This is a genomic window from Pseudomonas sp. PVC-5-1 (assembly GCF_057444345.1).
On the sequence record NZ_CM172024.1, the window covers coordinates 1402465 to 1460135 of the forward strand.

Consider the following 57671-nt stretch of genomic DNA (forward strand, 5'->3'; position numbering starts at 1 on the left):
CAGATGGCCAGGGCGAACATGCCATTGAGCTTGGGCAGCAGGGCCGCGCCCCAGGCGTGGTAGCCCTTCAGCAACACCTCGGTGTCGCCGTCGGACCAGAAACTGTAGCCCAGGGCCTGCAGCTCCTGGCGCAGTTCGGGGAAGTTGTAGATGGCGCCGTTGAAGGCCAGCGACAGGCCCAGGGTGTTGTCCACCATCGGCTGGGCAGAGCCGTCGGACAGGTCCATGATTTTCAGGCGCCGGTGGCCGAGGGCGATCGGGCCTTGGCTATGGAAGCCCCAGGCATCCGGGCCGCGGGGCGCCAGGTGGTGGGTTATGCGCTCTACCGCAGCCAGGTCGGCTGGGCGAGGGGCTTGGTCGATGGGTGTAAAACGCAACTCTCCTGCTAATCCGCACATAGGTCCTTACCGGTTTTTCCGTTGGGGAGGGGGTGCCCCGGATTAGGGCACCTTAAGGAACTGACCCATGTGGTTTGCGAGAGTTTTAGATCGATCTGTTATATGGGGCTGCTGCGCAGCCCTTCGCGGGCTCGCCCGCTCCCACAGGTTCACCACAGGCCTGGGGCCTTGCGCGGTCCCTGTAGGAGCTGGCATGCCGGCGATTGGGCTGCGCAGCAGCCCCCGGCCCGATCACTTCCCGCGAATCAACCTGCGCAAGGCAAACCGATTCGGGTGGCACGCCTCCGCCACCGCCCGTGGCATCGGCAGCGGTTCCCCGCATACCCACGCCGCCACCAGTTCGCCGCTCAACGGCGCCGTGATCAACCCGCGCGAGCCGTGCCCGCTGTTCACATACAACCCATCCAGCCAGGGGCAGGCCACATCCGGCACCTGCCGCGCATCCCGGCCCAGCACTGCATAGGCCTGGGCGAACGCCTGCGCATCCGCCACCGGCCCGACGATCGGCAGGTAATCCGGGCTGGTGCAACGGAACGCTGCACGCCCCTGCAACTGCCCGGGGTCCAGTTCGGCGGCGCCCAGGCGCTGGGCAAGGTCGACCGAAATCTCGTCCAGCAATGCCAGGTTGCCCTGGTGCTCGGCTACCGTCGGCGCCAGGTCTGTGCTGTGGAAGTCGAAGCTCGCGCCCAAGGTGTGTTCATCGCCGCGCGGCGGCGCTACATAGCCTTCCGCACACACCACGGTGCGCAGCGCGCGGCTGCTGGGGGTGGCCGGCAGGCGGGTGATCTGCCCGCGGATGCGCTTGAGCGGCAGCTGCGCGCATGGTTCGAAGCGCAGTATGTCGGCGGCACCGGCCAGCACCACCACCGGCGCGCTGGCCAGCAAACGTTCGCCAGCCCAGGCTTGCCACTGCCCGTCGACCTTGCGCAGCTCGAGCACCTCCTGGTGCGTCAGCAGGCGAATACCCGGGTGCTGCAACTGCTGCTGGCACAGCGCCGGCGGGTGCACCCAGCCACCTTCGGGATAGAACAGCCCGCCAGCCGGCAAGGCCACACCTGCGATGGCTTCGGCTTCTGCACGTTCCAGCGAGTGCAGCAGGCCATGTTCGAAGGCCCCAGCCAGTTTGCCCTGGCGTTCGGCTTCCTTGCTGTCGAAGGCCAGTTGCAGCACGCCGCAGGCATCCCAGTCGTGGCCACGTTGCAGGCGCTGCAGCTGGCGCCGGGTGTAGCCGAAACCGGCGAGGATCATCTGCGACAACGCCGTGCCATGGGCGGACAGCTTGAGGTACAGCACCCCTTGCGGGTTACCCGAAGCTTCCCGAGCTGGCGTGTCGTGGCGTTCCAGCACGGTAACCTGCCAGCCACGGCGTGCCAGGCTGGCGGCGGTGGTGCTGCCGGCGAGCCCGGCGCCTATCACCAGCGCTTCACGCGGCCCCGCAACGGCAGCCGGGCGCGCATACCATGGCGCACCGGGGCTGGGCACAGGGCCGACATAGGCGCCGCTCATCACTTCCCATTTCTTGCCGATGCCCGGCACCTTCTTCATGGCGAAGCCGGCATCGACCAGGCTGCGGCGTACCCAGCCGGTGGTGGTGAAAGTGCCTAGCACCGTGCCCGGGTGTGACAGCCGTGCCAGTTGCGCGAACAGCTCCGGGGTCCACATGTCGGGGTTCTTGGCCGGCGCGAAGCCGTCGAGGAACCACACATCGATCTGCGCATCGAGTTGCGGCAGCTGCTCCAGTACGTCGCCTATCAGCAGGGTGAGGGTGACCCGGCCGTTGTCGAAGGTGAACTGCTGGAAGCCAGGGTGCACCGCCACGTACTGCTCCAGCAGGGGCTGGCTGTAGGCCGCCAGTTCCGGCCACAGGCGTATGGCACGGGCCAGGTCGTCGCGACCGAGGGGGTATTTTTCGACGCTGACGAAATGCAGGCGGGCCTCGGCATGGGCGTGCTGCTCGAACAGTTGCCAGGCGCAGTAGAAATTCATGCCGGTGCCGAACCCGGTTTCGCCGATCACCACGCAGGCGTGCGGGGCGAGGTTGGCAAAGCGCTCGGCCAGACGGGTTTGCCCGAGAAACACGTGCCTGGTTTCTTCGATGCCTTCGTTGACTGCGAAATAGACGTCGTCGTATTGCCGCGAATGGGGGCGGCCCTGGTCGTCCCAGTCGATCTGGGCGTGCTGGAGGAGGGTGGACATGGTTGGCTCGGTTGCAGCGGATGGGCGGATTTTATGCCATCCGGGAGGTTTGCGCAGGCTGTGCCGGCCTCTTCGCGGGCACGCCCGCTCCCACAGGTACTGCACAAGCCTTCAAATCCGCTAGTCTTGCTTATCCATTGAAGGAGCCAGTGCATGTTCGAATCCGCAGAAATCGGCCACAGCATCGACAATGAGGCTTACGACGCCGAGGTACCCGCTTTGCGCGAGGCCCTGCTCGAAGCCCAGTACGAACTCAAGCAGCAGGCGCGCTTCCCGGTGATCGTGCTGATCAACGGTATCGAAGGCGCCGGCAAGGGCGAGACGGTCAAACTGCTGAACGAGTGGATGGACCCGCGCATGATCGATGTGCTCACCTTCGATCAGCAGACCGACGAAGAGCTGGCCCGCCCGCCGGCCTGGCGCTACTGGCGGGCCCTGCCACCCAAGGGGCGGATGGGCGTGTTCTTCGGCAACTGGTACAGCCAGATGCTGCAGGGGCGGGTGCACGGGGTGTTCAAGGATGCCGTGCTCGACCAGGCCATCACCGGCGCCGAACGGCTGGAGGAGATGCTGTGCGACGAGGGGGCGCTGATCATCAAGTTCTGGTTCCACTTGTCCAAGAAGCAGATGAAGGCGCGGCTGAAATCGCTCAAGGACGACCCGCTGCACAGCTGGAAAATCAGCCCGCTGGACTGGCAGCAGTCGGAAACCTACGACCGTTTCGTGCGCTTTGGTGAGCGCGTTCTGCGCCGCACCAGCCGCGACTATGCACCGTGGCATATCATCGAAGGCGTCGACCCGAACTACCGCAGCCTGGCGGTAGGGCGCATCCTGCTGGAAAGCCTGCAGGCGGCACTGGCCAGCAACCCCAAGGACAAGCACCGGGGCAACGTTGCACCGCTGGGCCGCAGCATCGACCAGCTTAGCCTGCTCGGCGCGCTGGACATGACCCTGCGCCTGGACAAGGCCGACTACCAGGAGCAACTGGTCACCGAACAGGCCCGCCTGGCAGGCCTGCTGCGTCACAAGCACATGCGCCGGCATGCCTTGGTGGCGGTGTTCGAAGGCAACGACGCTGCCGGCAAAGGAGGGGCGATCCGCCGCGTGGCGGCAGCGCTGGATCCGCGCCAGTACCGCATCGTGCCAATTGCCGCACCCACTGAGGAAGAACGCGCGCAGCCATACCTTTGGCGGTTCTGGCGGCACATTCCGGCGCGAGGCAAGTTCACCATCTTCGACCGTTCCTGGTATGGCCGGGTGCTGGTGGAGCGTGTGGAAGGCTTCTGCAGCCCGGCGGACTGGATGCGTGCCTACAGCGAGATCAACGATTTCGAGGAACAGCTGGTGAATGCCGGCACGGTGGTGGTCAAGTTCTGGTTGGCGATCGACCAGCAGACCCAGCTGGAGCGTTTCGAAGAGCGCGAGCAGATCCCGTTCAAGCGTTACAAGATCACCGAGGATGACTGGCGCAACCGCGACAAGTGGGACGACTATGTCCAGGCGGTGGGCGACATGGTCGACCGCACCAGCACCGAAATTGCGCCGTGGACGCTGGTGGAGGCCAACGACAAGCGCTGGGCGCGGGTGAAGGTGTTGCGCACCATCAACCAGGCGCTTGAGGCGGCGTTTGCCAGGGACAAGAAATAGCCAGGCTTGTTGGTTGCCTGTTCTGGCCTCTTCGCGGGCACGCCCGCTCCCACAGGATTTGCACACACTCTGAATCTTGTGGGGTCCCAGTGGGAGCGGGCGTGCCCGCGAAAGGGCCAGAACAGGCAGCACACCTGCCAAGCCATGCCGCAGAAGAATGACCTGATGAATTCTTTTCCCGGCACCCACCACCGTCCCCGCCCTCCAAGCCCGTAGAATTCAGCCACCCCCACCACGGGCTCGATCGAGGATTTTATGCACACCATTACCGGCCGCTGGGGCTATGGCCTTTTCCTGGCACTTTTGACGGCGTTGCTCTGGGGCATCCTGCCGATCAAGCTCAAGCAGGTGCTGCAAGTGGTCGACCCGGTCACCGTCACCTGGTACCGCCTGCTGGTCTCCGGCGGCCTGCTGTTCGCCTGGCTGGCCGCCAAGCGCAGGCTGCCTTCCTTCAGCAAGCTGACGCCCAAGGGCAAAGGCCTGGTGGTAGTGGCCGTGCTTGGCCTGATGGGCAACTACGTGCTTTACCTGATCGGCCTGAGCCTGCTCAGCCCGGGCACTGCGCAACTGGTCGTGCAGATCGGCCCGGTGCTGTTGCTGGTGGCCAGCGTGTTCGTGTTCCGCGAGCGCTTCAGCCTGGGGCAGGGCGTGGGCCTGCTGATCCTGCTGGCGGGGTTCGGGCTGTTTTTCAACCAGCGCCTGGAAGAGCTGCTGACCTCGCTCGGCACCTATACCACCGGCGTGCTGACCATCCTGCTGGCCACCAGCGTCTGGGTGTTCTATGCGCTCAGCCAGAAGCAGTTGCTGACGGTGTGGCATTCGCAGCAGGTAATGATGGTGATCTACCTCAGTTGCGCCGCGCTGCTGACACCCTGGGCCCACCCGTTGGAGGCGTTGCAGCTGACCCCGGTGCAAGGCTGGCTGTTGCTGGCCTGTTGCCTGAACACCCTGGTGGCCTATGGCGCGTTCGCCGAGGCGCTGGCGCACTGGGAGGCGTCGCGGGTGAGTGCCACGCTGGCGCTGACCCCGCTGGTGACCTTTGTCGCGGTGGCACTGGCGGCGTTGGTGTGGCCTGAGTATGTGCACGCCGAGGACATCAATGCCCTGGGTTATGTGGGGGCAGTGACGGTGGTGCTGGGTTCGGCGCTGGTGGCGCTGGGGCCTTCGTTGGTGGCCGGGTGGCGCGCCCGCAGGGCGCGGTTGGCCCAGGCTCATTGATCGCCTGTACCGGCGCTTTCGCGGGCTTGCCCGCTCCCACAGGTACTGCACCAATCTGCAAGACTGTGGAGATCCTGTGGGAGCGGGCAAGCCCGCGAAGAGGCCGGTACAGGCGACAGGTGATCTAGCCTTTGCCCCCCGGAGCCAGCATGTTCTCCGGCCTCACCCACTGGTCGAACTGCTCATTGGTCAGGTACTTCAACTCCAGTGCCGCCTCGCGCAAGGTCTTGCCTTCGCCATAGGCCTTCTTGGCAATTTCCGCCGCCTTGTCATAGCCAATATGCGGGTTCAGCGCCGTCACCAGCATCAACCCCCGTTCCAGGTGCGCCGCCATCTGCTCGGCATCCGGCTCGATGCCCGCCACGCAGTGCTGCTGGAAGTTGCGGCAGCCGTCAGCCAGCAATTCGATCGACTGCAGCAGGTTGTGGATGATCACCGGCTTGAACACGTTCAGTTGCAAATGCCCCTGGCTGGCGGCAAAGCCGATCGCCGCGTCGTTGCCCAGCACCTGACAGGCCAGCATCGACAGCGCCTCGCACTGGGTAGGGTTGACCTTGCCTGGCATGATCGAGCTGCCCGGCTCGTTGGCCGGCAGGCGTACCTCGGCCAACCCGGCGCGCGGGCCGGAACCCAGCAGGCGCAGGTCATTGGCGATTTTCATCAGGGCCACGGCCAGGGTCTTCAGGGCGCCGGCCAGGCTGGTCAGCGGCTCGTGGCCGGCGAGGGCAGCGAACTTGTTCGGCGCAGTGACGAACGGCAAGCCGGACAGCGCCGCCAGCTCGGCGGCGATGGCTTCGGCAAAACCATGCGGGGCGTTGAGCCCGGTACCCACGGCGGTGCCGCCCTGGGCCAGCTCGCACACTGCCGGCAGGGTGGCGCGGATGGCGCGCTGGGCGTAGTCGAGCTGCGCGACGAAGGCCGAGACCTCCTGGCCGAAGGTGATCGGCGTGGCGTCCATCATGTGCGTGCGGCCGGTCTTTACCAGCTTGTGGTGGCGTGCCGACAGCTCGGCCAGCCCCGAGGACAGCTCTGCGATGGCCGGCAGCAGCTTGTCGTGCACCGCCTGCGCCGCAGCGATATGCATGGCGGTGGGGAAGCAGTCGTTGGAGCTCTGCGAGCGGTTGACGTGGTCGTTGGGGTGCACGGGCGCCTTGCCGCCACGGCCCTTGCCGGCCAGTTCATTGGCCCGACCGGCGATCACTTCGTTGACGTTCATGTTGCTCTGGGTGCCGCTGCCGGTCTGCCAGACCACCAGCGGGAACTGGTCGTCATGCTCGCCGCCCAGCACTTCGTCGGCGGCCTGTTCGATCAGCCGGGCGATGTCGGCTGGCAAGTCACCGTTACGGTCGTTGACGCGTGCCGCGGCCTTCTTGATCAGCGCCAGGGCATGCAGCACCGCGATGGGCATGCGTTCCTTGCCAATGGCGAAGTTGATCAGCGAACGCTGGGTCTGCGCACCCCAGTAGGCGTCCTCAGGAACTTCGACCGGGCCCAGGCTGTCTGTCTCGATACGGCTCATTCTGTACTCACTCCTGTGTAGTTCGAAATCGCAGTTTAGGCCCTGATTCGACCGAGCGGTTCCGTCGCTCGTCGTGCCACTTGAGCACATCGCCACCACGGCGCAGAATGCTCTACTCTGAGGTACCCGCCTCCCTTTCTTCTGAAGGAAATGCAATGACCCGTCTCCGTGTCCTTTGTGCCGCCGTTGCCCTGGCTTGCGCCAGCGGCCAGGTACTCGCTGCCACCGCCAGCCACAATGCTGCTGCCGAGAAATTCCTGACCCTGGCCAACGCCGACAAGCTGGGCACCCCGGTGTACATGCAGGTCCAGCAGATGTTCGCCCAGCGTTTCGCCCAGACCAAGGCCCCGGCCACCAAGCAGTCGGTGCTGGAAAGCTACCAGGCCAAGGCCAACGCCGCGCTGGACAACGCCATCGGCTGGAACAAGCTGAAGCCGAAGATGGTCGACCTGTACACCCAGACCTTCACCGAGCAGGAGCTCAAGGACCTGGTCAAGTTCTACGAATCGCCGCTGGGCAAGAAAGTGCTGCGCGAAATGCCCAAGGTCACCCAGCAGTCGGCCCAGCTGACCCAGCAGAGCCTGGAGCCAGCGGTACCGGTGGTGAACAAGCTGCTGGATGACATGACCAAGGAACTGGACCCGAACGCTGGCAAGGCCGCCGCCCCGGCGAAGAAGTGAGTACGCCGCGATGACCATGCAACAGCGTATCGAACAGCAGCTGGCCGCCCTGGTGCCGCAACACCTGCAAGTGCTCAATGAAAGCCACATGCACAGTCGTGGTCAGGAGACCCACTACAAGGCAGTGATTGTCAGTGAGCAGTTTGCCGGGTTGAACAGCGTCAAGCGCCACCAGAAGGTGTACGCCACCATGGGTGAGCTGATGGGCGAGATCCATGCCCTGGCCATCCACACCTACACCGCCGAAGAGTGGGCCAAGGTCGGCGTTGCACCGGCCTCGCCGGTGTGCGCGGGCGGCGGGCACTGAAACCTTGTTGTTGTTCTGGTAGAATCCGCAACATCCCAAAAGGGGGCTGCTGTGCAGCCCATCGCCGGCAAGCCGGCTCCCACAGGTAAAGTGCCCTTCTTGAGTGTGGCGCAATACCTGTGGGAGCTGGCTTGCCGGCGATGGGGCGCGCAGCGGCCCCCTGTTTCTTGTGTAACCCGGTCCGCCCCTTACGAGGGCAACCACTGGAGATCCTGCTTCATGTCCCAACCCATCGTCGTCGCGGCGCTGTACAAGTTCGTCACCCTGGAAGACTACGTCGAGCTGCGCGAGCCGCTGCTCAAGACCATGCTCGACAACAACGTCAAGGGCACCCTGCTGCTGGCCCACGAGGGCATCAACGGCACCGTGTCGGCCACCCGCGAAGGCATCGACGGCCTGCTGGCCTGGCTGCGCAACGACCCACGCCTGGCCGATGTCGACCACAAGGAATCGTACTGCGACGAACAGCCGTTCTACCGCACCAAGGTCAAGCTCAAGAAAGAGATCGTAACCCTCGGCGTATCGGGCGTGGACCCGAACCAGGCGGTCGGCACCTACGTCGAGCCCAAGGACTGGAACGCGCTGATCAGCGACCCGGAAGTGCTGCTGATCGACACCCGCAACGACTACGAAGTGGCCATCGGCACCTTCAAGGGCGCCATCGACCCGAAGACCGAAACCTTCCGCGAGTTCCCCGACTACATCAAGGCCAACTTCGACCCCAGCAAGCACAAGAAGGTTGCCATGTTCTGTACCGGCGGTATCCGTTGCGAAAAAGCCTCCAGCTACATGCTCGGTGAAGGCTTCGAGGAGGTCTATCATCTTAAGGGCGGCATCCTGAAATACTTCGAGGAAGTGCCTCAGGAAGAAAGCCTGTGGGACGGCGACTGCTTCGTCTTCGACAACCGCGTCACGGTGCGCCATGACCTGAGCGAAGGCGAGTACGACCAGTGCCACGCCTGCCGCCACCCGATCAACGCAGAGGAGCGCGCGTCCGAGCACTATTCGCCAGGGGTCAGCTGCCCGCACTGCTGGGACACCCTGAGCGAGAAGACCCGGCGTAGCGCCATCGACCGGCAGAAGCAGATCGAGCTGGCCAAGGCCCGCAACCTGCCGCACCCGATCGGTTACAACTACAAAGCCGAGGCTTGATGCATGTCTGCACGCCTGATCTATGTGATGGACCCGATGTGCTCCTGGTGCTGGGGTTTCGCACCCGTGGCAGCGGCCCTGATCGCCCAGGCGCGTGACGCAGGCGTGCCCACCCGCCTGGTGCCAGGCGGGCTGCGTACCGGCGGCAGTGCCCTGGACAGCTCTACCCGCAAGTACATCCTTGAACACTGGCAGGCGGTGGCCGACGCCACCGGCCAGCCGTTCCGCTTCGAGGGGGCCATGCCCGACGGCTTCGTCTACGACACCGAGCCGGCCTGCCGTGCCCTGGTCACCGCCCGCGAGCTGGACGCCGAACGCGTCTGGCCGCTGCTGGCGCTGATCCAGCGTTCGTTCTACGAGCAGGGCGTGGACGTCACCATTGCGCCGCATCTGGTCGACCTGGCCGAACAGGCAGGCTTCGACCGCACCGTGTTCGCCGAGGCCTTCGCCTGTGCCGACACCCGCGCCGCCACTGCAGCCGATTTCAGCTGGGCCCAGGACCTGGGCATCGCCGGTTTCCCGACCTTGCTGGCCGAACGCAATGGCCAACTGGCCCTGCTGACCAACGGCTATCAGCCGCTGGAGCGCCTGCAACCCTTGCTCGGCCGCTGGCTGCAGCAGGCCGCCTGTGCTTGATGTGCCTGGGTCACCCGACCCGGTGCCGGGCAAGCCCCACACTGCGGCCGATCGACTGAGCTGGGCGGAAATCCGCCGCCTGGCCCTGCATCACAAGAAAAACCTCTGGTCCGCCAACTTCATCGCCGTATTGGCGGCCTGCTGCAGCGTGCCCATCCCGCTGTTGCTGCCGCTGCTGGTGGACGAAGTGCTGCTGGGCCATGGCGATGCCGCGTTGAAGTGGATGAACCACCTGCTGCCATCCAGCTGGCAGGTGGCCGCGGGCTACATCGGCCTGATGTTGCTGCTGACCCTGTGCCTGCGCCTGGCCGCGCTGGCGTTCAACGTGATCCAGGCCAAGCTGTTCGCCGGCCTGGCCAAGGACATCGTCTATCGCCTGCGCATTCGCCTGATAGAGCGGCTCAAGCGCATCTCGCTGAAGGAATACGAAAGCCTGGGTAGCGGCACGGTAACCACCCACCTGGTCACCGACCTGGACACCCTCGACAAGTTCGTCGGCGAAACCCTGAGCCGCTTCCTGGTGGCCATGCTGACCCTTACCGGCACGGCGGCCATCCTGATCTGGATGCACTGGCAGCTGGCCATGCTGATATTGCTGTTCAACCCGCTGGTGATCTATTTCACCGTGCAGTTGGGCAAGCGCGTCAAGCACCTGAAAAAGCTCGAGAACGACAGCACCGCACGCTTTACCCAGGCGCTGGCGGAAACCCTCGACGCCATTCAGGAAATCCGCGCCGGTAACCGCCAGGGCTACTTCCTCGGTCGCCTTGGCCTGCGCGCCCGCGAAGTGCGGGACTACGCCGTGGACTCGCAGTGGAAGAGCGATGCCAGCGGCCGCGCCAGTGGCCTGCTGTTCCAGTTCGGCATCGATATCTTCCGCGCCGCGGCCATGCTCACCGTGCTGTTCTCCGACCTGTCGATCGGCCAGATGCTGGCGGTGTTCAGCTACCTGTGGTTCATGATCGGCCCGGTGGAGCAACTGCTCAACCTGCAATACGCCTACTACGCCGCCGGCGGCGCATTGAGCCGCCTCAACGAGCTGCTGGCACGTGCCGACGAGCCGCAGTACCCGGCGGCCAGCAACCCGTTCGCCGGCCGCGAGACGGTAGGTATCGAAGTACGCGACCTGCGCTTTGCCTATGCCGACGAGCCGGTGCTCGAGCACCTCGACCTGTCCATCGCCCCGGGCGAGAAGGTGGCGATAGTCGGCGCCAGCGGTGGTGGCAAGAGCACCCTGGTGCAGCTGTTGCTGGGGCTTTACAGCGCCCAGGCCGGCACCATCCGCTTTGGCGGTGCCAGCCTGCAGGAAATCGGCCTGGAAACCCTGCGTGAAAACGTCGCGGTGGTGTTGCAGCACCCTTCGCTGTTCAACGACACCGTGCGCGCCAACCTGACCATGGGCCGCGACTGCAGCGATGAGGCCTGCTGGCAGGCACTGCGCATCGCCCAGCTGGATGCCACCATCGCCGCCTTGCCGCAGGGACTGGACAGTGTGGTGGGGCGCTCCGGCGTGCGCTTGTCCGGTGGCCAGCGCCAGCGCCTGGCCATTGCCCGCATGGTGCTGGCCGAACCCAAGGTGGTGATCCTCGACGAAGCCACCTCGGCCCTGGATGCCGCCACCGAATACAATCTGCACCAGGCCCTGGCGCGCTTCCTCAGCGGCCGCACCACACTGATCATCGCCCACCGCTTGTCGGCGGTGAAACAGGCCGACCGGGTGCTGGTGTTCGACGGCGGGCATGTGGCCGAGGATGGCGACCACCAGCAGCTGATTGCCGAGGGTGGGTTGTACGCCAAGCTTTACGGGCACCTGCAGCAGAGCTGAATTTGTGGCTGCCTGTGCGGGCCCTATCGCCGGCAAGCCAGCTCCCACAGGATTACCACAGGCCTGAGCATTGTGGGGTACCTGTGGGACCTGGCTTGCCGGCGATAGGGCCGGGAAGGCCGTGCGAAAACCCCCGGGTTTCCTGTCATAAAAAACCCAACCGCGAGGATGGCAAATGGCCTACGCTGTGCTTTGTCTGGGTTGATTTGCGCCTTATCTGCTCTGTGACAGGGACTCCATGAAGGGACATCGCACTCTAGAAGCGCCAAAGTTGCTCGGCATCACCTGGCCCTTCATCGCCGTTGTGGTCTTCCAGGTAGCCTTGGGCAGCCTGAGCCTTTATACGCTCTCGGCCGTGCGTGCCTACGTCGCGGGCGAAAGCCTGTGGTCCAAGGCGCAGAAAGACGCCATCTACTACCTCAACCTGTACGCCGAAACCCGCGACGACAGCACCTATCAGCGCTATCGCCAGGCCATCACCGTGCCCCAGGGCGATCACCAACTGCGCGAAGTGATGGACCAGCCCAGCCCCGACCTGGATGCCGCGCGCCAGGCCGTGCTGCAAGGCGGTAACCACCCCGACGATGTCGAGCGGATCATCTGGTTCTACCGTAACTTTCGCAACGTAAGCTACATGCAGACGGCCATCGACTACTGGGACATCGGCGACGACTACCTGGGCAAGCTGGATATGCTGGCCGTGGAAATGCGCAGCAGCTTCGCCGCTGGCTCGGTCGACGCCCGCACGGTAAGCGACTGGAAGGCGCGCATCGTCACCATCAACGAAGGGGTAACCCCGGCCGCCAAGGCGTTCAGCGATGCCTTGGGCGAAGGCTCGCGCATGCTGCTGCGGGTGCTGCTTATCACCAACCTGCTGACCGCGATGTTCCTGATTGCCATTGCCTGGCGCCGCTCCAGCAAGCTGCTGGCCCAGCGTCAGGCCTTTGCCAGCGCCCTGCAAGAAGAAAAGGAGCGGGCGCAGATTACCCTGCAGGCCATTGGTGATGCGGTGATTACCACCGATGTGGAGGGCAGTATCGGCTACATGAACCCGGCCGCCGAACAACTGACCCACTGGCAGGCCGGCCAAGCCCAGGGCCTGCCGTTGTCGGCGCTGTTCAGCCTGGTGGACGAGCAGGCCGAGGAAGACGGCCGCAGCCTGGTCGAGCAGGTGCTCAGTGGCAGCCTCAAGGGCGGCGCCGAGCATGCCCGGCTGATCCAGCGCCTGGACGGCAGCACTGTGTCGGTCAACCTGGTCGGCTCGCCGATCGTCAATGACGGCCAGGTCAGCGGTATCGTGCTGGTGCTGCACGACATGACCCAGGAGCGCCAGTACATCGCCAACCTGTCCTGGCAGGCGACCCATGACGCCCTGACCGGCCTGGCCAACCGCCGCGAGTTCGAATACCGCCTGGAGCAGGCGCTCAATGACCTGGCGCGCCAGGCCGGGCGGCATTCGCTGATGTTCCTGGACCTCGACCAGTTCAAGCTGGTCAACGATACCTGCGGGCATGCCGCCGGCGACGAGCTGCTGCGGCACATCTGCGCCGTGCTGCAGTCCGGCCTGCGCGAGGGCGATACCCTGGCCCGGCTGGGTGGTGACGAATTTGGCGTGCTGCTGGAAAACTGCCCGCCCGACCAGGCCGAGCGCATTGCCGAGCAGCTGCGCCAGCTGGTGCAGAGCCTGCATTTCGTGTGGAAAGGGCGGCCGTTCGTCACCACCGTCAGTGTCGGCCTTGTGCACATGGCCCAGTCCCCCGGCACCCTCGAAACCTCACTGCGCGCCGCCGACATGGCTTGCTACATGGCCAAGGAAAAGGGCCGCAACCGCGTGCAGGTGTACCATGCCGACGACAGCGAGCTGTCCATGCGCTTTGGTGAAATGGCCTGGATCCAGCGCTTGCACGTGGCCCTGGAAGAAAACCGCTTCTGCCTGTACGCCCAGGAAATCGCCCCGCTGAAAACCTTCGAAGGCCCCGGCCATATCGAGATCCTGCTGCGCCTGCACGACGAAAGCGGGCGTACCATCCTGCCCAGCAGTTTCATCCCGGCGGCCGAGCGCTACGGCCTGATGACCGCGCTGGACCGCTGGGTGGTGCGCAATGTGTTTCTGGTCATCCGCCAGTGCCTGGACGAAGGGCGCGAGGGGCCGCTGTCGATCTGCGCGATCAACCTGTCGGGGTCGAGCATTGGCGATGACAAGTTCCTCGAATACTTGCAACGCCTGTTCGTCGAATACGCCATTCCGCCACGGATGATCTGTTTCGAAATCACCGAAACCAGCGCCATAGCCAACCTTGGCAGCGCCATCCGTTTCATCAACGAGTTGAAGGGGCTGGGTTGTCGCTTCTCGCTCGACGATTTCTGCGCTGGCATGTCGTCGTTCGCCTATCTCAAGCATTTGCCCGTGGATTACCTGAAGATCGACGGAAGTTTCGTCAAGGACATGCTCGACGACCCGGTCAACCGGGCCATGGTCGAGGTCATCAACCACATCGGTCACGTAATGGGCAAGCGCACCATTGCCGAATTCGTCGAAACACCCTTGATCGAGCAGGCCTTGCAGGAAATTGGCGTGGATTATGCCCAGGGCTACCTCATCGAACGCCCTCAGGTGTTCACCTGTGACAGTCTGCAGCGCCAACGGATCGCCGCCCGGCCTCTGTTGCAGCGGGCACCTGGCACGTTTCGCTAGCTAGAAATCACAAGGATCAAGGAGCTGAAAGTGATTGACGCATTCGTTCGTATCGGGCCTTTGATGGATCCCGCCAGCTACCCCCAATGGGCCCAGCAACTGATTGAAGACTGCCGCGAGAGCAAGCGCCGGGTAGTCGAGCATGAGTTCTACGCGCGCCTGCGCGATGGCCAGTTGAAGCAATCGACCATTCGCCAGTACCTGATCGGTGGCTGGCCGGTGGTGGAGCAGTTCTCGCTGTACATGGCCCACAACCTGACCAAGACCCGCTATGGCCGGCACCAGGGCGAAGACATGGCGCGGCGCTGGCTGATGCGCAACATCCGTGTCGAGCTCAACCACGCCGACTATTGGGTGAACTGGTGCCAGGCGCATGGCGTGCACCTGCACGAGCTGCAGGCCCAGGAAGTGCCGCCTGAACTGAACGGCCTGAACGACTGGTGCTGGCGCGTGTGCGCCACCGAGAACCTGGCCATTTCCATGGCGGCGACCAACTACGCCATCGAAGGTGCGACCGGTGAATGGTCGGCGGTGGTGTGCTCCACCGACACCTATGCGCTGGGCTTCCCGGAGGACCAGCGCAAGCGGGCGATGAAGTGGCTGAAGATGCATGCCCAGTATGACGACGCGCACCCGTGGGAGGCGCTAGAGATCATCTGCACTCTGGCTGGCGAGAACCCGACACTGGGGCTGCGCAATGAACTGCGCAAGGCGATTTGCAAGAGCTACGACTGCATGTACCTGTTCCTGGAACGGTGCATGCAGCTGGAAGGGCGCCAGCAAGGGCGCATGCGCCCGGTGTTGGCAGCGGGCTGATCGCTCTCCTGTCCCGGCCTCTTCGCGGGCTCGCCCGCTCCCACAGGTATGGCGCAGTCCTCAAGGGCTGTGGTGATCCTGTGGGAGCGGGCGCGCCCGCGAAGAGGCCGGTGCAGGCTTACTGGGCGTTGAAGGCCTGCCCATTCACCCCTTTGCTGTCCGGCCCCATCAGGTACAGGTACACCGGCATGATCTCTTCCGGCAGCGGGTTGTTCTGCGGGTTTTCGCTAGGGTAGGCCTGTGCCCGCATCGCCGTGCGCGTGGCGCCCGGGTTGATGCTGTTGGAGCGCACCGGTGCCACGCCTTCCAGTTCATCGGCCAGGGTTTGCATCAGGCCCTCGGTGGCGAACTTGGACACGCCATAGGCGCCCCAGTAGGCCCGGCCCTTGCGCCCGACACTGCTGCTGGTGAACACCACCGAAGCGTCTTCCGACAGCTTCAGCAGCGGCAGCAGGGTGCTGGTGAGCATGAAGGTGGCATTGACGTTGATGTGCATCACGCGCATGAAGTTGTCACCCGACAGCTGCTCCAGCGGCGTACGCGGGCCGATGATCGAAGCGTTGTTCAGCAGGCCGTCGAGGCGGCCGAACTGGTCTTCGATCATCACCGCCAGTTCGTCGTACTGGTGGGGCAGGGCGGTTTCCAGGTTGAACGGGATCACCACGGGTTGCGGGTGCCCGGCGGCTTCGATCTGGTCGTAGACCTCGTTGAGATTGGCCTCGGTCTTCCCCAGCAGCAGCACAGTAGCGCCCAGCGCAGCGTAGGCCTTGGCGGCAGCGGCGCCGATGCCGCGGCCGGCACCGGTAACCAGGATGACCCGGCCTTGCAGCAGGTCGGGACGGGCGGTGTAGTCGAACATTGTGTATTCCCTATTTATGGCGCGACACATACCCTTGTGGGAGCGGGCGTGCCCGCGAACAGCGGCGAAGCCGGTGCCATCCACCTCAGAGCCTGCTTCGCGGCGGTTCGACGCATCGACGTGCCCGCTCCCACAGGGTCGGTTGTCAGCCGTTGCAACTCAGCAGCCGCACAGCGCGCTGTCGATCACCTTGCGCAGTTCCAGCGGGTGGTCCACCACCACATCGGCGCCCCAGTTGTTGGGGTTGTCCTCTGGATGAATATAGCCGTAGCGCACTGCCGCCGTGCGAGTACCGGCGTCGCGGCCAGACTCGATGTCGCGCAGGTCGTCGCCGACGAACAGTACGCTGGCCGGGTCCAGGCCGAGGGTCTTGCAGGCGAGGATCAGCGGCTCGGGGTCGGGCTTGCTGTTCTTGACGTGGTCCGGGCAGATCAGCAGCGCCGAACGCTCGGCCAGGCCCAGTTGCTGCATGATCGGCTCGGCAAAGCGCACCGGTTTGTTGGTGACCACGCCCCACAGCAGGTTGCCTTTCTCGATGTCGGCCAGCAGCTCGGCCATGCCGTCGAACAGCTTGCTGTGCACCGCGCAGTCGCGCTGGTAGCGCTCGAGGAACTCCAGGCGCAGGGCTTCGAAGCCCTCGGCCTCCGGGCTGATGGCGAAGGTCGCGGCGACCATCGCGCGGGCACCGCCGGAGATCACGTCGCGGATCACCTTGTCATCGACGGCCGGCAGGCCGCGCTCGGCGAGCATGGCCTGGCAGATGGCGATGAAGTCCGGCGCCGTGTCGAGCAAGGTGCCGTCCATGTCGAAGAGTACTGCTCGCAAACTCATGTTTATTCCTCGCGCAGGGTCTGGACCATGTAGTTGACGTCGACGTCGCTGCTGAGCTTGTAGTGCTTGGTCAGTGGGTTGTAGGTCAGGCCGATGATGTCTTTCACCTGAAGGCCGGCAACGCGGCTCCAGGCGCCCAGCTCGGACGGGCGGATGAACTTCTTGAAGTCGTGGGTGCCGCGCGGCAGCATCTTCAGGATGTACTCGGCGCCGACGATGGCCAGCAGGTAGGCCTTGGGGTTGCGGTTGATGGTGGAGAAGAACACCTGGCCGCCAGGCTTGACCATGCGGTAGCAGGCGCGGATGACCGAAGACGGGTCGGGCACGTGCTCGAGCATTTCCAGGCAGGTGACCACGTCGAACTGTTCGGGCATTTCCTCGGCCAGGGCTTCGGCGGTGATCTGCCGGTATTCCACCTGCACGCCCGACTCCAGCTGGTGCAGCTGGGCCACGGCCAGTGGCGCCTCGCCCATGTCGATGCCGGTGACCGTGGCGCCGCGCAGGGCCATCGCCTCGCTGAGGATGCCGCCGCCGCAACCCACGTCCAGCACCTTCTTGCCGGCGAGGCTGACGCGCTCGTCGATCCAGTTGACGCGCAGCGGGTTGATTTCGTGCAGCGGCTTGAACTCGCTTTCGCGGTCCCACCAGCGGTGGGCCAGCGCTTCGAACTTGGCGATTTCGGCGCGGTCGACGTTGCTCATTAGAACAGTCCTCTGAAACTTCGCAAAATTGCGCCGGAGTATACCCGAGCGCTCGGCCCCGAGGGTCGCTATAATCGCCGGCTTTTGATATCCGAACGACGGGGAGAGGCGATGCGCGAGCGACTTTTGGCGGCGGAGAAGGTGACCGGGATCCGCTGGCAGGGCGGCGTCCTGCACCTGCTCGACCAGCGCCTGCTGCCGTCGGAAGAGCGCTGGCTGGCCTGCGACAATGTCGCGCAGGTTGCAGCGGCGATCCGCGACATGGCCGTGCGCGGCGCCTCGGCCATCGGCATTGCCGCGGCCTATGGCCTGGTGCTGGCCCTGGAAGAGCGGCTGGCCGAGGGCGGCGACTGGGAAATGGACCTGGAGGAAGACTTCCTTGTCCTGGCTGAAGCGCGCCCTACCGCCGCCAACCTGTTCTGGGCGCTGAACCGCATGCGTGAGCGCCTGCAGCGCCTGCGTCCGGAGGAAGACGTGCTGGCGGCACTGGAGGCCGAGGCGGTGGCCATCCACGAGAGCGATCGCGAGGCCAACCTGACCATGGCCCAGCACGGTATCGAGCTGATCCGCCGCCACCAGGGCAACGCCCAGATCCTGCTCACCTATGGCAACGCCGGTGCTCTGGCCTGTGGTGGTTTCGGTACCGCGCTGGGGGTGATCCGCGCCGGTTACCTGGAGGGCATGGTCGAGCGGGTGTATGCCGGCGAGACCCGCCCCTGGCTGCATGGTTCGCGCCTGACCGCCTGGGAACTGGCCAACGAGGGCATCCCGGTGACCCTGTGCGCCGACTCGGCGCTGGCCCACCTGATGAAGAGCAAGGGCATCACCTGGGTGGTTGTGGGCGCGGACTGCATCGCCGCCAACGGCGATGTGGCCAGCAAGATCGGCACCTATCAGCTGGCGGTCAGCGCCATGCATCACGGCGTACGGTTCATGGTGGTGGCGCCGAGCACCAGCATCGACCTGAACCTGGCCACGGGCGAGGACATCCCGCTGGAAGAGCGCGCTGCCGACGAGTTGCTGGACATTGGCGGCACCCGCGTGGCGCCGGATGTCGAGGTGTTCAACCCGGTAGTCGACGTGACCCCTGCCGACCTGATCGACGTGATCGTGACCGAGCGCGGCATCGTCGAGCGGCCGGATGCCACCAAGCTGGCGCAATTGATCTGCCGCAAGCGCCTGCACTGAACCTCGCTGGCCTCTTCGCGGGCGCGCCCGCTCCTACAGGGGCACCACCACTCTCGAGTGTTGCGATATCCCTGTGGGAGCGGGCGTGCCCGCGAAGAAGCCAATGAAAATCCTAAGATTCAACCTCGTGTGAGGCCACCTGCCACATCTCCCCACCGCCCCCGCCTTTGTGATAACATCCGGCAGTTTCCAGGACCGCCCACCACGGCGGCCTTCATTGCGCAGATCCATGGCACAACTCATTGATTTGTCGTAAGTCGTCGCACCCTTATGCGCTGCGGCGGCGAGCTTCGTTCGGCCCTTGATGGAGCTGCGAAGTTTCACCAGAAAAAGGAATCAGGCTTCTCATGGGCGAACTGGCCAAAGAAATCCTCCCGGTCAATATCGAAGACGAACTGAGACAGTCTTACCTCGACTACGCGATGAGCGTGATTGTCGGGCGAGCGCTGCCCGATGCGCGTGACGGCTTGAAGCCCGTGCATCGTCGCGTTCTCTATGCGATGAGCGAACTGGGCAACGACTGGAACAAGCCGTACAAGAAATCCGCCCGTGTGGTCGGTGACGTGATCGGTAAGTACCACCCGCACGGCGACACCGCGGTCTACGACACCATCGTGCGTATGGCCCAGCCGTTCTCGCTGCGCTACCTGCTGGTCGACGGCCAGGGCAACTTCGGTTCGGTGGACGGCGACAACGCCGCAGCCATGCGATACACCGAAGTGCGCATGGCCAAGCTGGCCCACGAGCTGCTGGCCGACCTGCACAAGGAGACCGTCGACTGGGTGCCCAACTACGACGGCACCGAACAGATCCCGGCGGTCATGCCGACCCGTATTCCCAACCTGCTGGTCAACGGTTCCAGCGGTATCGCCGTGGGCATGGCGACCAACATCCCGCCGCACAACCTCGGCGAGGTCATCGATGGCTGCCTGGCACTCATCGACAACCCTGAAGTCACCATCGATGAGCTGATGCAGCACATCCCTGGCCCGGACTTCCCGACTGCCGGCCTGATCAACGGCCGCCAGGGCATCATCGAGGCCTATCGCACCGGCCGTGGCCGCATCTACATGCGCGCCCGCTCCGAGATCGAAGACATCGACAAGGTCGGTGGCCGCCAGCAGATCGTGGTTACCGAGCTGCCGTACCAGCTGAACAAGGCTCGCCTGATCGAGAAGATCGCCGAGCTGGTCAAAGAGAAGAAGATCGAAGGCATCACCGAGCTGCGCGACGAGTCCGACAAGGACGGTATGCGCATCGTCATCGAGCTGCGTCGCGGCGAGGTGCCGGAGGTGGTGCTCAACAACCTCTACCAGCAAACCCAGCTGCAGAGCGTATTCGGCATCAACGTGGTGGCCCTGGTCGACGGCCGTCCGCGCCTGCTCAACCTCAAGGACCTGCTCGAAGCGTTCGTGCGTCACCGCCGTGAAGTGGTAACCCGCCGTACCGTGTTCGAGCTGCGCAAGGCCCGCGAACGCGGCCATATCCTCGAAGGCCAGGCGGTCGCGCTGTCCAACATCGACCCGGTCATCGCCCTGATCAAGGCCTCGCCGACCCCGTCCGAGGCCAAGGAAGCCCTGATCTCCACTGCCTGGGAATCCAGTGCCGTGCAGGTCATGGTCGAGCGCGCCGGCGCCGATTCCTGCCGCCCCGAGGACCTGCCGGAGCAGTACGGCCTGCGTGAAGGCAAGTACTACCTGTCGCCGGAACAGGCCCAGGCCATTCTCGACCTGCGCCTGCACCGCCTGACCGGCCTGGAGCACGAGAAGCTGCTGGCCGAGTACCAGGAAATCCTCGAGCAGATCGGCGAACTGATCCGCATCCTCAGCAGCGCCGAGCGCCTGATGGAAGTGATCCGCGAAGAGCTGGAAGCCATCCGCGCCGAATATGGCGATGCCCGCCGTACCGAAATCCTCGATGCGCGCCACGACCTCAACTACGGCGACATGATCCCGGAAGAAGAGCGCGTGGTGACCATCTCCCACGGCGGCTACGCCAAGACCCAGCCGCTGTCCGCCTACCAGGCCCAGCGCCGTGGCGGCAAAGGCAAGTCGGCTACCGGGGTGAAGGACGAGGACTACGTCGAGCACCTGCTGGTTGCCAACAGCCATGCCACCCTGCTGCTGTTCTCCAGCAAGGGCAAGGTGTACTGGCTGAAGACCTACGACATCCCTGAAGCGTCCCGCGCCGCCCGCGGCCGCCCGCTGGTCAACCTGTTGCCGCTGGAGGAAGGTGAGCGCATCACCGCCATGCTGCAGATCGACCTCGAGGCCCTGCAGCAGAACGCTGACGCCGACGAAGAGCTGGAGGACGCGGAAGACACCGTGCTCGAAGGCGAAGTGGTCGAGGCCGAGGAAGTGGACGAGGAAGACGGCGACACCCCTGAATGGGTGGCCGAGCCGACCGGCGCCTACATCTTCATGGCCACCGCTTCGGGTACCGTGAAGAAGACCCCGCTGGTGCAGTTCGCCCGTCCGCGCTCCAACGGCCTGATCGCCCTGAAGCTGAAGGAAGGTGACACCCTGATCGCCGCGGCCATCACCGACGGCGCCAAGGAAGTCATGATGTTCTCCGACGCCGGCAAGGTGATCCGCTTCGCTGAAAGCGTGGTGCGCGAGATGGGCCGTAACGCCCGTGGCGTGCGCGGCATGAAGCTGGGCAAGGGCCAGCAGATCATCTCCATGCTGATCCCGGAATCTGGCGCGCAGATCCTCACCGCCTCCGAGCGTGGCTTCGGCAAGCGTACTCCGCTGTCCAAGTTCCCGCGTCGCGGCCGTGGTGGCCAGGGTGTGATCGCCATGGGCACCAAGGGGCGCAACGGTCTGCTGATCGGTGCCATCCAGGTTCAGGAAGGCGAGGAGATCATGCTGATCTCCGACCAGGGCACGCTGGTGCGTACCCGCGTTGGCGAGGTGTCCAGCCTGGGTCGTAACACTCAGGGTGTGACCTTGATCAAGCTGGCTACCGACGAGACGCTGGTGGGCCTGGAGCGTATCCAGGAGCCTTCCGAGGACGAACTCGATGATGTGATCGAGACGGACGAAGAGGGCGTCGAGGCTGAAGCGCCAGACAACGAAGAAGCTGCTGGTGCCGAAGAGGCCCCGCAGGAGTAAGCAAGCGTAAAACCCGAACGGGGCGACCAAGGTCGCCCCGTTTGACTGATCAGGCCAGGTCATTGGGGCCGCTGTGCGGCCCATCGCCGGCAAGCCGGGCTCCCACAGGTTCAGCGCGAGCTTCGGGGTTTGCGCAGTCCCTGTGGGAGCTGGCTTGCCGGCGATGGCCTGCAAGGCAGGCCCATGACAGGCGACACAGTTTTAGTTGGTCAGCACCGAATTACGATTTTGTACCATTTGGCAGAGCGAGAGTGGATGTGAGCAAACGAGCCTTTAACTTCTGCGCAGGCCCTGCCGCGCTTCCTGATGCTGTTCTGCAGCGCGCCCAGGCCGAGATGATGGATTGGCGTGGCAAGGGCTTGTCGGTGATGGAAATGAGCCATCGTAGCGACGATTACGTGGCCATCGCCGAAAAGGCCGAGCAGGACTTGCGTGACCTGCTGTCCGTCCCCTCCAACTACAAGGTGCTGTTCCTGCAGGGCGGCGCCAGCCAGCAGTTCGCCGAAATCCCGCTGAACCTGCTGCCGGAAAACGGCACCGCCGACTACATCGAGACCGGTATGTGGTCGAAAAAGGCCATCGAGGAAGGGCGCCGCTTCGGCAACGTCAACGTCGCCGCCAGCGCCAAGCCCTACGACTACCTGGCCATCCCGGGCCAGAACGAGTGGAAGCTGACCAAGAACGCTGCCTACGTGCACTATGCGTCCAACGAGACCATTGGTGGGCTGCAGTTCGACTGGGTGCCGGAAACCGGTGACGTGCCACTGGTGGTCGACATGTCGTCCGACATCCTCTCGCGCCCGATCGACGTGTCGCAGTACGGCCTGATCTACGCCGGCGCGCAGAAGAACATCGGCCCGAGCGGCCTGGTAGTGGTGATCGTGCGCGAAGACCTGCTGGGCCGCGCCCGCAGTAGCTGCCCGACCATGCTCGACTACAAGGTATCGGCCGACAACGGCTCGATGTACAACACCCCGGCCACCTACTCCTGGTACCTCTCGGGCCTGGTGTTCGAGTGGCTGAAAGAGCAGGGTGGCGTCGATGCCATGGAGCAGCGCAACCGCGCCAAGAAAGACCGCCTGTACGGCTTCATCGACAGCAGCGAGTTCTACACCAACCCGATCAGCCACAACGCCCGTTCGTGGATGAACGTGCCGTTCCGCCTGGCTGACGAGCGCCTGGACAAGGCCTTCCTCGCCGGCGCCGATGCCCGTGGCCTGCTCAACCTCAAGGGCCACCGTTCGGTAGGCGGCATGCGCGCCTCCATCTACAATGCCCTGGGCCTTGAAGCAGTCGAAGCCCTGGTGGCCTACATGGCCGAATTCGAGAAGGAGCACGGCTGATGTCCGAGCACGAACTGAAGGCGTTGCGCGTTCGCATCGACAGCCTCGACGAGAAGATCCTCGAGCTGATCAGCGAGCGCGCCCGGTGCGCCCAGGAAGTGGCCAAGGTCAAGACCGCCTCGCTGGCGGAAGGCGAAAAACCGGTGTTCTACCGCCCCGAGCGTGAAGCCGCCGTGCTCAAGCGCGTGATGGAGCGCAACAAGGGGCCGCTGGACAACGAAGAGATGGCACGGCTGTTCCGCGAAATCATGTCGTCGTGCCTGGCCTTGGAAGAGCCGCTGAAAATCGCCTACCTCGGCCCTGAAGGCACCTTCACCCAGGCTGCGGCCATGAAGCACTTCGGCCACGCGGTGATCAGCCGGCCGATGGCGGCCATCGACGAAGTGTTCCGCGAAGTGGCGGCCGGTGCCGTCAACTTCGGCGTGGTGCCGGTGGAAAACTCCACCGAAGGCGCGGTCAGCCACACCCTGGACAGCTTCCTCGAACACGACATGGTGATTTGCGGTGAGGTCGAGCTGCGCATCCACCACCACCTGCTGGTGGGCGAGAACACCAAAACCGATAGTATCACCCGCATCTACTCTCACGCCCAGTCGCTGGCCCAGTGCCGCAAGTGGCTGGACGCGCACTACCCGAACGTGGAGCGCGTGGCCGTGTCTAGCAATGCCGAGGCCGCCAAGCGGGTCAAGGGCGAGTGGAATTCGGCGGCGATCGCCGGCGACATGGCGGCCAACCTGTACGGGTTGACTCGCCTGGCCGAGAAGATCGAAGACCGCCCGGACAACTCCACGCGCTTCCTGATGATCGGTAACCAGGAAGTGCCGCCGACCGGCGACGACAAGACCTCGATCATCGTTTCGATGAGCAACAAGCCGGGTGCCTTGCACGAGCTGTTGGTACCGTTCCACCAGAACGGCATCGACCTGACTCGCATCGAGACTCGCCCGTCGCGTAGCGGCAAGTGGACCTACGTGTTCTTCATCGACTTCGTCGGCCACCACCGCGACCCGCTGATCAAGGCGGTGCTCGAGCAGATCAGCCAGGAGGCTGTGGCGCTGAAGGTGCTGGGGTCGTATCCGAAGGCGGTGCTTTGATCGAAGATTGCCGGGGCCGCTGTGCGGCCCATCGCCGGCAAGCCGGCTCCCACAGGGACCGCACAAATCTCATGGCATGCGCCGTACCTGTGGGAGCTGGCTTGCCGGCGATGGGCTGCAAAGCAGCCCCCTGCGGTCTCAAAGACTGTCCTGACTTCTGAACAGGGTTCGCACCAGTGGTAAAAGCAGTAACAACCAAACCCGCGCCAATCATCAACCGCCTGGTCGTGGTCGGCCTCGGCCTGATCGGTGGCTCGTTCGCCAAGGGCCTGCGTGAAAGCGGCCTATGCCGCGAAGTGGTCGGTGTCGACCTGGACGCCCCCTCGCGCAAGCAGGCCGTGGCCCTGGGCGTGGTCGATCGCTGCGAAGAAGACCTTGCCGCCGCCTGTGTCGGTGCCGATGTCATCCAGTTGGCCGTGCCGATCCTGGCCATGGAAAAAGTCCTGGCCCGCCTGGCCACGCTCGACCTTGGCGATGCCGTCATCACCGACGTCGGCAGCGCCAAGGGCAACGTCGTGCGTGAGGCGCGGGTGGTCTTTGGGGAGCGCTTGCCGCGCTTCGTCCCCGGCCACCCCATCGCCGGCTCCGAGCAGAGCGGGGTAGAGGCCTCCAATGCTGCCCTGTTCCGCCGACACAAGGTCATCCTCACGCCGCTGGCCGAAACCGACCCGGCCGCCCTGGCCCTGGTCGACCGCCTGTGGCGCGCGCTGGACGCCGATGTGGAGCACATGTCGGTCGAACGCCACGACGAAGTGCTTGCCGCCACCAGTCATCTGCCGCATCTGCTGGCCTTCGGCCTTGTCGATTCACTGGCCAAGCGCAATGAAAACCTCGAGATCTTCCGGTACGCTGCGGGAGGCTTCCGCGATTTCACGAGAATCGCCGGCAGCGACCCGACCATGTGGCACGACATCTTTCTCGCCAACCGCGACGCTGTCCTGCGCACGCTTGATACATATCGCAGCGATCTCGACGCCTTGCGCGACGCGATCGCTGAAGGGGACGGGCACCAGCTGCTGGGTGTATTCACCCGCGCACGCGTTGCCCGCGAGCATTTCAGTAAAATCCTGGCCCGCCGGGCCTATGTGGACGCTATGAACGCCAACGATCTGATTTTCCTGGCCCAACCGGGTGGCCGCCTGTCCGGGCGAATCCGCGTACCGGGCGACAAGTCGATTTCCCACCGCTCGATCATGCTCGGCTCGCTGGCCGAAGGCACCACCGAGGTCGAAGGCTTCCTCGAAGGTGAGGACGCGCTGGCGACCCTGCAGGCATTCCGTGACATGGGTGTGGTCATTGAAGGCCCGAACCACGGTCGCGTGACCATTCACGGTGTCGGCCTGCACGGCCTCAAGCCACCACCCGGGCCGCTATATGTGGGCAACTCGGGTACCTCGATGCGCCTGCTGTCGGGCCTGCTGGCCGGCCAGCCGTTCGACGTGACCATGACCGGCGACGCTTCGCTGTCCAAGCGCCCGATGAACCGCGTGGCCAACCCGCTGCGCGAAATGGGTGCCGTGGTCGAGACTGGCCCTGAAGGCCGCCCGCCGCTGACCATCCGTGGTGGCCACAAGCTCAAGGCGCTGACCTACACGCTGCCGATGGCCAGTGCCCAGGTCAAATCCTGCCTGCTGCTGGCCGGCCTGTACGCCGAAGGCAAGACCACCGTCACCGAGCCTGCACCAACCCGTGACCACACTGAGCGCATGCTGCGCGGCTTTGGCTACAGCGTCGAAAGCAACGGCCCGGTGGCCTCACTGCAGTCCGGCGGCAAGCTCACTGCTACCCGTATCGAAGTGCCGGCCGACATCTCCTCGGCGGCGTTCTTCCTGGTGGCAGCGTCCATCGCCGAAGGTTCCGAGCTGGTGCTGGAGCACGTTGGCATCAATCCGACCCGTACCGGCGTGATCGACATCCTGCGCCTGATGGGTGGCGACATCACTCTGGAAAACCAGCGTGAAGTCGGCGGCGAACCGGTGGCCGACCTGCGTGTGCGCGGCGCCAAGCTGAAGGGTATCGACATTCCTGAAGAGCTGGTGCCACTGGCCATCGACGAGTTCCCGGTGCTGTTCGTCGCCGCTGCCTGCGCCGAAGGGCGTACCGTGCTGCGTGGAGCCGAAGAGCTGCGGGTGAAGGAATCCGACCGTATCCAGGTCATGGCCGACGGCCTGATCACCCTTGGCATCAAGTGCGAGCCGACCCCGGACGGCATCATCATTGATGGCGGCCAGTTGGGCGGCGGCGAAGTGCATGGCCACGGTGACCACCGTATCGCCATGGCCTTCAGTGTTGCCTCGCTGCGCGCCAGCGCGCCGATCCGCATCCACGATTGCGCCAACGTCGCAACCTCGTTCCCCAACTTCCTGGCGCTGTGCGCCGAAGTGGGCATCCGCGTGGCGGAAGAGGGCAAGTCGTGAGTGCCCTGACGCCGGTTATCACCATCGATGGGCCAAGCGGTTCGGGCAAGGGTACGGTCGCCGGGCTGCTGGCCCGCGAGCTGGGCTGGAAGTTGCTGGACTCTGGCGCGCTGTACCGTCTGCTGGCGTTCAACGCCAGCAACCATGGCGTCGATTTGACCAACGAAGAGCTGCTGACCAAGCTTGCCGCCCATCTGGATGTGCAGTTCATCGCCGCCGAGCCCGGTAAGCTGCAACAGATCATCCTCGAGGGCGAGGACGTCAGCAACGTCATCCGCACCGAGACCGTCGGTGCCGGTGCCTCGATGGTTGCTTCGCTGCCGGCCGTGCGTGATGCACTGCTGGTGCGCCAGCGCGAATTCCGCGAGGCGCCGGGCCTGATCGCCGACGGCCGCGACATGGGCACCGTGGTGTTCCCGGACGCGCCGTTGAAAGTCTTCCTCACCGCCAGCGCGGAGGAGCGGGCGCGTCGCCGCTACCTGCAGTTGAAGGGCAAGGGTGAAGATGTTAGTCTGTCGAGTCTGCTGGATGAGATTCGTGCGCGTGATGAGCGCGACACCCAACGTGCAGTGGCCCCGCTGAAGCCAGCGGCCGATGCCATTCAGTTGGACTCTACCGAGTTGTCCATCGAGCAGGTGTTGCAACGTATCAGGAGCGAGATCGCACTGCGCGACCTTCTCTGATAGCCAGGAAAGCAGGCAGGGGCACCAGTCAACGTCCTGCCGGCTTTCCTTTACTTAAAACAAACCCACATTGTCTGGAATGTGGCTATGGGCGTCTGTTTCGCCCGAATCTACAGGAATTAAAATGAGCGAAAGCTTTGCAGAACTCTTTGAAGAAAGCCTGAAAACCCTCAATCTTCAGCCGGGTGCCATCATCACCGGTATCGTTGTCGACATCGACGGCGACTGGGTTACCGTACACGCTGGCCTGAAGTCCGAGGGCGTCATCCCGCTCGAGCAGTTCTACAACGAAGCTGGCGAGCTGACCATCAAGGTCGGTGACGAAGTTCACGTTGCGCTGGACGCGGTCGAAGACGGCTTTGGCGAAACCAAGCTGTCCCGTGAAAAAGCCAAGCGCGCCGAGTGCTGGATTGTTCTGGAAGCAGCTTTCGCCGCCGAAGAAGTGGTCAAGGGCGTTATCAACGGTAAGGTTAAGGGCGGCTTCACTGTCGACGTTAACGGCATCCGTGCGTTCCTGCCGGGCTCCCTGGTTGATGTCCGCCCTGTGCGCGACACCACCCACCTGGAAGGCAAAGAGCTGGAATTCAAGGTCATCAAGCTGGACCAGAAGCGCAACAACGTTGTCGTTTCCCGTCGCAGCGTGCTGGAAGCCGAGAACAGCGCCGAGCGCGAAGCCCTGCTGGAAACCCTGCAGGAAGGCCAACAAGTCAAAGGTATCGTCAAGAACCTCACCGACTACGGCGCCTTCGTGGACCTGGGCGGTATCGACGGCCTGCTGCACATCACCGACATGGCTTGGAAGCGCATCAAGCACCCATCGGAAATCGTTAACGTTGGCGACGAAGTCGACGTACGCGTTCTGAAGTTCGACCGCGAGCGCAACCGCGTTTCGCTGGGTCTGAAGCAGATGGGCGAAGATCCGTGGGTAGCTATCACTGCCCGTTACCCAGAAGGTACTCGCGTACAGGCTCGCGTTACCAACCTGACCGACTACGGCTGCTTCGCTGAGCTGGAAGAAGGCGTTGAAGGTCTGGTACACGTTTCCGAAATGGACTGGACCAACAAGAACATCCACCCGTCGAAAGTCGTTCAGGTTGGCGACGAAGTGGAAGTCATGGTTCTGGACATCGACGAAGAGCGTCGTCGTATCTCCCTGGGCATCAAGCAGTGCAAGTCCAACCCATGGGAAGACTTCTCCGGCCAGTTCAACAAGGGTGACAAGATCACCGGTACCATCAAGTCGATCACCGACTTCGGTATCTTCATTGGTCTGGACGGCGGCATCGACGGCCTGGTTCACCTGTCCGACATCTCCTGGAACGAAACCGGCGAAGAAGCCGTACGTCGTTTCAAGAAGGGCGACGAGCTGGAAACCGTCATCCTGTCGGTTGACCCAGAGCGCGAGCGCATCTCCCTGGGCATCAAGCAGCTGGAAGACGATCCGTTCTCCAACTTCGTTGCTGTCAATGACAAGGGCGCTATCGTCAAGGGCATCGTGAAAGAAGTTGACGCCAAAGGCGCCATCGTCACTCTGGCCGACGACATCGAAGCTACTCTGAAAGCTTCCGAAATCAGCCGTGACCGCGTTGAAGACGCGCGTAACGTCCTGAAGGAAGGCGAAGAGATCGAAGCCAAGATCATCAGCGTTGACCGCAAGTCCCGCGTTATCAGCCTGTCGATCAAATCGAAAGACGACGCTGAAGAGCGCGAAGCCATCCAGAGCCTGAAAAACGCTCCGGAAGCGGCTGCCGACACCACCATGGCTGCGCTGCTGCGCGAAGCGATGGCCAAGCAGAACTGAGTTCTGTTTGATCGGTAAAAAGGGCGACCCTCGGGTCGCCCTTTTTTTTGGCGTGGATTCAGGTTTGGGTTTGCGTTGTTCGTCGTGGGTTTTGTGGCGTCTGGCAGATCAAGCGGCGGGCGCGGCGCTGGATTTACCAGGCGATGCACCCCTACCGCCATACCCGCAGGCCCCCGGTGGCTGCCGGCCTGCCACCAATCATTCCAACCCTGCCAGCCCCCAAGAGATAGACCATTCCTGTAAAACTTCAATCTTGAATTTTTTTATTAAGTCAAGAACCACCCTGTTCAAATCCTTCCCAGCGTGCTACAAACTGGTTAAGCAATGATCTAGCTGCTTGATAACGAAGGGAAAAATATGACGAAGTCGGAGCTGATCGAACGTATTGTCACCCATCAGGGGCTGCTCTCGTCCAAGGACGTGGAGCTGGCCATCAAGACCATGCTTGAGCAGATGTCACAATGCCTTGCCACCGGCGATCGCATCGAGATCCGCGGTTTTGGTAGCTTCTCGCTGCACTATCGCGCACCTCGTGTAGGCCGCAACCCTAAGACCGGCCAGTCGGTCAGCCTCGAAGGCAAGTTCGTGCCGCACTTCAAGCCCGGTAAAGAGTTGCGCGATCGGGTCAATGAAGAAGAGCATGAGGCCCACACCTGATTCCACAAGGAGCAATCTGATGCGTAACCTCAAGCGCGCCCTGGCGGCGGTATTCGTGCTGCTGTTGGCGGCTGTGGTGTTGTTCTTCGTGCTGGAGAACCAGCAAGCTGTCTCGTTGGTACTGTTCGGTTGGGCCGCCCCGGCCATGCCGGTTGCCGTGCTGGTGTTGGCCGCCCTGGTCATTGGCCTGGCAGTCGGGCCGTTGCTGGGTGCCTACGGCGTGCAGCGAAGCAAACGCAAGATCAGGGCGTCTGCCCGTCAGGCAGCACTGAGCGGCAACTAAAGAAATATCCTACGCACTTTTAGGAAAGGCTCACCTATGCGTCAGTCGGCTGTCGTGGAGTAATAGCCCACTTCATTTTCGGCCCAGGCGAGTGTGCGTAGCATGGAGTACCCCTGTCTTTCCCATCACGGTGGTACCCGGGGTGTCACCGGGTCCTGTCACCAACTGCACCTGGACTCGTCCACCAGCTTGCTGGTCGACTGCGGCCTGGAACAGGGTGCCGATGCGCCGCCCGGTTCAGAAACCGCCCCGCTCGGTTTTGATATCCAGGGCATTCGGGCGCTGGTCATTACCCATGTGCACCTCGACCATGTCGGCCGCATACCCGCTTTGCTGGCGGCGGGCTACCGAGGCCCGATATTCTGCAGCGAGCCGTCCGCCCGGTTGCTGCCACTGGTGCTTGAAGATTCCTACAAGCTCAGCATCAGCAGCGAGCCCGCCCATGTGGCGAGGTACCTCGATTTCATTCGTGACCTGATCGTGCCCCTGCCTTTCGAACAATGGCACACCCTGGTCAACCAACCCGGCCTCACGTGCCGCGTTCGCCTGCAGCGTGCCGGCCATCTGCTAGGTTCGGCATATGTTGAATGCGACATGCAGCATGCGCAGGCTAATACACGCTATGTGTTCTCTGGCGACCTTGGCGCCTGTGGCAATCCCTTGCTGCGCCCCGTGCAGCCCCCGGAGAGGGCTGATGTGCTGGTACTCGAAAGCACCTATGGCGACCGCGTGCACCCGCCTGCAGGCGACCGTCAGCAGCGGCTCGAGGCGGCCATCGACCGTGCTCTGGCCGACCAGGGCACGCTGCTCATTCCTGCCTTCAGCCTTGGCCGCACCCAGGAGTTGCTGTACGAACTCGAAGGTATTCTTCATCGCAAGGCCCTGAACAAAGCCGGCCCGGCTCCTGATGACGAACCGCTGGACTGGTCGCAATTGCCCATCATCCTTGACTCACCTTTGGCCCAACGCATCACCGGTGTGTACCGCCAGCTGCACGACTTCTGGAATGCCGAAGCCAGGGCGCGCCTTGCCGAAGGGCGCGACCCGCTGGGGTTCAGCCAGCTGATCAGCGTGGACACTCATACCCGCCACCAGCAGGTGGTCAATTACCTGAAGAGCACCGGTCGGCCGGCGATCGTGATTGCTGGCAACGGCATGTGTTCGGGTGGGCGCATCGTCAATTACCTCAAGGCCATGCTGGGGGACTCGCGGCACGAGGTAATGTTCGTCGGTTACCAGGCCAAGGGCACGCCGGGTGCGGTGATACAGGCGAGTGAAGGGGCGGAGGGGTTCGTGCAGATTGATCTGGATGGGCAGATGCATGAGGTGCGAGCCAAGGTCATGACACTGCCAGGATATTCCGGGCATGCAGATCAGCAAGGGCTCTTGCGGTTTGCCTTGCATGGGCAGCAGCCTGCGCGTCGGGTAGTGCTTGTGCATGGCGAAGCGAAGGCGAAGCGAGCGTTGGCGGTGGCTCTTCGCCGCGGTGCGCACGACATACTGGAGGTTGGTATACCAGATTAATGGCAGACCAATGGTAATCCTGATCAGGAACTTTTAGAACTTTATGGTCTCTACCTAGGTCTTGGGGCGGATACACTGAGCAGTGACGTTCTAGGTCTAGCTTGGAGTATTCAAAAAGCCATTTGATGAGATAGGTTCTCATTGCGAGGTGGTAAATTGCCATCACCCTTGCTATTACTTTCGTATGGGATATCCTAGCGATGCGAAGCCTGCGGGTAAGAGTGACGCCTTGCCCCTTACTTCTTGGATAGTAACATTTCCCTCCCTTGCGGATGTTTTGTGTCCGCGGTTTTTATATTTCTCTCGTATTTTGGCTGTTGGCTGGCGGCTGGGGAGGGGGCGAAAGTAGCAGTGCTGGTGAAAAAGGATAAAAAACGAATGGCTACCGCGCAGTATGGCAGTGGTGAGGAAGTAGATCTTGGCGAGCTCTTTAAGAGCTTGTGGAAACAAAAATTTTTGATAGCTGCATTGGCAACAGCGGCCTTGCTACTTGCAACTCTTTACGCTTATACACGCCAGCCTGTTTATCAGGCAGATCTGGCTATCGTCGCGCCATCTCATAATGATATTTCCGCGCTTAATTTTGGTCGTGGTGATGCTACCGGTCTGCCGTTAATTTCTGTTCGTGAAGTATATGATTTATATGTTCGCCAACTTTATTCTGAGAATGTGCAGCGGAAAGTGTTCGAAAGTGCCTATCTTCCTTCCCTGCATGAAAGTCAGAGAGCATTGCCCCAAAATGTACTGTTTAAACAATTTTCTCGCTCGATTTTGATCAGCAAGGCGGGTGATGGAGACGCAGCACGTTATGTGGTTAGTGTGAATGACTCTGAACCGGCCGCGGCGGCGAAGTGGGCGGATATGCTTGTTGATACAGCTGCCGAGATGACCAGAAATGAGCTGCTGAAGAACATGTTGTCAGATGCTTCCATGCGCGCGGCCATGTTGGATAAAGAAATATCGGGTAAGCGTGAGGTAGCACGGAAGAAGCGGGAAGATCGACTGAGCAAATTGAAAGAAGCATTGTCGATTGCATTGGCGGTTGGCTTGAGGAAGCCGCCTATTATTACAGGAAGTGCTTCGGGGCTCGCGGTTCAGATGGATGGAGACCTCGCGTATATGCGTGGTAGCGATGCAATTCAGGCTGAAATTGACAATATTATCAAACGTCAGTCGGAAGACCCATATATCGTTAATTTGCGTCAACTTGAAGAGCGCATGGCGTTTTATCGCGATTTGAAGATAGATGAGAGCGCGCTTCGCGTTTATCAGCGGGACGGAGTGCTGGCAATTCCGGACCAACCCGTCAAGCCCAGGAAGGCCTTGATTATCGGGGGTGGCTTTGTGGTCGGTACCGGGCTGGGTATCTTTTTCGCGCTCATTCGTTTCTTTGTGCGTGGGAAAAAAGAGCGGTTTGGTTAAAGGATGACTTGTATCGATTAGCTGTCGATACTGTGAAAGGGGCGTAAATTGAATTTTGTTCAGGTTAGAGCGCTGTACAAGAACAACCTGAAGGTAATTAGTAATTACCTGCATATGACGATGTTGCAGGTCTTGAATTCGTTCTTTTACTTGCTGATCTATCCTTATGTTATTCATTGCTTGGGGGTAGAAGGTTTTGGTTTGTATGTGTTTGCCTCCGGTATTGCCATGTACTTCATGGTCTTCGTGAATTTCGGGTTCGATATTCATGCGGCCAAGCTGGTTTCGCTAGAGCAGGATAATCAGGCTGCACATGCCGGTCTCATGGCTCGTGTGCTCATCGCAAAGTGCTGGCTTGCCTGTGCTGGTACAATTGTTTTTCTTGTGCTGATGAGTTTTTTTGAGTTCATGCAGACCCATTGGCTGGTTTTTTCCTTGGCATACGCCAATGTATTGTCCAGCGTGTTTTTGCCGCTTTGGTATTTCCATGGCATGCAGAGGATGAAAGTATTAACGATCATTCAATTGGCGTTGAAGGTTTTGTCACTGCCGTTGATTTTTCTGCTGGTTACCCAGGCGGCTGATTTGGTTGTTTACACTGCCATTGTTGTCGGTGTCAATGTGCTTGCCAGCTTGGTGGCCTTTGCCTTTGCAGTCCGAGCTTGTGGAAGCCTGGCGTTACCGGTTTATCAGGACGTGAAGGCGTTGCTGTTGGACGTGCAGCCATTCTTCTGGTCCACGGCCGCCAATACCTTCAAGCAAAAAAGTATTGAGGTCATCATCGGTAGCCTTTTCGGAATGAAAGAGGTTGCGATTTATGATTTGGCGAACAAGATTTTCTCGGTACCGAGCCTTCTGGCGTCAAATATTAACGCTGCGTTGTTTCCCGCGCTTATCCGCAATGCTCAACGAGAGTTGATCAGTAAAATCATAAAAATCGAACTCGGTGTTGGCCTGCTTTGTATTTTGTCGGTTGTACTTGCCGGGTACTGGGTTGTAGAGTTGATTGCGCCGCCAGGTATGGAGCAGGCCTATTATCTCTCAGTCTTGCTTAGCTTTAGTATTTTGACTTACCTCATTGTGGGTAGTCATATTTATTTTATTTATGTTCCCAATCAATGCTATGGTCTAGTGCTCAAAAATCAGATCGTTTCGATTATCTCGTTCTATGTTTTTTGTGCGCTTTATCTGAGTGTGAATTGGGATATCAGTTCTGTGGTCCTCGGCTTGGTGAGTTCAGCCATGCTGGAGATAGTCTATAGTTATAGGCTTGTAAAAAAAGTTCCTGAATATCAATAGGTTGTCTGGGCTTGACGCCATGTCATGAAGTGGAAGGTAGGCGATTTATGGAGAGATTCGACGTTCCAGTAGCTTTGTTCTTGTTCAAGCGCATCGACAAACCTCTGGAAATCATCAAGCAGCTGGCCAACATTGCGCCGGCGCGTCTTTACCTGCTTTCTGACGGTGGGCGGAATGACGATGAGCGACGTCTGGTCGCTGAGTGCCGCGAGGCGATAGAGCAGGCTGTAACCTGGGATTGTGAAATAGTCAGGAAGTACGAAGCCAATAACGTAGGCGTTTATGAAAATATTGCAGGTGGCGCGAAATGGGTGCTGCAGCGAGAGCCATTTGCCATATTTCTGGAAGACGACAACTTTCCAGAGATTACCTTCTTTCGGTTTTGCAAAGAGCTGTTGGAAAAGTATGAGCACGATACGCGTATCTTGTGGATTTGTGGAACGAACTATCTGAAAACCTATGCGCCACAGGATGGCTCCAGTTACCTGTTCACCAAGAACATGATGCCGTGCGGCTGGGCATCCTGGGCAAGTAAGTTCATACCTTTCTATGATGGTGAGCTTGCTCTCTGGCAGGATCCATATGTGCGTGAGCGTATCCGTCGGGAATATGCATATGAGAAGCTCTACTACCAGGATCGTTACAATATAGAGTATGAGCTGGATGCCATGGCCACATCTGGGCGTTTCTACTCGTGGGATTACCAGATGAGCTTTTCTATTCGGGCCCATAATTTATATGGTATTGTCCCGGCATATAATCAGATCACTAACATCGGTGTGGACAGTGATTCGACGCACGGCGGTACGTCGATGGAGGATGTCATGACGAAGCGATTCTGCGGTCTTCCAGTACGACCCATGGAGTTTCCATTGAAGCACCCCAAGACACTTTTGGTTGATGAGGCTTTTGAAGTTGCCGTTGCCAAGATTATCCTTCATCCTGATTTTTTCTCTTTAAAATCAAGGCTTTCTCGTGGTGTGCGCAAACTGCTCGGTATCCGCAAGACTGAAAGTATTCTCGGTTACTTCAAGAACAAGATAGCCTGAATCATGTCGCTGATGCAGAGCCGGTACCTTTCGATAGTCTTATCCTTTCCAGTATTTTTGCTGATGTGGGGACTATATGGGTGGAATACCTGGAACGGCGATCGTGAAGGATATGAGCTGTACTACAATACGCGTGTTACGTTGGCCAGTTGGGGTAAAGAGATTGGTTATGGGTATCTTAATATCCTGGCGAATCGTTCGGGTGTATCCTTTGGCCTTTTTCAGATTGTTTTATCGCTGGTGACATTGCTTTGCCTCTATCGCTATGTGCTTAAGAAGTCAGTCGCTCCTGTGGCATCATTGCTGGCATATTTTGTATGTTTTTTCGCATTGGACTTTGTTTTGATGCGTAACTTTTTGGCATTTGCCATATGCCTGCAGGCGATCTTGTGTTTGTGCGAAGGAGGGTGGAGAGGCCGGCTTGCCTACGCGATGCTGATCCTGTTGGCAACCAGCGTACATCAGTCTTCGTTGATCTACATGGTGTTTGTAGTAATGCCTTTGGGTCGGGCGCTGCCGCTGACTCGTTTTTTGCTGTTCTACTGCACCTGCATCGGTTTCTACCTGTTGATTCGTTATTTTGTACCGCTTCCGGACGCAGTTGCTGCGCATTTCAGTTACTACACTACTTCGTTAAAGAGCTCGATCTTCAATTCGGTGGTTCATCTCTTTTCCGTTTTGTTTCTGGCATTGGTTGTAGTTGGGGAGCGAAGAAGTATTTTGCGGTGTAGCGGCGCAGATGAACGGGGCAAAGAATTGATTTTTGTTTACAACATGAATCTCCTTTCATTGTTGTTCATTCCGCTCTATTTTGAGTCGGAAATTTTCATCAGATTGTTTCGCTTTGTTCTGTTTTTCAATGTTTTGCATTGCGTAAATGCTTTGTTTGTGTGGCGGAAGACTCATTTTCTTATAGTGGGTTATCTGTCTTTTTTGATGCTATATCTCGTTATATTTTTCCTGGTTCCGGTGGCTGAGTACTCGGTGATACCATTGTTCAAGAATAATGCACTGTTAGGGCTGGGTTGATGGGAGTGTACACGATGCAACAAGGTCTCTTTGGTGCAGGGCGCGGCGTATTCGAAGTTGAGGCTCACTCATGAAAGTAGTTTTTCTGGGTGGGGTGTTCACCGATGCGGACCGCGCATCAATTGTCAGTCACTCGCAGGGCAGCATCCAGTTCGCAGCGGATACGTTGCAGAAGAACTATATCCGCGGCTTCAGTCAGCGTCCTGAAGTCAGCGAGGTGAAGGTAGTCAACCTGCCGTTCATAGGGGCCTACCCACGACGATATAAAAAATTGTTCTATTCGCCAGTAGTTACGCGGGAAAATTTGAATGGAGCTACTGTCAACAATCGCTCTTTTCTGAATTTGACGATTATCAAGAACCTGCACAAGGTGCTGGTTGCTTACCGAGGCATACAAGATAATCTTCCCAAGGTTGAAGGTGAGCGCTCATTGCTGGTCTGCTATTCAATGCACCTTCCGTTTCTTGTTGCGTGCAGGCTGGTTCGGGCAGTGCGTAAAGACGTGGATTTTTGCGTCATCGTTCCGGATCTTCCGGAATATATGGCAGTACGCTCCGGCCTCTCCAAGCTTGTGTTTCATACGTTGGCGCGGCTTTCGTACCGCATTGTGAACGGTGCTGATAGCGTGGTCGCAATCACCGATGCCATGCTGGACGTGTTTTCGCCTAAGCTTAAAAAAGTTGTCGTGGAGGGGATTGCCGACAGCGATTACGTCAGTCGCCCATCCTCACCAGTACGTAAACCTTATTTCCTGTATAGCGGCACCTTGGACAGGCGGTATGGGATCCGCAAGCTACTGGAGGCATTTGTCGCGGCCAATATTGAGAATTATGAACTCTATATCTGCGGTGATGGTGATGATCGCGCCAATGTGGAAAGGGTCTCGGCAGCCAACGCTCGGGTAAAATATCTCGGGCAGCTTGATAGAAATGCCGTTCTCGCACTGCAGCGTGAGGCCTCGCTGTTGATCAATCCACGTGACAACGAATCAGCGTTCACCAAGTATTCGTTTCCGTCCAAAATAATTGAATACATGTCGTCCGGTGTGCCGGTCATGATGTATGCGCTTGACGGTATACCGGCGGAATATTATTGTTTTTGCTATCTGGTTCCACCTGGCGCAGAGGGGCTGCAAGAGATGCTGACCAAGGTGGCTTCGTTCGGTGCCGATGAACTCGTCAAAATGGGGGAGTCGGCAAAAAAATTTGTTGAAGATCATAAAATGCCCAGTGCTCAGGTCGCCAAGGTGCTGGATGCCATAAAAGGGAAAACTCATGTTTAAAGGCAAAAAATTACTTATCACCGGCGGAACCGGATCGTTTGGCAATGCTGTTCTTAAGCGCTTCCTGGACACGGATATTGCGGAAATCCGTATCTTCAGCCGGGATGAGAAGAAACAGGATGACATGCGAAAGCGCTACGCGAGCTCAAAGCTGAAGTTTTATATCGGTGATGTGCGTGATTACCAAAGTGTTTTGAATGCGACCCGTGGTGTGGACTACATTTTTCATGCGGCCGCATTGAAGCAGGTCCCATCTTGCGAATTTCACCCAATGGAGGCGGTCAAGACCAACGTGATCGGCACGGAAAACCTCCTGGAAGCCGCTATTCAAAACGAGGTACGCCGGGTTGTCTGCCTGAGCACTGACAAGGCTGTCTATCCAATCAATGCCATGGGTATTTCCAAGGCGATGATGGAAAAGGTAATGGTTGCAAAATCCCGCAACGTTGATGAAAGAAAAACGGTGATTTGCGGTACGCGCTACGGCAACGTGATGGCTTCTCGTGGTTCGGTCATCCCGCTGTTCATCGAGCAGATTCGTGCCGGTCAGCCACTGACCTTGACTGACCCCAACATGACGCGTTTCATGATGACCCTGTCCGATGCTGTCGACCTGGTGCTGTATGCCTTTGAGCATGGCAACAATGGCGACCTCTTCGTACAGAAGGCCCCCGCCGCAACCATCGAAGTACTGGCAAAGGCGCTGACCGAGTTGGTTGGCAAACCGGAGCACCCGATCAATGTCATTGGTACCCGTCATGGCGAAAAACTCTACGAGGCCCTGCTGAGCCGGGAAGAGATGGTTTGTGCCGAGGACATGGGTGACTACTATCGCGTACCGCCAGATCTGCGCGATTTGAACTATGCGAAGTTCGTGGAAGAGGGCGAAACCCAGATCTCCATCACCGAGGACTATAACTCGCACAACACCCAGCGCCTTGATGTCGCCGGCATGCAGCAATTGCTGCGCAAGCTCGACTTCATCCGTGCCATCGAGCGTGGCGAGCATGCGACCCCAGAGGAGTAAGACCATGAAAGTACTGGTCACCGGGGCCAATGGCTTCGTAGGGCGAAACCTGCTGGTGCACCTTGGCGAGCGCAAGGACATCGAGGTTGTGCTGTTCACCCGGGAGCATGCTCTTGATTCGTTGACCGACAAGGTTCGCGATGTCGACTTCGTCTTCCACCTGGCGGGGATTAACCGGCCAAAGGACCCGGAGGAATTCAAAGTTGGCAATGCCGACCTGACTGTGGAGTTGTGCCGCGCGATCGAGGCAAGCGGGCGTAAGATTCCTGTCCTATATACCTCATCGAGCCAGGCTGAGCTTGATAATGCCTATGGTGCCAGTAAGCGCTCCGCCGAGCAGGCGTTAGCCGAACTGCAGGCGCGGCATGGCTCTGCCGTTCACCTGTTCCGTCTCCCCAACGTGTTTGGCAAGTGGGCGCGACCTAACTACAACTCCGCGGTCGCCACCTTCTGCCACAACATCGTGCACGGTCTGGACATCACCATCAATGACCCGCAGGCGCGAATCAACCTTGTCTATATCGACGATGTGGTCAAGGCGTTCATTCAGGTGATGGATGGCGTGCAGTCTGGCACGCCTTTCGCCCAGGTCGAGCCCCAATACAGCATTACGGTCGGAGAGCTGGCTGATTTGCTGCGCACGTTCCGTGACAGCCGCGCGAGCATGGTTACAGAGGCGGTGGGCACTGGTTTGGTGCGCGCCCTGTATTCTACTTATTTGAGCTACATGCCCCCCGAAAACTTCACTTATACGGTCCCAAAGCATGGCGACCCGCGGGGTGTGTTCGTCGAGATGCTGAAAACCAAGGACAGTGGCCAGTTTTCCTACTTCACTGCGCATCCAGGCATTACCCGAGGTGGGCACTACCACCACACCAAGACCGAAAAGTTTCTGGTGATCAAAGGAAAAGCGTGTTTCCGCTTCCGCCATGTGGTCTCAGGGGCTTTCCACGAACTGATCACGTCTGGCGATGAGCCCGAGATTGTCGAGACTGTCCCTGGCTGGACCCATGACATCACCAACGTAGGGGATGATGAAATGATCGTCATGCTATGGGCCAACGAAATTTTCGACCGTGAAAACCCCGATACCTACGCTCGGCCAGTAGGCACCGAAGCCTGAATGGCCCGAGAGGATGAATTGATGAAAAAACTGAAAGTTGTCACTGTCGTTGGTACCCGGCCGGAGATCATCCGGCTGTCGCGTGTGATCGCGCGCCTTGATGAGTACTGCGAGCACATTCTGGTACACACCGGCCAAAATTATGACTACGAATTGAACGAAATTTTCTTTCAGGACTTGGGTATCCGCAAACCGGACCACTTCCTGAATGCCGCAGGTGCGAGCGGTGCCGAGACCATCGGTAATGTGATCATTGCAGTGGACAAGGTACTGGCGGAGGTCAAGCCAGAAGCCCTGCTGGTGCTGGGCGATACCAACAGCTGCATGGCCGTATTGCCGGCCAAGCGCCGGAAAATTCCGACCTTCCATATGGAGGCAGGCAACCGCTGTTTCGACATGCGCGTGCCGGAAGAAATCAACCGCCGCATCGTTGACCATACCGCCGACATCAACCTGACCTATAGCACCATCGCCCGTGATTACCTGCTGCGCGAAGGTCTGCCAGCTGACCAGATCATCAAGACCGGCAGCCCGATGTTCGAGGTGCTCGAACATTACCGCAGCGGTATCGAGGCTTCGGATGTGCTGCAGCGTCTTGGCCTGGAACCAGGCAAGTTCTTTGTCGTGAGTGCCCACCGGGAAGAAAACATCGACTCCGACAAGAACTTCCTCAAGCTGGTTGATGTACTCAACACCGTGGCGGCAGAGTTCGACCTACCGGTGATTGTGTCCACCCACCCGCGTACCCAGAAGCGCGTCGACGCCATGGGTATCAACTTCCACGCCAACGTGCGCTTGCTCAAGCCGCTTGGGTTCAAGGACTACAACAAGCTGCAGTCCGAAGCCCGCGCCGTGCTTTCCGACAGTGGCACGATCAATGAAGAGGCATCGATCCTTAACTTCCCGGCATTGAACATCCGCGAGGCGCACGAGCGTCCTGAAGGGATGGAGGAAGCTGCGGCGATGATGGTTGGCCTTGAGGTGGAGCGTGTGCTGCAAGGGTTGGGCATCCTCGAGCGGCAGGCGCGTGGGGCCACCCGCAGTCTGCGTCTGGTTGCCGACTACAGCATGCCGAATGTTTCCGACAAGGTTGTGCGTATCCTGCACAGCTATACCGACTATGTGAACCGCGTAGTCTGGAAGCGCTACTGAACCGGAAGCTATCGATGGCAGCTGAAAAATTGCGCGTACTGGTTGTAACACAGTACTTCTGGCCGGAAAACATGCGGATCAACGATATGGTTCGCGACTTCACCGCCAGGGGTCATGAAGTGACGGTACTGACAGGGCTCCCCAACTATCCGGAGGGGAATGTTTACCAGGACTACAAGGCTAGCCCAGAAGCGTTTTCATCCTATGAGGGGGCACAAGTTGTTCGCGTGCCTCTGGTGCCCCGTGGCAAACGTAGTGTGCAGCTGGTGCTGAACTACCTGTCGTTCTGCGTGCTGGCATCCTTGCTGGGTGCCTTCAAGTTGCGCGGGCGCAAGTTCGATGCTGTCTTCGTTTATGCCGTTTCACCCATTCTGGCGGCCATTCCGGCTGTTGTAATTGGGCGGCTGAAGCGTGCGCCGGTGTTTGTATGGGTGCTCGACTTGTGGCCGGAAACGTTGCGGGCGGTGAACGTCATTCATAACCGCCGCTTGTTGGACTTGGTAGGCAAGGCGGTATCGTGGATCTACAACCGCACCGACTATTTGCTACTGCAGTCTCGCGGCTTTTTCGACAATGTGCGCCGCTACTGCACACGAACAATCGATGAAGAGCGATTGGTGTATTTCCCCAGTTGGGCGGAAGACGATTTTTCGGCACAAATGGATAAACCCTGCACGTTAATTGCTCCGGATAGCTCGGTGTTCACGGTTGTCTTTGCCGGAAACATAGGTGAAGCGCAAGATTTTCCAGCTATTCTTGACGCCGCACAGGCATTGCGTGGTGATGTTGCCGTTCGTTGGGTCATTGTCGGTGACGGACGTATGAGCGCCTGGTTGGCTGACGAAGTGCGTAAGCGCGCCCTCGACAATGTTCATCTGCTAGGCCGTCATCCACTTGAGGCCATGCCACCACTCTTCGCCCAGGCAGATGCGTTGCTGGTATCACTGCGTACTAATGACGTGTTCGAACAGACCATCCCTGGCAAAGTGCAGGCGTATCTCGCTTCTGGCAGGCCGATACTGGGCATGATCAACGGTGAGGCAGCGCGGGTCATCGACGCAGCGGGTGCTGGCTATACCTGTGCGTCCGGAGATGGGAAAGGACTGGCAACCATAACCCGAAAGATGGCTACCCTTGCGACTGAACAGCGCAAGGCTCTAGGGGAAAGCGGTCGTCGCTTCTATGAACAGGAGTTCGCTCGCCAAGTGCTGCTGACGCGTCTTGAGCAGCTTTTTGGTGATGCCACCATACGAAGGGCAAGTTGATGAATCATCGTATATTCCTCACCGGGGCTAGTGGCTTCGTGGGCAGTGCCTTACTGCACCGGTTGGTGAACGACGGTCTGCCAACCGTGGCTACAGTACGCAGTGATAGCCCGATGTTGCCAGCCAACGTGCAAACGGTGCGCTTCGAAACATTCGATGATGCCAGCCAATGGGGCGAGGCTTTGCAGAAATGCGACACCGTCATTCACTGCGCTGCTCGTGTTCATGTGATGAATGATACCGAGGTCGACCCGCTTGCTGCGTTTCGCAAGGTTAACGTGCGAGGGACGTTAGCGTTGGCTCGTCAGGCGGTAGCGGCAGGGGTGAAACGCTTCATTTTTGTTAGCTCGATCAAGGTCAATGGCGAGGAAACTGCACCTGGACAGCCCTACACTGCAGACGACCGCCCGCAACCTCAAGACCCTTATGGCATTTCCAAGATGGAAGCAGAGGTTGAATTGCAGGCGTTGTCAAAAACGTCCGGATTGGAGGTGGTTATCATCCGGCCTGTGCTTGTATACGGCCCTGGGGTCAAGGCCAATTTCGAAGCCATGATGCGCTGGTTGAACAAAGGTATGCCCTTGCCGTTCGGGTCCATTGACAATCGTCGCAGCCTGGTTGCACTCGACAACTTGGTAGACCTGATCGTGACCTGCATCGACCACCCGGCTGCTGCTAACCAGGTGTTTCTGGTAAGTGATGGCGAGGACCTTTCCACCACTGCGCTGTTGCGCCGAATGGGCCAGGCCCTGGGGGCTGCGCCTCGCTTGCTGCCGGTACCTACCTGGGTCCTGACCAGTGGTGCTCGCCTTCTTGGCCGTACGGCGTTGTCCAAAAGGCTATGTGGGTCTTTGCAGGTGGATATCGAAAAAACGCGTAAGGTACTTGGCTGGCAGCCGCCGGTGAGTGTCGATGCCGCACTCGGGGCAACTGCGCAACATTTTAAGGAATCGTCGAACAAATGATGTTTTGGTGGCTTTTACCCGTTGTGCTTTTGTGTTCGCTGGCCATGACCGGGACATTGCGACGTTATGCATTGGCCAAGAACATCATCGATGTCCCCAATGCCCGCAGTTCGCATTCTATCCCCACGCCCCGCGGCGGCGGTGTGTCGATCGTCGTGGCATTCCTGGCCGCATTGGCCGTGATGGCATTCCAGCCTGGCGCTCAGGCTGACACATTGATCGCATTGGGCGGGGCGGGCGCGGTGATCGCGGTGCTGGGCTTCATGGATGATCACGGTCATATCGCGGCACGCTGGCGGCTGCTGGGCCATTTTGCCGCAGCTATATGGATTCTGTTCTGGTTGGGTGGGTTACCGACACTACAAGTCTTCGGTTGGGCCATCGATCTTGGCTGGGCTGGTGCAGTACTTGCAGCTGTGTACCTGGTATGGCTGCTCAACCTGTACAACTTTATGGATGGAATCGATGGTATCGCCAGCGTCGAGGCAATCACTGTTTGTCTCGGGGCCAGCCTTCTTTACTGGTTGTGCGGTCAGCCGGGCCTGGTGGCCTTACCGTTATTGCTGGCTGCTGCAGTATTGGGCTTCCTGGTGTGGAATTTTCCCCCTGCAAAAATTTTCATGGGTGATGCGGGCAGCGGTTTCTTAGGGATTGTGCTGGGCGGTTTGTCTCTTCAGGCAGCTTGGTCATCTTCCCAGTTGTTCTGGTGCTGGCTGATCTTGTTGGGGGTGTTTATTGTTGATGCCAGCTATACGCTCGTTCGTCGATTAATGCGCGGCGACAAGGTTTATGAGGCGCACCGCAGTCATGCTTACCAGTTCGCCTCACGTCGTTATGGCAGGCACTTGCCGGTAACCCTTGGTGTCATCGTGTTGAATGTGTTTTGGCTGCTGCCGGTCGCCCTGTGCGTCCTGCTATTGCAGCTAGATGGCTTACTAGGCTTGATCGTTGCTTACGCGCCATTGGTGCTGATCGCGGCCTATTACCGCGCCGGAAGCCTGGAATAGTCGCTTAGCGGTACATCTGACAAGAATCGGTTAATGAGAATCACTAGAGAACTCTGGGAGCCTATGGACAAGGTGCGCAAAATACTGCTCGGGCTACCGCGTAGACACAAGCGACTACTGCAGGTGCTGACTGATGTAGTACTGGTGTGGTTCGCTCTTTGGCTGGCGTTTTTGGTGCGGCTGGGTGTCGATGATTTGGCCAATCCTGTGATCGACCATACCTGGTTGTTTTTGTGCGCTCCGGTGGTTTCCATTCCCTTGTTCGTCCGCTTTGGCTTGTATCGGGCGGTCATGCGCTATTTTGGAAATGATGCTCTCATTGCCATCATCAAGGCTGTCACGCTTTCAGCGCTAATTCTCGGGTTCATAATCTACTGGGCCAGCAATCACCAGAATGTTGTGCCACGCTCGATAATGTTCAACTATTGGTGGCTAAGCTTGATTCTGGTGGGTGGACTGCGTTTGGCCATGCGACAGTATTTTCTCGGTGACTGGTTCACCGCCGCGGTCCAGCATGTTCCATTCACCAGTCGCGACGACGGTCTACCTAAAGTCGCCATCTATGGCGCCGGCACCGCGGGCAATCAGCTAGTAGCGGCCCTGCGAATGGACAAAGTCATGCGCCCGGTTGCTTTCATCGATGACGATCCCAGCCTTACCGACCGTGTAATCGCGGGTTTGCAGGTTTATCATCCGGAGCAATTGCAACGGCTGATAGACGTAACGGGGGCCCAAGAAATCCTGTTGGCGATTCCTTCTTCAACGCGCGCTAGGCGTCGGGAGATCCTTAACTTCCTTGAGGGCTTTCCACTGCATGTACGCACTGTGCCTGGCTTTATGGATCTGGCCAGCGGGAGAGTAAAGGTCGACGACATCCAGGAAGTGGACATTGCCGACCTGCTGGGCCGGGATGCCGTACCGGCACAAGCCGACCTTCTGGAGCGCTGCATTGTTGGGCAGACAGTGCTGGTTACCGGGGCCGGTGGGTCGATCGGCTCGGAACTGTGCCGGCAGATTGTTAGCCAGTCACCGAAAACCCTGCTGCTGTTCGACCACAGCGAGTTCAACCTGTACAGCATACTGTCCGAACTGGAGCAGCGCGCTGCCCGCGAGTCATTGTCGGTTTGCCTGGTGCCGATTCTGGGATCGGTCCGTAACCAGGCGCAGTTGCTCGACATCATGGGCACCTGGCGGGTCGACACCGTTTACCATGCCGCCGCCTACAAGCACGTGCCGATGGTGGAACACAACATTGCCGAAGGCCTGATGAACAATGTGATCGGCACCCTGCACACTGCCCAGGCGGCATTGCAGGCAGGCGTTGCCAACTTCGTGCTGATTTCTACAGACAAAGCCGTGCGCCCGACCAATGTGATGGGGAGTACCAAACGCCTGGCAGAAATGACATTGCAAGCCCTGAGCCGTGAAATGGCGCCTGTGCTGTTCGGTGATAGCGGTAACGTTTCCCAGGTCAACAAGACCCGTTTCACCATGGTGCGCTTTGGCAATGTGCTGGGTTCGTCAGGCTCGGTGATTCCGCTCTTTCATAAACAGATCAAGGCCGGCGGCCCGCTGACCGTCACTCACCCAAAAATTACCCGCTACTTCATGACCATTCCCGAAGCAGCGCAGCTGGTGATCCAGGCAGGCTCGATGGGCAAGGGCGGTGACGTGTTCGTGCTGGACATGGGTGAGCCGGTTAAAATTGTGGAGCTGGCCGAGAAGATGATTCATTTGTCTGGTTTCAGCGTGCGTTCAGAGCGTAATCCGATGGGCGATATCGCGATTGAGTTCACCGGATTGCGGCCTGGCGAGAAGCTCTATGAGGAGTTGCTGATTGGCGATAATGTGATTGCCACGCGGCATCCGATGATCATGAGCGCCAACGAAGACTTCCTGCCTTGGGACTCGCTCAAGGACGCCTTGCGGCAACTGCTGGCGGCAATCCAGGCTGATGATTTCATGCGGGTGCGGCAACTGTTGCGTGAAACCGTCAGCGGCTATTCGCCGGAGGGCGAGATTGTGGACTGGATTTACCAGCAGCGGCGCCTGGAGCCTTGACCCGCCAAGATGTAGTGTAAAAAGGGTCGCCAAGCGACCCGACATTGCATGGCGCACTACAGAGGACAACCGGCATTTACTTTTTCCAGGGCAGTTCAATGCAAGCAACACCGCTCGCGATACCCGAAGTCCTTCTGCTCGAGCCAGACGTATTCACCGATGACCGCGGGTTCTTCTTCGAAAGCTTCAATAACACCGACTTCGAACGCCTCATACGGCGTTCCGTCAACTTTGTTCAGGACAATCACTCTAGTTCGCGTCAACACGTCTTACGTGGCTTGCACTACCAGGTTCATCAACCACAGGGCAAGCTGGTAAGGGTAGTGGTCGGTGAAGTTTTCGATGTCGCTGTAGACTTGCGCCGCTCATCAAGTACTTTCGGGCACTGGGTCGGGGCCCACCTATCAGCAGAAAAGAAGCAGCAAATGTGGATCCCGGAAGGTTTTGCCCACGGCTTCGTTGTATTGTCCGACCATGCGGAATTCCTGTACAAGACCACAGATTATTACGCCCCCCAATTCGAACGTTGTCTTGCCTGGAATGACCCTGCAGTTGGCATCCAGTGGCCGGTTGAGCGGCCGTTCTTGTCCCCCAAAGATCAAGCTGGCACAGCGTTGCGGGATCTGGACTGCTTCGATTGAGTAACTCACCGCGATAAGAATAACATCACGATGACATCATTTTTGCGCTCGGCTGCGTTGCCGAGCGTCTAGAATCCATAAAACGGAAAAGCAGGCCACGACTTCGGAAGCAGACGAACATGACCATTATGGTAACGGGTGGTGCAGGCTTCATAGGCGCGAACTTCGTGCTGGACTGGCTAGCCGGTAATGACGAGCCTTTGGTCAACCTCGACAAACTCACCTACGCAGGCAACCTGCAGACCCTGAGCAGCCTGCAAGGCGATGTGCGGCACATTTTCGTGCATGGAGACATCGGTGATTCCGCGCTGGTGGAGCAGTTGCTGAAAACCCACCAGCCACGCGCCATCGTCAACTTTGCCGCCGAGTCGCACGTCGACCGCTCGATCCACGGCCCGGAAGACTTCATCGAAACCAACATCGTCGGCACCTTCCGCCTGCTTGAAGCCGTACGCGCCTACTGGGGCGGCCTGGCTGAGTCTGCGCGCCAGGCGTTCCGTTTCCTGCATGTGTCCACCGACGAAGTGTATGGCTCGCTGGCCGCCGACGAACCGGCCTTCACAGAGACTCACCAGTACCAGCCCAACAGCCCGTACTCAGCCAGCAAGGCTGCCAGCGACCACCTGGTGCGCTCGTACCATCACACCTATGGTCTGCCGGTACTGACCACCAACTGCTCGAACAACTACGGCCCGTACCACTTCCCGGAAAAGCTCATCCCGCTGATGATCGTCAATGCCCTGGCCGGCAAGCCGCTGCCGGTGTACGGCGACGGGCAACAGATCCGCGACTGGCTGTATGTAAAGGACCACTGCAGCGCCATCCGCCGTGTGCTGGAAGCCGGCAAAACCGGTGAGGTGTATAACGTCGGCGGCTGGAACGAGAAGCCCAACCTGGAAATCGTCAACCGCGTGTGTGCCTTGCTGGACGAGTTGCGCCCGCGTGACGACGGCAAACCTTACGCTGAACAGATTAGCTACGTTACCGACCGCCCCGGTCACGACCGCCGCTACGCTATCGACGCGCGCAAGCTGGAGCGCGAATTGGGCTGGAAGCCAGCCGAAACCTTTGAAACGGGTATTCGCAAGACCGTGGCCTGGTACCTCGACAACCAGCAATGGGTGCAGAATGTTCAATCCGGCAGCTACCGCGACTGGGTTGAAAAGAACTACGCAGGGCGCTCGGCATGAAGATTTTGCTACTGGGCAAAGATGGCCAGGTGGGCTGGGAGTTGCAACGCAGCCTGGTCCCGCTTGGCCAGGTGCTGGCGTTGAATTCGCGCAGCCAGACCCATTGCGGCGACCTGGCGAACCTGCGAGGTTTGGCCGAAACCGTACGCAGCTACGCCCCTGATGTAATCGTCAATGCTGCTGCCTACACCGCCGTGGACAAGGCTGAGAGCGAGCGTGAACAAGCGTTCAAGATCAATGCCGAAGCCGTAGGCGTACTGGCTCGCGAGGCTGCCGATTGTGGGGCGCTGCTGGTCCATTACTCCACCGACTACGTGTTCCCGGGGTATGGCAATCAGCCTTGGCGGGAAGATGATGAGACCGGTCCGCTGAACACCTACGGTGAAAGCAAGCTGGCCGGCGAGCAAGCCATACAGGCAGCTGGCTGTCAGCACCTGATCTTCCGTACATGCTGGGTGTATGCGGCACGTGGCAATAATTTTGCCAAGACCATGCTGCGGCTGGCTGCCGAGCGCGAAAGCCTGGGAGTGATCGACGACCAGTTCGGTGCGCCCACCGGTGCCGAGCTGATCGCCGACATCACCGCCCATGCCATCGCCGCTACCTGCGCCAACCCGGCCCTCGTCGGCATTTACCACTTGGCGGCCAGCGGTGAAACTACCTGGTGCGGCTATGCTCGGTATGTTCTCGAGCAGGCCGTTGCCCAAGGTGTGCAGTTGACAGCCCATGCCGAACAGGTCAGCCCGTTGACCACCGATGCCTACCATACCCTGGCCTCGCGGCCGGCCAACTCGCGTCTGGATACTCACAAATTGCAGAAAGCCTTTGCCCTGAGCCTGCCAGACTGGCGTGAAGGGGTGGCTCGCATGCTCATGGAAATACACGAGAGATGACCATCATGAAGCGTAAAGGCATCATCCTGGCGGGCGGGGCGGGTACCCGCCTGCACCCTGCGACCCTGGCGATTTCCAAGCAACTGCTGCCGGTGTACGACAAACCGATGATCTACTACCCGCTGACCACCCTGATGCTGGCGGGTATCCAGGACATCCTGATCATCTCCACCCCACAAGACACGCCGCGCTTCGAGCAACTGCTGGGTGATGGTCACCAATGGGGCATAAACCTCACTTACGCCGTGCAAGCCTCGCCAGACGGCCTGGCGCAGGCGTTTCTGATCGGTGAGAGCTTCATCGGCAATGATTTGTCGGCCTTGGTGCTGGGCGACAACATCTATTACGGCCATGATTTCCAGGTGCTGCTGGACAATGCCATGGACCGTAGCGAGGGGGCGAGTGTATTTGCCTACCATGTTCAAGACCCCGAGCGTTATGGCGTTGTGGAGTTCGATGAACAGGGCAAGGCGATCAGCCTGGAAGAGAAACCGGCCAAGCCAAAGTCCAACTACGCTGTGACCGGCTTGTATTTTTACGACAAGGATGTGATCGAGATTGCCAAGGGCATCACACCTTCGGCTCGTGGTGAGCTGGAAATTACCGACGTGAATAGCTTTTACCTGAACCAGGGGCGCTTGTCTGTGGAGATCATGGGGCGTGGCTACGCGTGGCTGGACACCGGCACCCATGATTCGCTGCTGGAGGCCAGTGGCTATATCGCCACCATCGAACGCCGTCAGGGCTTGAAGGTGGCGTGTCCCGAAGAAGTGGCGTACCGCCAGGGCTGGGTCGATGCCCAGCAGCTGGAAAAGCTGGCTGCCCCTCTGGCCAAGAACGGCTACGGTCAGTACCTCATGCGCCTGCTCCAAGGCAAGGTATATTGAGGAAATAAACTCCCGGTAGCCACTCACTGCATTGCCAACCCTATGTGCTCTGGCAAGCCCGCTTCTACACCGATCCGTGAGCCACCACTCACCCCAGGGTTTTCCCACCCCTGCAACCCGCGTATCATCCGCACACATAAATCTGAACAATTCCACGCCAGCTGCGGACTAAGCGTCTTGCGCCCCACCGCGTGCATGCTGCTTCAGGTAACCAGACAATCATCAGTGACATATAAAGACCGGCCAGCTTCATGGCCAGGCCAGGCATGCCGGCTGTCCGACGGATGGGACGGTGCCCGATGAGATTTGAAGGAATAGGTTTTGATCAAGCGTAGAAAGGTTGCAATCGTTGGCAGTGCGTACCGCTTCCCCGGCTCTTCCAATGCCGGCTTCTGGCAAAACCTGATGGAAGGCCGCGACTTGGTGACCCAGGTCGACCCGTCGCGTTGGGACAAACGCCAGTTCCAGCATCCGGACAAGGCCAGCCCTGCAACCAGCTATACCTTCGCCTCCGGCACACTGGGCGATATCAGCGCGTTCGACGCCGGCTTCTTCAGCATCTCGCCGCGCGAAGCGGCAATGATGGACCCGCAGCAGCGCATACTGCTGGAAATGTGCTGGGAAACCTTCGAAAACGCCGGCATCAAGCCGTCCAGCGTGCGTGGCAGCAACTGTGGCGTGTACCTGGGCATTGCCAGTGTCGAGCAGTCCTACCGGTTGCTCGAAGACCTGCCGTCCATCGACGGTGCCACGGCCACCGGTAACACCATGAGCATTGCGGCCAACCGCCTGTCGTTTTTCTTCGACCTGCGCGGGCCAAGCATGGCCATCGACACGGCCTGTTCATCGTCGCTGGTAGCGTTCCACCAGGCCTGCCAGGCCATCCTCAGCGGGGACGTAGACCAGGCGGTGACCGGCGGCATAAGCCTGCACATGCACCCGTTCGGTTTCATGATTTTCGCCAAGGCGACCATGCTGTCACGCACCGGTCGCTGCCAGTCTTTCGACGAAAACGGCGACGGTTATGCCCGGTCGGAAGGCGGCGGGCTATTCCTGCTCAAGGACTACGACCAGGCCGTGGCCGACGGCAATACCATCCTTGCAGTGGTGGCGGCCAGTGCGGTGAACACCGACGGGCGCAAGTCCAGCCTGACCCTGCCCAATGCCGAGGCCCAGGCTGCCTTGCTAAAGCGCGCCTACGCCCTGGCCGGCATCGCCCCTGAGCAGCTGGACTACCTGGAAGCGCACGGCACCGGTACTGCCGTGGGTGACCCGATCGAAACCCGCGCCATCGGCGAGGCATTGGGCCAGGCGCGGGGCGCCGGCAACCCGCTGCCGATCGGTTCGGTGAAGAGCAACCTTGGCCACCTGGAAGCAGCCTCCGGCGTGGCAGGCCTGGTGAAGGCGCTGAATTGCCTGAGCGAGCGCACCGTGCCCGCCACTATCGGCGTGCAGGCACTGAACCCGAACATCGCCTTTGCCGACCTCAACCTGCAGGTGGTCACCGAGCCGTTGCCGCTGAAGGCTGAGGGGCAGCTGACCGTAGGCGTGAACTCGTTCGGCTTTGGCGGGGCCAACGCCCACGTCATCCTGCAAAGCACCGAGCCGCAGGCGCCTGTTGCGCCAGTGGCCAATGCCCGGCGCGTGCCGTTGCTGCTCAGCGCCAAGAGCGAAGAAGGCCTGCGCGCAACTGCCGAACGCTTTGCTGCCTACCTGGCCGCGAACCCGCAGGCCGACTATTACGATGTCGCCTACCAGGCCATGTACCGCCGCGATGCGCACAGCCACCGCCTGCTGCTGATCAGTGACAATGCCGCCGAAGCCGCCCAAGCGCTGGACGACTATGCCCAGGACCCAACCCTCAGTGAGCTGAGCGCGGTGCTGGAGGCCGGCCAGGCGCTGGATGTCGCCTCGGCACCGGTGTTTGTCTATTCCGGCAACGGTTCGCAGTGGCAGGGCATGGGCCGGGCAATGCTCGACCAGCCGCTGTTCGCCGCCGCAGTAGATGAAGTGGACGCCCTGTTCCAGCCGCTGGCCGGCTACTCGCTGCGCGCCGAACTGCTGGGTGACAACGGTGAAGGCCGCTATGCCCGTACCGAAATTGCCCAGCCAGCGCTGTTTGCCCTACAAGTGGCCGTGACCAAGGTCCTGGCTGCCGAAGGCATTCAGCCGGTGGCGGTGATCGGCCACAGTGTGGGCGAAGTGGCCGCCGCCTGGGCCAGCGGTGCGCTGAGCCTGGAAGACGCTACCCAGGTCATTTACCACCGCAGCCGCCTGCAAGGCCTGACCCGTGGTACCGGGCAGATGACGGCGGTCGGCCTTTCGGGTGAGGCTACGGCGCAACTGATTGGCGAACTGAAACTGGAAGGCCGCCTGGTAGTGGCCGGGGAAAACAGCGCCCGCGGCGCTACCGTGGCCGGTGAGGTCGATGCCCTGGCGTTGCTGGAAGAGGCCTTGGGCGAGCGCCAGATGTTCGCCCGCCGCCTGGACCTGGACTACGCCTTCCACTCGCCGGCCATGAACCCCATCGAGCAGGCGGTCATCGCCGACCTCGCGCACATTCGCCCGCGAGCCACGCACATCCCGTTCTACTCCACTGTGGTCGGTGGCCAACTGGACGGAGAGCGCCTGGACAGCCAGTACTGGTGGCAGAACATCCGCTTCCCGGTGCTGTTCCAGGGCGCCTTGGCAGCGCTGATGCGCACCGGCCTGAACCTGTTCGTCGAAGTCGGCCCGCATGCGATCCTGCGCAGCTACGTCACCGACGTGCTGGCCGAGTGCGAGCAGCCGGGGCGGGTGATTGCCACCCTCCAGCGCAACGACCACAGCCCGCTGCTGTTGGAGCGTACCGTCGCCCGCCTGCAGATTGCCGCTGTCGAGCCACAGTGGCAGGCACGCTTCCCCGTGGCAGGGCGCCCGCTGCGCCTGCCCAACTATGCCTGGCAGTATGACCACTTCAGCTTGCCGGTGAGTGCCGAGGCCAATGGCGCGCTTAGCCATGAGCGTGTGCACCCGCTGCTTGGCTACCCATTACCGGACCGCGCACTGACCTGGGAAAACCGCCTGGATACCCAGCAGTACCCGACCCTGGCCGACCACAAGGTCGGCGAGTCGGTATTGTTCCCGGGGGCAGGCTTTACCGAATTGGCCCTGGCCGTGGCGCAACTTCACCAGCCGGGCGAATTTGTTGATATCGAAGAGCTGGAGATCCACAACCCGCTGCTGTTGAGCGCCGACAACAGCAAGAAAGTGCGTGTACAGGTGGAAGAGGCTGACGGTACCTTGCGCATCAGCTCGCGCACGCTGATGCACCGCGAAGACTGGGTGCAGCACGTGGTCGCCCGCCTGCCGGGCGAAGCCCGCGGTGTGCTGCTGGATGCCCGGGCCCCGGCACTGCCGGCGCGCCCGGCAGACTTTACCGGCGAGCAGCACCTGGCGATGACCCGCGCGGTGGGCCTGAACTACGGCCCGGCCTACCAGACAGTAGCCGCCGCCTGGGTAGCGCAAGGGCAAGTGCTGGCCCAGCTGGCCGTGCCGGCTGTCATCGAACATGAGCTGGCCGGCCTGCACCTGCACCCGGCCCTGCTGGACGGTGCCTTCCAGCTGATTACCGAATTGCTGGCCAGTCGCCCTGGCCGCAACGACGGCCTGGCCTTCATCCCGGTCAAGCTGGGCCGCATAGCCTTCACCAACGCCGGTGGGGTGCCGGTGCTGGCCGAGGTGCGCCAGCGCAAGCGCACCGCGCATTCGCTGCTGGTCGACTTCACCCTGTTCGACGCCAGTGGCGCTGCCGTGCTGGCAATCAAGGACGCGCGCATGCGTGCCGTACGCCTGCAGTACGACCGCAGCGGCGATATCAAGCGCATGGGCCATGTGGGCCTGGCGGCGCCGGGCAAGGTGGTACCGCTACAGCGCCAGGCGGTGGCGCGCACGCCGCTGGCCGAGGCCCTGCAGCGCCTGGCCGATGAGCCGGCGCAGCTGCGTTACCTGAATGAAGTGGAACCGCTGCTGGACGTGCTGTGCAGCAGCTTTGTGCTGGACGCTGTGGAGCAGGCCGGCGGCCGCCTGAGCGCCGAGCAGGTGGCGCTGTGGTCGCAGGCCCAGGGCGACTTCCTGGCAGCCTTGCTGCGCCATGCCGAGCAGGACGGTAGCCTGCTGCGCAGTGCCGACGGTGGCTGGCAACTGGCCGACCTGAGCGAGCGCCCAACGTCGGAAGCCATCTGGCAAGAGCTTTTCCAGAGTTACCCCGAATACTTCCAGATCATCCATACGGTGGGCCGTATCGGCCGCCACCTGCCGGCCTTGCTCGATGGCAGCGTGCTGTTCGACAGCCTGCAACCACGGGAAACCAGCGCCGCCAACCTGGCGCGCCTGGTGCTGGGCGCGGCGGGGCAGCAGCAGGTGCTGAGCGGCATCGGCCAGACCTTGGCCGAGCGCATGGCGCAACTGCCGGCTGGCCAGCGCCTGCGGGTGCTGGAAATCGGCTTTGGCGGTGCCTCGTTTGCCGAACTGCTGTACGCAGGCCTGGATTTCGACCGCCTCGACTACACCTATTGCGTTGCCGAGCCTGAGCTTGAGCAGCGCCTGCGGGACGATTGCCCGGCGCTGGAGGTGCTTGGCCTTGAGCAACTGGCCGAAGCCGGCAGTTTCGATTGGGTGCTGGTGCCTACCGACCTGGGCGCACTGGGAGCGGTGGGCGATGCCCTGCGCCTGGCCTGTGCCCAACTCAACCCGCATGGCCAACTGGCACTGCTGGGCCAGTACCCGGCCCGCTGGGTCGACTTCGTCTTCGGTGCCCAGCCCGAGTGGTGGCTGGCCGGCCCGCAGCAGGCGTTGTCGCGCCAGCAGGCCCCGGCGTTCTGGAAACATGAATTGCAGCGCCACGGCCTGACGGCGCTGCCCACGCTGGAGGCGTTGCCGGGCAGCGCCTGCGGCAGCTACCTGTTGCTGGCCGACAAGCCGGATGTGGCCGCGGCCGCGCCAAGCGTGGCCGTGCAGCGCTGGGCAGTGCTGAGCGAAGCCGGGCAGGGCGCGGCCCTGGGCCTGGCCGAGCAACTGCGCGCCCACGGCCAGCATGTCGACCTGCTGCTGCCGGGTGACGCCCAGGCGCTGGCTGCCCAGTTGGGCGCCTTGGCCCAGGCCCCGGAGCATGTGCTGCACCTGGCCGGTTTCGACAGCGGCACCGGCCTGGATGGCCAGGCCGAGCGCTGCATGCTGGCGGCCGCGTTGGTACAGGCCTGTGAGTCGCTGGCCATCGCCCCGCAGTGCTGGTTGTTCAGCCGCGGTGCTGCCGCGCACCTGTACAGCGGCAACAGCGCTGCAGACGTGGCGGGCATTGCCGATGCCGCGTTCTGGGGCTTCGGCCGTACCCTGGCCAACGAATCACCGAACTGCCGCATTCGCCTGCTCGACCTGGCGCAGGTAGCGCCGATCGAACTGGCGTTGCCAGCGCTGCTGCAGGCCGACCACGAAACCGAGCTGGCCCTGGACTCCGAAGGCCGTCGCTATGTGCCACGCCTGCGGGTACTGGCCGACCAGCCGCGCCCCAGCGGCAGTGAAGCGCAGTGGGTATGCCTGGGCTTCGACCTGCCTGGCCAGCTGCGCAATCTGCGCTGGGAAGTGCGCGAGCCGCGCCAGCCAGCGGCAGACGAGCTGGATATCGCCGTGCGCGCCACCGGCCTCAATTTCCGCGACGTGATGTTCGCCCTTGGCCTGCTGTCGGACGAAGCCATCGAGAACGGATTCTCCGGCCCCACCCTGGGCTTCGAATTTGCCGGTGTGGTGGAAGGCAAGGGGGCTGACGTGGTCGGCGACTTTGCCCCGGGTGACCGGGTGGTGGGCTTTGGCCCATGCAGCTTCGCCAACCGCCTGGTAACCAACGCCAACGCCGTGGCGCGTATTCCTGAAGGCATGTCGTTCGAGGCCGCGGCGACCATTCCAAGTACCTTCTTTACCGTGTACTACGCGCTGCATCACCTGGCGCGCCTGGAGCCGGGCGAGAAGGTGCTGATCCACGGCGCTGCCGGTGGCGTGGGCATTGCCGCCATCCAGATCGCCAAGTGGCTGGGTGCGGAAATCCATGCCACCGCTGGCAGCGACGAGAAGCGCGACTTCCTGCGCCTGCTGGGTGTAAACAACATCTACGACTCGCGGTCGCTGGCCTATGCCGACCAGGTGCTGGCGGCTACCGGCGGGCGTGGCGTGGACGTGGTGCTCAACTCGCTGGCCGGTGAGGCCATCAATCGCAACTTCCAGGTGCTCAAGCCGTTTGGCCGCTTCCTCGAGTTGGGCAAGCGCGACTTCTACCAGAACACGCGCATCGGCCTGCGCCCGTTCCGCAACAACATCAGCTATTTCGGTATCGATGCCGACCAGCTGATGAGCGAACGCCCAACGCTTACCCGCCGGCTGTTCGCAGAAATGATGGAGCTGTTCGCCAAAGGCATCCTGCACCCGCTGCCGTTCCGTGAATTCGACGCCAACCAGGTGGTCGAGGCCTACCGCTACATGCAGCAGGCGCGCCAGATCGGGAAAGTAGTGGTGACCTACGCCAACCCCATCCACCGGACCACCGACACCCGTGCGCAGCCGGCGCGGGCCTTGAAACTGGCCGCCGATGCCAGCTACCTGGTCACTGGTGGCCTGGGCGGTTTTGGCCTGCGTACGGCGCAATGGCTGGTCGACAAAGGTGCCCGTCACCTGGTGCTGCTGGGCCGTCGTGGCCCGGCCAGTGCCGAAGCCCAGCCACAGTTGGCGCTGTGGCAGGCCCAGGGCATCGACGTGGAGGCAGTGGCCTGCGACATCACCGACCGCGAGCAACTGCAGGGCGTGTTCGAGCGCATCGCCGCCAGCCCATGGCCACTGCGTGGCCTGGTGCATGCGGCGACGGTGATCGACGACAGCCTGATCCGCAACCTTGAGGCGGACCAGCTGCGCCGCGTGCTGGAGCCCAAGGCCAAGGGGGCGCAATACCTGCATGAACTGTCTCACGGCCTGGCGCTGGACTTCTTCGTGATGTTCTCCTCGGCCACCACCCTGTTCGGCAACCCTGGCCAGGCCAACTATGTGGCCGCCAACCACTGGCTCGAAGCCCTTGCGCGGCACCGTCGTGCCCAGGGCCAGGCGGCCACGGCCGTGCTGTGGGGCGCCATCGACGATGTCGGCTTCCTGGCACGTAATAGCCAGATCAAGGATGCCCTGCAAAGCCGAATGGGCGGCGCCGCATTGCGCGCCGACGTCGCCCTGGCCCAGCTCGAGGCCATGCTGCTGGACGATGACAACGGCCATGGCGTGCTGGAACTGGACTTCAAGGCGCTGGCGCGCTTCCTGCCGAGTGCCGGCACGCCACGCTTTATGGAACTGGCCCGCGCCTATGGCGGTGACCAGGAAGACGAAGGCAGCAGCGAGGACATCCAGCGCATGCTGGCAGAGCTTGACGATGCCGAGTTGCTCGAGCGCTTCGCCGAAATGCTCAAGCACGAGGTGTGCGAGATTCTGCGCCTGCCGCCGGCCCGCCTGGATGCCCAGCGGCCGCTGCAGGAGCTGGGGCTCGACTCGTTGATGAGCGTTGAGCTGGTGGTGGCGCTGGAGGAGCGTTTTGGTATTCGCCTGCCGGTGATGGAACTGAGCGATAGCTCCAGCATCGACAAGCTTGCCGTGCGCCTGCTGGAGTTGTTGCGTGGTGAGGCAGGCAGCAGCGAAGAGCAGCTGGCGCAGAATGTGCTTGCCCGCCATGGCAGCGAGCACAGCGCCGAAGAGTTGGCGCAGATGGCCGCGGCCTTGGCCGACAGCAGCGC

At 60.9% G+C, this 57671-nt stretch carries 42 protein-coding genes (2 of these 42 only partly in view); 36 read left to right on the forward strand and 6 right to left on the reverse strand.

Annotated features, from left to right (window positions below; all coding sequences use genetic code 11):
- A protein-coding gene (locus AC2T3R_RS06460; RefSeq protein ID WP_410951993.1) for an N-acetylglutaminylglutamine amidotransferase crosses the window boundary here: on the reverse strand, positions 1–398 show its beginning. Its footprint begins 1390 nt before the window's first position; only the first 398 of its 1788 coding nucleotides appear in the window; it begins with the start codon at positions 396–398; the stop codon falls past the left edge of the window.
- A 231-nt stretch (positions 399–629) separates the two neighbouring features.
- Positions 630–2594: a bifunctional tRNA (5-methylaminomethyl-2-thiouridine)(34)-methyltransferase MnmC2/FAD-dependent 5-carboxymethylaminomethyl-2-thiouridine(34) oxidoreductase MnmC1 gene (gene mnmC / locus AC2T3R_RS06465; RefSeq protein ID WP_486744793.1), complete on the reverse strand. Its 1965-nt coding sequence runs from the start codon at positions 2592–2594 to the stop codon at positions 630–632.
- 153 nt (positions 2595–2747) lie between these two features.
- On the opposite strand from mnmC, the gene pap reads away from it, so the two are divergent.
- Positions 2748–4241, forward strand: coding sequence for a polyphosphate:AMP phosphotransferase (pap, locus tag AC2T3R_RS06470; RefSeq protein ID WP_486744794.1), 1494 nt, complete (start codon positions 2748–2750; stop codon positions 4239–4241).
- 255 nt (positions 4242–4496) lie between these two features.
- Entirely contained in the window at positions 4497–5459 is a 963-nt protein-coding gene (locus tag AC2T3R_RS06475) for a DMT family transporter (RefSeq protein ID WP_486744795.1), read from the forward strand.
- Positions 5460–5583: 124 nt separating this feature from the next.
- Here AC2T3R_RS06475 and AC2T3R_RS06480 read toward each other — a convergent pair whose 3' ends face one another.
- The gene (locus tag AC2T3R_RS06480) at positions 5584–6978 is read right to left on the reverse strand and encodes a class II fumarate hydratase (protein ID WP_054573483.1); all 1395 of its coding nucleotides are present in this window, start codon (positions 6976–6978) and stop codon (positions 5584–5586) included.
- Between the two features lie 155 nt (positions 6979–7133).
- Here AC2T3R_RS06480 and AC2T3R_RS06485 point away from each other — a divergent pair, with 155 nt between their 5' ends.
- The 7 genes from AC2T3R_RS06485 to AC2T3R_RS06515 all read left to right on the forward strand — a co-directional run bounded on the left by AC2T3R_RS06485 (position 7134) and on the right by AC2T3R_RS06515 (position 15089).
- Positions 7134–7658, forward strand: coding sequence for a DUF2059 domain-containing protein (locus tag AC2T3R_RS06485; RefSeq protein ID WP_225776760.1), 525 nt, complete (start codon positions 7134–7136; stop codon positions 7656–7658).
- Between the two features lie 10 nt (positions 7659–7668).
- On the forward strand, positions 7669–7965 hold the full coding sequence (locus AC2T3R_RS06490) for a BolA family protein (RefSeq protein ID WP_486744796.1): 297 nt from the start codon (positions 7669–7671) through the stop codon (positions 7963–7965).
- A 219-nt stretch (positions 7966–8184) separates the two neighbouring features.
- Entirely contained in the window at positions 8185–9117 is a 933-nt protein-coding gene (trhO, locus tag AC2T3R_RS06495; protein ID WP_486744797.1) for an oxygen-dependent tRNA uridine(34) hydroxylase TrhO, read from the forward strand.
- Positions 9118–9120: 3 nt separating this feature from the next.
- Positions 9121–9753: a DsbA family protein gene (locus AC2T3R_RS06500; protein WP_015269296.1), complete on the forward strand. Its 633-nt coding sequence runs from the start codon at positions 9121–9123 to the stop codon at positions 9751–9753.
- A complete protein-coding gene (locus AC2T3R_RS06505) occupies positions 9746–11578 on the forward strand; it encodes an ABC transporter ATP-binding protein (RefSeq protein WP_054573485.1) in 1833 nt (610 codons plus the stop codon). The genes AC2T3R_RS06500 and AC2T3R_RS06505 overlap by 8 nt, the downstream gene beginning before the upstream one ends.
- A 238-nt stretch (positions 11579–11816) precedes the next feature.
- Positions 11817–14273 (forward strand): EAL domain-containing protein, encoded by a 2457-nt coding sequence (locus AC2T3R_RS06510; protein WP_044046904.1) that lies wholly within the window; start codon positions 11817–11819, stop codon positions 14271–14273.
- A 30-nt stretch (positions 14274–14303) separates the two neighbouring features.
- Entirely contained in the window at positions 14304–15089 is a 786-nt protein-coding gene (locus tag AC2T3R_RS06515) for an iron-containing redox enzyme family protein (protein WP_015269299.1), read from the forward strand.
- A gap of 118 nt (positions 15090–15207) precedes the next feature.
- On the opposite strand, the gene AC2T3R_RS06520 is transcribed toward AC2T3R_RS06515, so the two are convergent.
- The 3 genes from AC2T3R_RS06520 to ubiG form a co-directional block, all read right to left on the reverse strand.
- Positions 15208–15948 (reverse strand): YciK family oxidoreductase, encoded by a 741-nt coding sequence (locus tag AC2T3R_RS06520; protein WP_015269300.1) that lies wholly within the window; start codon positions 15946–15948, stop codon positions 15208–15210.
- Between the two features lie 159 nt (positions 15949–16107).
- A complete protein-coding gene (mupP, locus tag AC2T3R_RS06525; protein WP_024086445.1) occupies positions 16108–16779 on the reverse strand; it encodes an N-acetylmuramic acid 6-phosphate phosphatase MupP in 672 nt (223 codons plus the stop codon).
- Positions 16780–16781: 2 nt separating this feature from the next.
- Positions 16782–17480, reverse strand: a complete 699-nt coding sequence (gene ubiG / locus AC2T3R_RS06530; RefSeq protein ID WP_003260863.1) for a bifunctional 2-polyprenyl-6-hydroxyphenol methylase/3-demethylubiquinol 3-O-methyltransferase UbiG — start codon at positions 17478–17480, stop codon at positions 16782–16784.
- Between the two features lie 111 nt (positions 17481–17591).
- On the opposite strand from ubiG, the gene mtnA reads away from it, so the two are divergent.
- The 27 genes from mtnA to AC2T3R_RS06665 form a co-directional block, all read left to right on the forward strand.
- Complete coding sequence (mtnA, locus tag AC2T3R_RS06535) at positions 17592–18668, forward strand: S-methyl-5-thioribose-1-phosphate isomerase (protein ID WP_486744798.1); 1077 nt, start codon at positions 17592–17594, stop codon at positions 18666–18668.
- Between the two features lie 347 nt (positions 18669–19015).
- On the forward strand, positions 19016–21781 hold the full coding sequence (gene gyrA / locus AC2T3R_RS06540) for a DNA gyrase subunit A (RefSeq protein WP_085589990.1): 2766 nt from the start codon (positions 19016–19018) through the stop codon (positions 21779–21781).
- 257 nt (positions 21782–22038) lie between these two features.
- Positions 22039–23124, forward strand: a complete 1086-nt coding sequence (serC, locus tag AC2T3R_RS06545) for a 3-phosphoserine/phosphohydroxythreonine transaminase (protein WP_486744799.1) — start codon at positions 22039–22041, stop codon at positions 23122–23124.
- The gene (gene pheA, locus AC2T3R_RS06550) at positions 23124–24218 is read left to right on the forward strand and encodes a prephenate dehydratase (protein ID WP_013971453.1); all 1095 of its coding nucleotides are present in this window, start codon (positions 23124–23126) and stop codon (positions 24216–24218) included. The genes serC and pheA overlap by 1 nt, the downstream gene beginning before the upstream one ends.
- A 209-nt stretch (positions 24219–24427) precedes the next feature.
- A complete protein-coding gene (locus AC2T3R_RS06555; RefSeq protein WP_258035637.1) occupies positions 24428–26635 on the forward strand; it encodes a bifunctional prephenate dehydrogenase/3-phosphoshikimate 1-carboxyvinyltransferase in 2208 nt (735 codons plus the stop codon).
- Positions 26632–27318, forward strand: a complete 687-nt coding sequence (cmk, locus tag AC2T3R_RS06560; protein WP_013971455.1) for a (d)CMP kinase — start codon at positions 26632–26634, stop codon at positions 27316–27318. The genes AC2T3R_RS06555 and cmk overlap by 4 nt, the downstream gene beginning before the upstream one ends.
- A gap of 124 nt (positions 27319–27442) precedes the next feature.
- The gene (gene rpsA / locus AC2T3R_RS06565; protein WP_003252673.1) at positions 27443–29119 is read left to right on the forward strand and encodes a 30S ribosomal protein S1; all 1677 of its coding nucleotides are present in this window, start codon (positions 27443–27445) and stop codon (positions 29117–29119) included.
- Positions 29120–29476: 357 nt separating this feature from the next.
- Positions 29477–29776: an integration host factor subunit beta gene (ihfB, locus tag AC2T3R_RS06570; protein ID WP_013971456.1), complete on the forward strand. Its 300-nt coding sequence runs from the start codon at positions 29477–29479 to the stop codon at positions 29774–29776.
- 19 nt (positions 29777–29795) lie between these two features.
- Positions 29796–30059, forward strand: coding sequence for a lipopolysaccharide assembly protein LapA domain-containing protein (locus AC2T3R_RS06575; RefSeq protein ID WP_012271042.1), 264 nt, complete (start codon positions 29796–29798; stop codon positions 30057–30059).
- A 102-nt stretch (positions 30060–30161) separates the two neighbouring features.
- A complete protein-coding gene (locus tag AC2T3R_RS06580) occupies positions 30162–31583 on the forward strand; it encodes an MBL fold metallo-hydrolase RNA specificity domain-containing protein (RefSeq protein WP_486744800.1) in 1422 nt (473 codons plus the stop codon).
- Between the two features lie 279 nt (positions 31584–31862).
- Positions 31863–33005, forward strand: a complete 1143-nt coding sequence (locus tag AC2T3R_RS06585) for an LPS O-antigen chain length determinant protein WzzB (RefSeq protein WP_486744801.1) — start codon at positions 31863–31865, stop codon at positions 33003–33005.
- Positions 33006–33053: 48 nt separating this feature from the next.
- Positions 33054–34304, forward strand: coding sequence for an oligosaccharide flippase family protein (locus AC2T3R_RS06590; protein ID WP_285690059.1), 1251 nt, complete (start codon positions 33054–33056; stop codon positions 34302–34304).
- A gap of 47 nt (positions 34305–34351) precedes the next feature.
- Entirely contained in the window at positions 34352–35353 is a 1002-nt protein-coding gene (locus AC2T3R_RS06595; protein ID WP_367245495.1) for a glycosyltransferase family 2 protein, read from the forward strand.
- 3 nt (positions 35354–35356) lie between these two features.
- On the forward strand, positions 35357–36382 hold the full coding sequence (locus AC2T3R_RS06600) for an EpsG family protein (protein WP_486744802.1): 1026 nt from the start codon (positions 35357–35359) through the stop codon (positions 36380–36382).
- Positions 36383–36452: 70 nt separating this feature from the next.
- A complete protein-coding gene (locus AC2T3R_RS06605; protein WP_486744803.1) occupies positions 36453–37664 on the forward strand; it encodes a glycosyltransferase in 1212 nt (403 codons plus the stop codon).
- Positions 37657–38691, forward strand: a complete 1035-nt coding sequence (locus tag AC2T3R_RS06610) for a polysaccharide biosynthesis protein (protein ID WP_486744804.1) — start codon at positions 37657–37659, stop codon at positions 38689–38691. Before AC2T3R_RS06605 ends, AC2T3R_RS06610 begins: the two co-directional genes overlap by 8 nt.
- Before the next feature lie 4 nt (positions 38692–38695).
- Positions 38696–39814, forward strand: a complete 1119-nt coding sequence (gene wbjC / locus AC2T3R_RS06615; protein WP_367245497.1) for a UDP-2-acetamido-2,6-beta-L-arabino-hexul-4-ose reductase — start codon at positions 38696–38698, stop codon at positions 39812–39814.
- Positions 39815–39835: 21 nt separating this feature from the next.
- Complete coding sequence (gene wecB / locus AC2T3R_RS06620) at positions 39836–40966, forward strand: non-hydrolyzing UDP-N-acetylglucosamine 2-epimerase (RefSeq protein WP_285690070.1); 1131 nt, start codon at positions 39836–39838, stop codon at positions 40964–40966.
- 14 nt (positions 40967–40980) lie between these two features.
- Positions 40981–42231 (forward strand): glycosyltransferase family 4 protein, encoded by a 1251-nt coding sequence (locus AC2T3R_RS06625; RefSeq protein ID WP_367245498.1) that lies wholly within the window; start codon positions 40981–40983, stop codon positions 42229–42231.
- The gene (locus AC2T3R_RS06630) at positions 42231–43196 is read left to right on the forward strand and encodes a UDP-glucose 4-epimerase family protein (RefSeq protein ID WP_486744805.1); all 966 of its coding nucleotides are present in this window, start codon (positions 42231–42233) and stop codon (positions 43194–43196) included. The genes AC2T3R_RS06625 and AC2T3R_RS06630 overlap by 1 nt, the downstream gene beginning before the upstream one ends.
- Positions 43193–44203, forward strand: a complete 1011-nt coding sequence (locus tag AC2T3R_RS06635; protein WP_486744806.1) for an MraY family glycosyltransferase — start codon at positions 43193–43195, stop codon at positions 44201–44203. The genes AC2T3R_RS06630 and AC2T3R_RS06635 overlap by 4 nt, the downstream gene beginning before the upstream one ends.
- Before the next feature lie 63 nt (positions 44204–44266).
- Complete coding sequence (locus tag AC2T3R_RS06640; RefSeq protein WP_367245501.1) at positions 44267–46264, forward strand: polysaccharide biosynthesis protein; 1998 nt, start codon at positions 44267–44269, stop codon at positions 46262–46264.
- A gap of 98 nt (positions 46265–46362) precedes the next feature.
- On the forward strand, positions 46363–46905 hold the full coding sequence (gene rfbC / locus AC2T3R_RS06645; RefSeq protein WP_486744807.1) for a dTDP-4-dehydrorhamnose 3,5-epimerase: 543 nt from the start codon (positions 46363–46365) through the stop codon (positions 46903–46905).
- 119 nt (positions 46906–47024) lie between these two features.
- Positions 47025–48095 carry a dTDP-glucose 4,6-dehydratase gene (gene rfbB / locus AC2T3R_RS06650; protein WP_486744808.1) on the forward strand — a complete coding sequence of 357 codons (1071 nt, stop codon included), beginning with the start codon at positions 47025–47027 and terminating at the stop codon, positions 48093–48095.
- Complete coding sequence (gene rfbD / locus AC2T3R_RS06655; RefSeq protein WP_486744809.1) at positions 48092–48988, forward strand: dTDP-4-dehydrorhamnose reductase; 897 nt, start codon at positions 48092–48094, stop codon at positions 48986–48988. Before rfbB ends, rfbD begins: the two co-directional genes overlap by 4 nt.
- A gap of 5 nt (positions 48989–48993) precedes the next feature.
- On the forward strand, positions 48994–49875 hold the full coding sequence (gene rfbA, locus AC2T3R_RS06660; RefSeq protein ID WP_285691231.1) for a glucose-1-phosphate thymidylyltransferase RfbA: 882 nt from the start codon (positions 48994–48996) through the stop codon (positions 49873–49875).
- A gap of 321 nt (positions 49876–50196) precedes the next feature.
- On the forward strand, positions 50197–57671 hold the 5' portion of the coding sequence (locus tag AC2T3R_RS06665; protein WP_486744810.1) for a type I polyketide synthase. It continues 25 nt past the right edge of the window; 7475 of the gene's 7500 nt are visible here — the first part of the coding sequence; its start codon is at positions 50197–50199; the stop codon falls past the right edge of the window.

Excerpts from the sequence above, each read along its gene's own strand:
- rfbA (WP_285691231.1), top strand. The coding sequence starts at position 48,994 with ATGAAGCGTAAAGGCATCATCCTGGCGGGCGGGGCGGGTACCCGCCTG.
- AC2T3R_RS06500 (WP_015269296.1), top strand. The coding sequence starts at position 9,121 with ATGTCTGCACGCCTGATCTATGTGATGGACCCGATGTGCTCCTGGTGC.
- AC2T3R_RS06475 (WP_486744795.1), top strand. The coding sequence starts at position 4,497 with ATGCACACCATTACCGGCCGCTGGGGCTATGGCCTTTTCCTGGCACTT.
- AC2T3R_RS06610 (WP_486744804.1), top strand. The coding sequence starts at position 37,657 with ATGTTTAAAGGCAAAAAATTACTTATCACCGGCGGAACCGGATCGTTT.
- rfbC (WP_486744807.1), top strand. The coding sequence starts at position 46,363 with ATGCAAGCAACACCGCTCGCGATACCCGAAGTCCTTCTGCTCGAGCCA.
- mupP (WP_024086445.1), bottom strand. The coding sequence starts at position 16,779 with ATGAGTTTGCGAGCAGTACTCTTCGACATGGACGGCACCTTGCTCGAC.
- AC2T3R_RS06480 (WP_054573483.1), bottom strand. The coding sequence starts at position 6,978 with ATGAGCCGTATCGAGACAGACAGCCTGGGCCCGGTCGAAGTTCCTGAG.
- AC2T3R_RS06640 (WP_367245501.1), top strand. The coding sequence starts at position 44,267 with ATGGACAAGGTGCGCAAAATACTGCTCGGGCTACCGCGTAGACACAAG.
- AC2T3R_RS06510 (WP_044046904.1), top strand. The coding sequence starts at position 11,817 with ATGAAGGGACATCGCACTCTAGAAGCGCCAAAGTTGCTCGGCATCACC.
- pheA (WP_013971453.1), top strand. The coding sequence starts at position 23,124 with ATGTCCGAGCACGAACTGAAGGCGTTGCGCGTTCGCATCGACAGCCTC.
- mnmC (WP_486744793.1), bottom strand. The coding sequence starts at position 2,594 with ATGTCCACCCTCCTCCAGCACGCCCAGATCGACTGGGACGACCAGGGC.
- AC2T3R_RS06630 (WP_486744805.1), top strand. The coding sequence starts at position 42,231 with ATGAATCATCGTATATTCCTCACCGGGGCTAGTGGCTTCGTGGGCAGT.
- AC2T3R_RS06600 (WP_486744802.1), top strand. The coding sequence starts at position 35,357 with ATGTCGCTGATGCAGAGCCGGTACCTTTCGATAGTCTTATCCTTTCCA.
- AC2T3R_RS06485 (WP_225776760.1), top strand. The coding sequence starts at position 7,134 with ATGACCCGTCTCCGTGTCCTTTGTGCCGCCGTTGCCCTGGCTTGCGCC.
- AC2T3R_RS06635 (WP_486744806.1), top strand. The coding sequence starts at position 43,193 with ATGATGTTTTGGTGGCTTTTACCCGTTGTGCTTTTGTGTTCGCTGGCC.
- trhO (WP_486744797.1), top strand. The coding sequence starts at position 8,185 with ATGTCCCAACCCATCGTCGTCGCGGCGCTGTACAAGTTCGTCACCCTG.
- mtnA (WP_486744798.1), top strand. The coding sequence starts at position 17,592 with ATGCGCGAGCGACTTTTGGCGGCGGAGAAGGTGACCGGGATCCGCTGG.
- AC2T3R_RS06490 (WP_486744796.1), top strand. The coding sequence starts at position 7,669 with ATGACCATGCAACAGCGTATCGAACAGCAGCTGGCCGCCCTGGTGCCG.
- AC2T3R_RS06580 (WP_486744800.1), top strand. The coding sequence starts at position 30,162 with ATGGAGTACCCCTGTCTTTCCCATCACGGTGGTACCCGGGGTGTCACC.
- wecB (WP_285690070.1), top strand. The coding sequence starts at position 39,836 with ATGAAAAAACTGAAAGTTGTCACTGTCGTTGGTACCCGGCCGGAGATC.
- gyrA (WP_085589990.1), top strand. The coding sequence starts at position 19,016 with ATGGGCGAACTGGCCAAAGAAATCCTCCCGGTCAATATCGAAGACGAA.
- rfbD (WP_486744809.1), top strand. The coding sequence starts at position 48,092 with ATGAAGATTTTGCTACTGGGCAAAGATGGCCAGGTGGGCTGGGAGTTG.
- wbjC (WP_367245497.1), top strand. The coding sequence starts at position 38,696 with ATGAAAGTACTGGTCACCGGGGCCAATGGCTTCGTAGGGCGAAACCTG.
- AC2T3R_RS06595 (WP_367245495.1), top strand. The coding sequence starts at position 34,352 with ATGGAGAGATTCGACGTTCCAGTAGCTTTGTTCTTGTTCAAGCGCATC.
- rpsA (WP_003252673.1), top strand. The coding sequence starts at position 27,443 with ATGAGCGAAAGCTTTGCAGAACTCTTTGAAGAAAGCCTGAAAACCCTC.
- AC2T3R_RS06625 (WP_367245498.1), top strand. The coding sequence starts at position 40,981 with ATGGCAGCTGAAAAATTGCGCGTACTGGTTGTAACACAGTACTTCTGG.
- AC2T3R_RS06520 (WP_015269300.1), bottom strand. The coding sequence starts at position 15,948 with ATGTTCGACTACACCGCCCGTCCCGACCTGCTGCAAGGCCGGGTCATC.
- rfbB (WP_486744808.1), top strand. The coding sequence starts at position 47,025 with ATGACCATTATGGTAACGGGTGGTGCAGGCTTCATAGGCGCGAACTTC.
- AC2T3R_RS06575 (WP_012271042.1), top strand. The coding sequence starts at position 29,796 with ATGCGTAACCTCAAGCGCGCCCTGGCGGCGGTATTCGTGCTGCTGTTG.
- ihfB (WP_013971456.1), top strand. The coding sequence starts at position 29,477 with ATGACGAAGTCGGAGCTGATCGAACGTATTGTCACCCATCAGGGGCTG.
- ubiG (WP_003260863.1), bottom strand. The coding sequence starts at position 17,480 with ATGAGCAACGTCGACCGCGCCGAAATCGCCAAGTTCGAAGCGCTGGCC.
- AC2T3R_RS06605 (WP_486744803.1), top strand. The coding sequence starts at position 36,453 with ATGAAAGTAGTTTTTCTGGGTGGGGTGTTCACCGATGCGGACCGCGCA.
- pap (WP_486744794.1), top strand. The coding sequence starts at position 2,748 with ATGTTCGAATCCGCAGAAATCGGCCACAGCATCGACAATGAGGCTTAC.